This window comes from Nocardia jiangsuensis (assembly GCF_042650385.1).
In the GTDB taxonomy this organism is placed as follows: Bacteria; Actinomycetota; Actinomycetes; order Mycobacteriales; family Mycobacteriaceae; genus Nocardia; species Nocardia jiangsuensis.
On the sequence record NZ_JBHSAX010000017.1, the window covers coordinates 279,880 to 336,737 of the forward strand.

General features: G+C 69.8%; 52 protein-coding genes and 1 pseudogene (1 of these 53 running past the window's edge). 24 read left to right on the plus strand and 29 right to left on the minus strand.

Annotation, left to right across the window (positions count from 1 at the left end):
- Positions 1–920 carry the 3' portion of a citrate synthase gene (locus ACFO0B_RS20800; RefSeq protein WP_378614187.1) on the plus strand. The gene continues 394 nt to the left of window position 1, outside the view, so 920 of the gene's 1,314 nt are visible here — the last part of the coding sequence; its start codon lies beyond the left edge, outside the window; it ends in the stop codon at positions 918–920.
- 22 nt (positions 921–942) lie between these two features.
- On the plus strand, positions 943–1,302 hold the full coding sequence (locus ACFO0B_RS20805) for an FKBP-type peptidyl-prolyl cis-trans isomerase (RefSeq protein WP_233015897.1): 360 nt from the start codon (positions 943–945) through the stop codon (positions 1,300–1,302).
- A gap of 64 nt (positions 1,303–1,366) precedes the next feature.
- Here the strand turns inward: ACFO0B_RS20805 and ACFO0B_RS20810 are convergent, their stop codons facing one another.
- The 5 genes from ACFO0B_RS20810 to ACFO0B_RS20830 form a co-directional block, all read right to left on the minus strand.
- Entirely contained in the window at positions 1,367–2,521 is a 1,155-nt protein-coding gene (locus ACFO0B_RS20810) for a hypothetical protein (protein ID WP_378614189.1), read from the minus strand.
- 54 nt (positions 2,522–2,575) lie between these two features.
- Positions 2,576–3,913, minus strand: coding sequence for a sensor histidine kinase (locus ACFO0B_RS20815; RefSeq protein WP_378614191.1), 1,338 nt, complete (start codon positions 3,911–3,913; stop codon positions 2,576–2,578).
- On the minus strand, positions 3,910–4,605 hold the full coding sequence (locus tag ACFO0B_RS20820) for a response regulator transcription factor (RefSeq protein WP_378614192.1): 696 nt from the start codon (positions 4,603–4,605) through the stop codon (positions 3,910–3,912). Before ACFO0B_RS20820 ends, ACFO0B_RS20815 begins: the two co-directional genes overlap by 4 nt.
- 62 nt (positions 4,606–4,667) lie before the next feature.
- Positions 4,668–5,057: a hemophore-related protein gene (locus tag ACFO0B_RS20825; RefSeq protein WP_378614193.1), complete on the minus strand. Its 390-nt coding sequence runs from the start codon at positions 5,055–5,057 to the stop codon at positions 4,668–4,670.
- Positions 5,058–5,196: 139 nt separating this feature from the next.
- Complete coding sequence (locus ACFO0B_RS20830; RefSeq protein ID WP_378614572.1) at positions 5,197–7,158, minus strand: AMP-binding protein; 1,962 nt, start codon at positions 7,156–7,158, stop codon at positions 5,197–5,199.
- 329 nt (positions 7,159–7,487) lie between these two features.
- Between ACFO0B_RS20830 and ACFO0B_RS20835 the strand changes: the two genes are divergently transcribed.
- The 6 genes from ACFO0B_RS20835 (at position 7,488) to ACFO0B_RS20860 (ending at position 15,620) form a co-directional block, all read left to right on the plus strand.
- Positions 7,488–11,747, plus strand: a complete 4,260-nt coding sequence (locus ACFO0B_RS20835; protein ID WP_378614194.1) for an ATP-binding protein — start codon at positions 7,488–7,490, stop codon at positions 11,745–11,747.
- On the plus strand, positions 11,744–12,157 hold the full coding sequence (locus tag ACFO0B_RS20840; protein WP_011207200.1) for a roadblock/LC7 domain-containing protein: 414 nt from the start codon (positions 11,744–11,746) through the stop codon (positions 12,155–12,157). The genes ACFO0B_RS20835 and ACFO0B_RS20840 overlap by 4 nt, the downstream gene beginning before the upstream one ends.
- A 7-nt stretch (positions 12,158–12,164) precedes the next feature.
- Complete coding sequence (locus ACFO0B_RS20845) at positions 12,165–12,539, plus strand: DUF742 domain-containing protein (RefSeq protein WP_067647090.1); 375 nt, start codon at positions 12,165–12,167, stop codon at positions 12,537–12,539.
- Positions 12,520–13,122, plus strand: a complete 603-nt coding sequence (locus ACFO0B_RS20850) for a GTP-binding protein (protein ID WP_269821778.1) — start codon at positions 12,520–12,522, stop codon at positions 13,120–13,122. The genes ACFO0B_RS20845 and ACFO0B_RS20850 overlap by 20 nt, the downstream gene beginning before the upstream one ends.
- 10 nt (positions 13,123–13,132) lie before the next feature.
- Positions 13,133–14,704 carry a carboxyl transferase domain-containing protein gene (locus ACFO0B_RS20855; RefSeq protein ID WP_378614196.1) on the plus strand — a complete coding sequence of 524 codons (1,572 nt, stop codon included), beginning with the start codon at positions 13,133–13,135 and terminating at the stop codon, positions 14,702–14,704.
- Positions 14,705–14,765: 61 nt separating this feature from the next.
- Positions 14,766–15,620: an aldo/keto reductase gene (locus tag ACFO0B_RS20860; RefSeq protein ID WP_378614197.1), complete on the plus strand. Its 855-nt coding sequence runs from the start codon at positions 14,766–14,768 to the stop codon at positions 15,618–15,620.
- Here ACFO0B_RS20860 and ACFO0B_RS20865 read toward each other — a convergent pair.
- Positions 15,617–16,702, minus strand: coding sequence for an NAD(P)-binding domain-containing protein (locus ACFO0B_RS20865; protein WP_378614198.1), 1,086 nt, complete (start codon positions 16,700–16,702; stop codon positions 15,617–15,619). The genes ACFO0B_RS20860 and ACFO0B_RS20865 overlap by 4 nt on opposite strands.
- A 117-nt stretch (positions 16,703–16,819) precedes the next feature.
- Between ACFO0B_RS20865 and ACFO0B_RS20870 the strand changes: the two genes are divergently transcribed.
- The 5 genes from ACFO0B_RS20870 to ACFO0B_RS20890 are packed head-to-tail and all read left to right on the plus strand — an operon-like array spanning position 16,820 to position 21,368.
- Positions 16,820–17,548 (plus strand): enoyl-CoA hydratase, encoded by a 729-nt coding sequence (locus ACFO0B_RS20870; RefSeq protein ID WP_378614199.1) that lies wholly within the window; start codon positions 16,820–16,822, stop codon positions 17,546–17,548.
- Entirely contained in the window at positions 17,548–18,705 is a 1,158-nt protein-coding gene (locus ACFO0B_RS20875; RefSeq protein ID WP_378614200.1) for an MBL fold metallo-hydrolase, read from the plus strand. Before ACFO0B_RS20870 ends, ACFO0B_RS20875 begins: the two co-directional genes overlap by 1 nt.
- A complete protein-coding gene (locus ACFO0B_RS20880; RefSeq protein ID WP_378614201.1) occupies positions 18,702–18,914 on the plus strand; it encodes an antitoxin in 213 nt (70 codons plus the stop codon). Before ACFO0B_RS20875 ends, ACFO0B_RS20880 begins: the two co-directional genes overlap by 4 nt.
- Before the next feature lie 12 nt (positions 18,915–18,926).
- Positions 18,927–21,131 carry an ATP-dependent DNA ligase gene (locus ACFO0B_RS20885; protein ID WP_378614203.1) on the plus strand — a complete coding sequence of 735 codons (2,205 nt, stop codon included), beginning with the start codon at positions 18,927–18,929 and terminating at the stop codon, positions 21,129–21,131.
- 57 nt (positions 21,132–21,188) lie between these two features.
- Entirely contained in the window at positions 21,189–21,368 is a 180-nt protein-coding gene (locus tag ACFO0B_RS20890) for an antitoxin (RefSeq protein ID WP_378614204.1), read from the plus strand.
- 58 nt (positions 21,369–21,426) lie between these two features.
- Here the strand turns inward: ACFO0B_RS20890 and ACFO0B_RS20895 are convergent, their stop codons facing one another.
- Positions 21,427–22,068 carry an ammonium transporter gene (locus ACFO0B_RS20895; protein WP_378614205.1) on the minus strand — a complete coding sequence of 214 codons (642 nt, stop codon included), beginning with the start codon at positions 22,066–22,068 and terminating at the stop codon, positions 21,427–21,429.
- Positions 22,069–22,494: 426 nt separating this feature from the next.
- Here ACFO0B_RS20895 and ACFO0B_RS20900 point away from each other — a divergent pair, with 426 nt between their 5' ends.
- Together ACFO0B_RS20900 and ACFO0B_RS20905 are read left to right on the plus strand one after the other, a co-directional pair.
- A complete protein-coding gene (locus tag ACFO0B_RS20900) occupies positions 22,495–23,895 on the plus strand; it encodes a PPE domain-containing protein (RefSeq protein WP_378614206.1) in 1,401 nt (466 codons plus the stop codon).
- Positions 23,895–24,638: an ESX secretion-associated protein EspG gene (locus ACFO0B_RS20905; protein WP_378614207.1), complete on the plus strand. Its 744-nt coding sequence runs from the start codon at positions 23,895–23,897 to the stop codon at positions 24,636–24,638. The genes ACFO0B_RS20900 and ACFO0B_RS20905 overlap by 1 nt, the downstream gene beginning before the upstream one ends.
- A 76-nt stretch (positions 24,639–24,714) precedes the next feature.
- On the opposite strand, the gene ACFO0B_RS20910 is transcribed toward ACFO0B_RS20905, so the two are convergent.
- A complete protein-coding gene (locus tag ACFO0B_RS20910; protein WP_378614208.1) occupies positions 24,715–25,452 on the minus strand; it encodes an energy-coupling factor transporter transmembrane component T family protein in 738 nt (245 codons plus the stop codon).
- Positions 25,449–27,446, minus strand: coding sequence for an ABC transporter ATP-binding protein (locus tag ACFO0B_RS20915; RefSeq protein ID WP_378614573.1), 1,998 nt, complete (start codon positions 27,444–27,446; stop codon positions 25,449–25,451). Before ACFO0B_RS20915 ends, ACFO0B_RS20910 begins: the two co-directional genes overlap by 4 nt.
- Before the next feature lie 149 nt (positions 27,447–27,595).
- Here ACFO0B_RS20915 and ACFO0B_RS20920 point away from each other — a divergent pair, with 149 nt between their 5' ends.
- Positions 27,596–28,519: a cation diffusion facilitator family transporter gene (locus tag ACFO0B_RS20920; RefSeq protein ID WP_378614209.1), complete on the plus strand. Its 924-nt coding sequence runs from the start codon at positions 27,596–27,598 to the stop codon at positions 28,517–28,519.
- Between the two features lie 57 nt (positions 28,520–28,576).
- Entirely contained in the window at positions 28,577–29,656 is a 1,080-nt protein-coding gene (locus ACFO0B_RS20925) for an AraC family transcriptional regulator (protein ID WP_378614210.1), read from the plus strand.
- 36 nt (positions 29,657–29,692) lie between these two features.
- Here the strand turns inward: ACFO0B_RS20925 and ACFO0B_RS20930 are convergent, their stop codons facing one another.
- From ACFO0B_RS20930 to ACFO0B_RS20960, 7 genes are all read right to left on the minus strand, one after another.
- The gene (locus tag ACFO0B_RS20930; RefSeq protein ID WP_378614211.1) at positions 29,693–30,421 is read right to left on the minus strand and encodes a phosphodiesterase; all 729 of its coding nucleotides are present in this window, start codon (positions 30,419–30,421) and stop codon (positions 29,693–29,695) included.
- Positions 30,422–30,506: 85 nt separating this feature from the next.
- Complete coding sequence (locus ACFO0B_RS20935) at positions 30,507–31,292, minus strand: metallophosphoesterase (protein WP_378614212.1); 786 nt, start codon at positions 31,290–31,292, stop codon at positions 30,507–30,509.
- Between the two features lie 157 nt (positions 31,293–31,449).
- Complete coding sequence (locus tag ACFO0B_RS20940; RefSeq protein WP_378614213.1) at positions 31,450–32,202, minus strand: RluA family pseudouridine synthase; 753 nt, start codon at positions 32,200–32,202, stop codon at positions 31,450–31,452.
- Between the two features lie 16 nt (positions 32,203–32,218).
- Positions 32,219–33,199, minus strand: a complete 981-nt coding sequence (locus tag ACFO0B_RS20945) for an adenylate/guanylate cyclase domain-containing protein (RefSeq protein WP_378614214.1) — start codon at positions 33,197–33,199, stop codon at positions 32,219–32,221.
- Positions 33,200–33,250: 51 nt separating this feature from the next.
- Positions 33,251–33,886 carry a hypothetical protein gene (locus ACFO0B_RS20950; RefSeq protein ID WP_378614215.1) on the minus strand — a complete coding sequence of 212 codons (636 nt, stop codon included), beginning with the start codon at positions 33,884–33,886 and terminating at the stop codon, positions 33,251–33,253.
- 56 nt (positions 33,887–33,942) lie between these two features.
- Positions 33,943–34,260 (minus strand): hypothetical protein, encoded by a 318-nt coding sequence (locus ACFO0B_RS20955; RefSeq protein WP_233015920.1) that lies wholly within the window; start codon positions 34,258–34,260, stop codon positions 33,943–33,945.
- Positions 34,261–34,374: 114 nt separating this feature from the next.
- A complete protein-coding gene (locus ACFO0B_RS20960; protein WP_378614216.1) occupies positions 34,375–34,761 on the minus strand; it encodes a DUF5994 family protein in 387 nt (128 codons plus the stop codon).
- 216 nt (positions 34,762–34,977) lie between these two features.
- On the opposite strand from ACFO0B_RS20960, the gene ACFO0B_RS20965 reads away from it, so the two are divergent.
- Genes ACFO0B_RS20965 through ACFO0B_RS20975 form a run of 3 tightly spaced genes read left to right on the plus strand, consistent with a single transcriptional unit; the run spans position 34,978 to position 36,366 of the window.
- Positions 34,978–35,547 carry a DUF5994 family protein gene (locus tag ACFO0B_RS20965; RefSeq protein ID WP_378614217.1) on the plus strand — a complete coding sequence of 190 codons (570 nt, stop codon included), beginning with the start codon at positions 34,978–34,980 and terminating at the stop codon, positions 35,545–35,547.
- A complete protein-coding gene (locus ACFO0B_RS20970) occupies positions 35,532–36,029 on the plus strand; it encodes a DUF5994 family protein (protein WP_378614218.1) in 498 nt (165 codons plus the stop codon). The genes ACFO0B_RS20965 and ACFO0B_RS20970 overlap by 16 nt, the downstream gene beginning before the upstream one ends.
- 25 nt (positions 36,030–36,054) lie before the next feature.
- The gene (locus ACFO0B_RS20975) at positions 36,055–36,366 is read left to right on the plus strand and encodes a hypothetical protein (RefSeq protein WP_378614220.1); all 312 of its coding nucleotides are present in this window, start codon (positions 36,055–36,057) and stop codon (positions 36,364–36,366) included.
- A gap of 172 nt (positions 36,367–36,538) precedes the next feature.
- On the opposite strand, the gene ACFO0B_RS20980 is transcribed toward ACFO0B_RS20975, so the two are convergent.
- The 6 genes and pseudogenes from ACFO0B_RS20980 to ACFO0B_RS21005 all read right to left on the minus strand — a co-directional run.
- Positions 36,539–37,006: an RDD family protein gene (locus ACFO0B_RS20980; protein WP_378614221.1), complete on the minus strand. Its 468-nt coding sequence runs from the start codon at positions 37,004–37,006 to the stop codon at positions 36,539–36,541.
- Between the two features lie 25 nt (positions 37,007–37,031).
- Positions 37,032–37,607 carry a TerD family protein gene (locus ACFO0B_RS20985; RefSeq protein ID WP_378614222.1) on the minus strand — a complete coding sequence of 192 codons (576 nt, stop codon included), beginning with the start codon at positions 37,605–37,607 and terminating at the stop codon, positions 37,032–37,034.
- Positions 37,608–37,816: 209 nt separating this feature from the next.
- Complete coding sequence (locus tag ACFO0B_RS20990) at positions 37,817–38,836, minus strand: hemolysin family protein (RefSeq protein ID WP_378614223.1); 1,020 nt, start codon at positions 38,834–38,836, stop codon at positions 37,817–37,819.
- On the minus strand, positions 38,833–40,194 hold the full coding sequence (locus ACFO0B_RS20995) for a hemolysin family protein (RefSeq protein ID WP_378614225.1): 1,362 nt from the start codon (positions 40,192–40,194) through the stop codon (positions 38,833–38,835). Before ACFO0B_RS20995 ends, ACFO0B_RS20990 begins: the two co-directional genes overlap by 4 nt.
- A 66-nt stretch (positions 40,195–40,260) precedes the next feature.
- Positions 40,261–40,944, minus strand: coding sequence for a TerD family protein (locus tag ACFO0B_RS21000; RefSeq protein ID WP_378614226.1), 684 nt, complete (start codon positions 40,942–40,944; stop codon positions 40,261–40,263).
- Positions 40,945–40,977: 33 nt separating this feature from the next.
- Positions 40,978–41,146, minus strand: a pseudogene (locus tag ACFO0B_RS21005) (TerD family protein); the annotation flags it as partial.
- A 374-nt stretch (positions 41,147–41,520) separates the two neighbouring features.
- On the opposite strand from ACFO0B_RS21005, the gene ACFO0B_RS21010 reads away from it, so the two are divergent.
- The gene (locus tag ACFO0B_RS21010) at positions 41,521–41,919 is read left to right on the plus strand and encodes a MerR family transcriptional regulator (RefSeq protein ID WP_378614227.1); all 399 of its coding nucleotides are present in this window, start codon (positions 41,521–41,523) and stop codon (positions 41,917–41,919) included.
- Between the two features lie 1,116 nt (positions 41,920–43,035).
- Here ACFO0B_RS21010 and ACFO0B_RS21015 read toward each other — a convergent pair.
- The 4 genes from ACFO0B_RS21015 to ACFO0B_RS21030 all read right to left on the minus strand — a co-directional run bounded on the left by ACFO0B_RS21015 (position 43,036) and on the right by ACFO0B_RS21030 (position 48,476).
- Positions 43,036–43,413: a hypothetical protein gene (locus ACFO0B_RS21015; protein WP_378614228.1), complete on the minus strand. Its 378-nt coding sequence runs from the start codon at positions 43,411–43,413 to the stop codon at positions 43,036–43,038.
- Positions 43,414–43,417: 4 nt separating this feature from the next.
- Positions 43,418–45,682 carry a DUF3990 domain-containing protein gene (locus ACFO0B_RS21020; RefSeq protein WP_378614229.1) on the minus strand — a complete coding sequence of 755 codons (2,265 nt, stop codon included), beginning with the start codon at positions 45,680–45,682 and terminating at the stop codon, positions 43,418–43,420.
- Between the two features lie 1,134 nt (positions 45,683–46,816).
- Positions 46,817–47,143 (minus strand): integrase core domain-containing protein, encoded by a 327-nt coding sequence (locus ACFO0B_RS21025; protein WP_378614230.1) that lies wholly within the window; start codon positions 47,141–47,143, stop codon positions 46,817–46,819.
- Positions 47,127–48,476 carry an IS30 family transposase gene (locus ACFO0B_RS21030; protein ID WP_449289802.1) on the minus strand — a complete coding sequence of 450 codons (1,350 nt, stop codon included), beginning with the start codon at positions 48,474–48,476 and terminating at the stop codon, positions 47,127–47,129. The genes ACFO0B_RS21025 and ACFO0B_RS21030 overlap by 17 nt, the downstream gene beginning before the upstream one ends.
- 485 nt (positions 48,477–48,961) lie before the next feature.
- Here ACFO0B_RS21030 and ACFO0B_RS21035 point away from each other — a divergent pair, with 485 nt between their 5' ends.
- From ACFO0B_RS21035 to ACFO0B_RS21045, 3 genes are all read left to right on the plus strand, one after another.
- Entirely contained in the window at positions 48,962–49,363 is a 402-nt protein-coding gene (locus ACFO0B_RS21035; RefSeq protein ID WP_378614231.1) for a hypothetical protein, read from the plus strand.
- Between the two features lie 251 nt (positions 49,364–49,614).
- Entirely contained in the window at positions 49,615–50,262 is a 648-nt protein-coding gene (locus tag ACFO0B_RS21040; protein ID WP_378614232.1) for a hypothetical protein, read from the plus strand.
- Complete coding sequence (locus ACFO0B_RS21045; protein ID WP_378614233.1) at positions 50,240–50,884, plus strand: hypothetical protein; 645 nt, start codon at positions 50,240–50,242, stop codon at positions 50,882–50,884. The genes ACFO0B_RS21040 and ACFO0B_RS21045 overlap by 23 nt, the downstream gene beginning before the upstream one ends.
- A 46-nt stretch (positions 50,885–50,930) precedes the next feature.
- Here the strand turns inward: ACFO0B_RS21045 and ACFO0B_RS21050 are convergent, their stop codons facing one another.
- From ACFO0B_RS21050 to ACFO0B_RS21060, 3 genes are all read right to left on the minus strand, one after another.
- Entirely contained in the window at positions 50,931–52,820 is a 1,890-nt protein-coding gene (locus ACFO0B_RS21050; RefSeq protein WP_378614234.1) for a tetratricopeptide repeat protein, read from the minus strand.
- 10 nt (positions 52,821–52,830) lie between these two features.
- A complete protein-coding gene (locus ACFO0B_RS21055; protein WP_378614235.1) occupies positions 52,831–53,181 on the minus strand; it encodes a hypothetical protein in 351 nt (116 codons plus the stop codon).
- Between the two features lie 262 nt (positions 53,182–53,443).
- Positions 53,444–56,515: a tetratricopeptide repeat protein gene (locus ACFO0B_RS21060; protein ID WP_378614236.1), complete on the minus strand. Its 3,072-nt coding sequence runs from the start codon at positions 56,513–56,515 to the stop codon at positions 53,444–53,446.
- Positions 56,516–56,858: the final 343 nt, after the last annotated feature.

Sequence of the window (56,858 nt, forward strand, 5' to 3'; positions counted from 1 at the left end):
ACGGCTTCCCGCGCAACGCGCACCCGATGCCGGTGCTCTCCTCGGCGGTCAACGCGCTCTCGGCCTACTACCAGGACTCGCTGGACCCGCGCGACCCCGAGCAGGTCGAGCTCTCCACCATCCGGCTGCTGGCCAAGCTGCCCACCATCGCCGCGTACTCGTACAAGAAGTCCGTCGGCCAGCCGTTCCTCTACCCGGACAACTCGCTCTCGCTGGTCGAGAACTTCCTCCGGATGACCTTCGGCTTCCCGGCCGAGCCGTACGAGGTCGACCCCGAGGTCGCCGCCGCACTGGACATGCTGCTCATCCTGCACGCCGACCACGAGCAGAACTGCTCCACCTCGACGGTGCGGCTGGTCGGCTCCTCCGACGCCAACCTGTTCACCTCGGTCTCCGGCGGCATCAACGCGCTCTGGGGCCCGCTGCACGGCGGCGCCAACCAGGCCGTGCTGGAGATGCTGGACGGCATCAAGCAGTCCGGCGGCGACGTCAACGAGTTCATCCGCAAGGTCAAGAACAAGGAAGACGGCGTGAAGCTCATGGGCTTCGGGCACCGCGTCTACCGCAACTACGACCCGCGCGCCGCGCTCGCCAAGAAGCACGCCGACCGCATCCTGAGCAAGATCAGCGGCGGCGACGAGCTCTTCGACATCGCGCAGGCGCTGGAAGAGGCGGCGCTCACCGACGACTACTTCGTCGAGCGCAAGCTGTACCCGAACGTCGACTTCTACACCGGCGTCGTCTACAAGGCGATGGGCTTCCCGACCCGCATGTTCACCGTGCTCTTCGCCATGGGCAGGCTGCCGGGCTGGATCGCGCACTGGCGCGAGATGCACAGCGAGCCGCTGAAGATCGGCCGCCCGCGGCAGATCTACACCGGGTACGGCGCCCGCGACTACAACGACATCACCACCCGCTGACAACTATCGAAGGGGATAGCGAATGACCAAGCCGGAGATCGAATTCCAGGCCGGCCCTGCGCCCACCGAACTCGTGATCAAGGACATCATCGAGGGGTCCGGGCAGGAAGCTGTGCCCGGTGGGACCGTGGAAGTGCACTACGTCGGCGTCGAGTTCGATTCCGGTGAGGAGTTCGACTCCTCCTGGGGGCGTGGGGAGTCGATCACGTTTCCGCTGCGCGGGCTGATCCAGGGGTGGCAGGACGGGATTCCGGGGATGAAGGTCGGTGGGCGGCGGCAGCTGACCATTCCGCCGGAGCTGGCGTACGGCCGGGCCGGTGGCGGGCATCAGTTGTCCGGTAAGACGCTGGTCTTCGTGATCGATCTGCTGAACGCGAACTGAGTTCGCCCGGCAATGGGCCCGCCACCGAAGTGGCGGGCCCATTGCCGTTTCAGGGGGGTGGGAGTCAGTCGCGGATCACCTCGACGGGGTCGGTGAGGGCGAGGGCGATGGCGGATTGCTGGGCGGCGGCGCGCTGGGGGAGGGCCGCCACCGCGGCGCCGGTCTGGTCGTCGAGGTTGCCGACCACGGTGCGGAGCTGGGTGATTCCGGCGGTGAGCTGGGCGATGGCGTCGAGGAGCTGGGCGCCGCCCTGCTCGGCGAGGCGGGGGAGGTCCTCGGCCAGCTCGGCGCCCTGGCCCAGTTGCGCGCCGGCCTCGCGGAGCCGGGTGACGACGGTGCGGAGGAGGGTGCCGAGGTCGGTGTCGGGGTGCACCGCGCCGCCGACGAGCGCACCGAGGCCGGTGAGCTGGGTTCCGGCCTGGGCGGCGATGCCGCGCAGCCCCTCCAGCTTCGCGATGATCTCGGCCAGCGCGGGGTCGTCCGCGAAGGGGAGCGCCCGGAGCAGCGGGAGGACCTGGTCGAGCCCGGTGCCGACGGTGGTCGCGGTGTGCTCCACCTGCGCGATCGTGACGCCGGTGGCGTCCAGCGCACCGGCCAGCTGATCGGCCTGGGCCGCCGCTCCGTCGATCGTCTCGTCGAGCAGCGCGACGGCCGAGGTGAGCGATGCCGCACCGGTTTTCGCGAAGTCCAGGAATCCGAGCAACTGCTCCGCACCACCGCTGAACTGCTCGGCTCCGGTCGCCGCCGCGTTCACCCCGGCGTTGAGCAGCTGCGCGGTGAACTGCACCCCGGTCATCCGGCTGCGCGCGTTCGCGGTGGCGGCCAGCGCCGCGTCCACCCCGGCCGCGCCGATCCGGTGCGTCACCAGATCGACGGCGCCGTCCACGAATCCGGCGTCGGCGTCGGGGTGCGCGCGCACGTTCAGCGTGGCCCGGTGCGGTCGATCGGTGGCCAGCGTGCCCATGGCGTCGGTGAGATCGGCGGGCAGCGTGACCACCGCGGCGAACGCGCCCGCGTCCACCTCGCCCGGGGCGAGCGCGGTCCAGCTGTACCCGCCCCCGTCCTGCCCGAGCTGCTGCGCGATCTTCGCCCCGGTCGGCCCGGTATCGGCGTTCACCAGCGCGATCCCGGTCGGCGCGGAATCCGGTCCGGCGCAGGCGATGGCGGCGCCCGCCAGCAGGACACCGGTGAGCAGCAGGGGGAGGTGGGAGAGCTTCACGGACCCCGACCGTAGCCACCGAATCTGGCGGCACCGCGGGGAAACTCTGAGAGTTCAGTGAGGTTCGCGCGGCGGCAGGTCCAGCACCAGCCGCACTCCGCCCAGCGTGCCGTCGTCGAAATACGCGCGCCCGCGGTGCAATCGGGCCTGCTGGGCCACCAGCGCCAGCCCCAGCCCGGAGCCGCCCTTGCCCGCCGCGCTGCCCCGGAAGAAGCGGGCGAACACCTGCCCGCGCTCCGCCTCCGGCAGCCCGCTGCCGTTGTCGTCGACGGTGAGCACGATGTGCCCGTCCGCCCGCCGGTGCGCCGCCACCAGTGCCTCGGTGGCGCCACCGTGCCGCACCGAGTTGGCCAGCGCGTTGTCCACCGCCAGCCGGAGCCCGGCGGGCAGCCCGGTGGTGACCAGCTCGGCATCGGTCTCGATGCGGACCGTCAGCCCGGGGAAGTGCCGCATGGCATCGTGCGCGGCCTGGTCGCAGAGCTCGGCCACGTCGGTGGCGACGTGGTCGCGGTCCTGCACCAGGTCGCCGGTGGCCAGCCGCTCCAGCGCGGCCAGCGTGGTCTCCACCCTGGTCTGGCCGCGCTGCAGGTCGGCCAGGATCTCCGCGCGCTGCGCCTCGTCCAGGTCGAGGGTGCGCAGCACCTCCAGGTCGGTGCGCATGGCGGTGAGCGGGGTGCGCAGCTCGTGCGCGGCGACGGCGGCGAAATCGCGCGCCGTCTCCAGCGCGGCGGCGGTCTCGGCCTGCGCCCGGTCCACCCGCTCCAGCATGGTGTTCACCGCCTCGGCCAGCTTCTCCGCCTCGTGCACCCCGGCCGCTGCCACCGGGTGCGCGGCATCCGGGTCGGGGAAGGCGCTGCGGGCGCTGACCTGCCGGGTGAGCCGGGTGATCGGCCGGACCGCCGCTCCGGCGAGCAGCCAGCCGAGCGCCGCCGCCGCCGCGATGGCCAGCAGTGCGCCGCCGAGCACCCAGCGCTGTTGCTGCGCGGTCAGCTCGGCGGCGTCGGCGGCCGGGATGCCGATCGAGACCACCCGGCCGCTCGGCTGGCTGGACGAGGTGGTCAGCACCCGGTAGGGCACCCCGCCGAGCTCCTCGGTGCGCGAGCCGAGCGGTAGCTCCGGCAGTTGCGGCGGGCTGGCCGCGGTGACGCTGCCGCCGTCCCGCACGGTCACCGAGAGATCGGCGCCGAGCCCGATCAGCCCGAGGAAGTTCACCGCCACCACCGGCTCGATCAGGATGATCCGGGAGGCGATGCCGAGCTGCTGATCGATCTGCTGCAGGTTGTTGCGCTCGATGGCGCGCAGGCTGATCAGGCTGATCAGGGTCACCACCACGATCGCGCCCGCGGCGGCCGAGCCTGCCACCCGGGTGCGCAGCGAGAAGGAGCGGCTCACCGGGGCGGGCGCAGCACGAAGCCGACGCCGCGAATGGTGTGCAGCAGCCGCGGCGTGCCGTCGGCCTCCAGCTTGCGGCGCAGGTAGCCGACGAAGACGTCGACCACGTTGGTGTCGGCCACGAAGTCGTAGCCCCACACCAGCTCCAGCAGCCGCTCCCGGCTCAGCACCACGCCGGTGTTCCTGGCCAGGGTGGAGAGCAGCTCGAACTCCCGCTTGGTCAGCTCGACCTCCTCGCCGTGCAGCAGCGCGCGGTACCCCGCGACATCCACCTCCAGCGGCCCGATCGTGATCGCGCCCGGCGCGGAGGGGACCACCGGGTCGGTGCGGCGGCGCAGCAGCGCGCGGATCCTGGCCACCAGCTCGGCCAGCACGAACGGCTTGACCAGGTAGTCGTCGGCGCCGGATTCCAGGCCGGAGATCCGGTCGTCCACCGAGGCGCGGGCGCTCAGCACGCAGATCGGTACCTCGTTGCCCATCGCCCGCAGCGCCGTCACCACCCCCGCGCCGTCCAGCACCGGCATGTTCATATCCAGCACGATGGCGTCCGGGGTGTGCTCGCTCACGCTGCGCAGCGCCACCGCGCCGTCCCTGGCTACCAGGACCTGGAAGCCGGAGAGGCGGAGGCCGCGCTCCACCGAGGCGAGCACATCTTCGTCGTCGTCCACCACGAGCACGGTCGGGGAGGTCATGGGTCCATTCTCCACGGACAGCAGAACGGCCGGGTCCACGTGGACCCGGCCGCCGCTGTCTGTCAGTACTGCTCGCAGGTGTCGGCCACGCGCTGGAGGACGCCGGCCAGCTGCTGGGTGCGGGGGTCGTTCTGCGCCTGCTGGGCGGCCTCCGGGTTCTCCTGGATGGCGCGCTGCAGTTCGGCGCGGCGCTGCTCGACGGGGACGTCGAAGCGCTCGGCCAGCTCGGCCTTCTGTGCCGGGTAGGAGTCGATCAGGGCGGCGAGTTCCGGGGCCTGGTCGTGCAGCGCGGCGTCCACCTGGGCGAAGCTGCAGTCGGAGCGCAGCAGCGGCTCGGCCAGCTGATCCAGCGGAGCCGCCGAGGCGACGCCCGACGAGAACAGCACGCCGACGGCGGCGATACCGCTCGCGGCGAGGGTGGCGACGATGGGGCGACTGCGGAATGACGTCATGTGTAGCTCCAGATCATCGGGGGTGCGCCGCCCTCGCGAGCGGCGATCACCCGAAGGGTATTGCCGTGAACTGGCATGCCCATGAAGCGTCTCTGAGGAAACTGTGAGGACGAAAAGTCGCGAGATCGTAAAGTTGGCGCTACGCGCCCGTGGGCCGGGTGAGCCGCACCCGGTCCTCGAACGCGGTGAGCACCGCCGGGTCCTCGATGGTGGCAGGCATCTCCACCTCCGCACCGGCGGTGATCTGCCGGATCGTGCGCCGCAGGATCTTCCCGGACCTGGTCTTGGGCAGCGCCGTCACCACGACCACGTCGTGCAGCGCGGCGATGGCCCCGATCTGCTCGCGCACCCGCGCGATCAGCTCGGCCTTCAGCTCCTCCGGCGCCACCTCGACCCCGGCCTTGAGCACCACGTAGGCCAGCGGCCGGTGCCCCTTGAGCTCGTCCGGCACCCCGACCACCGCGCACTCCGCCACCGCCGCGTGCCCGGCCACCGCGGCCTCGATGCTGCCCGCGGAGAGCCGGTGCCCGGCCATGTTGATGACGTCGTCGCTGCGGCCGAGCACGAACAGGTAGCCGTCCTCGTCGAAGTAGCCGGAGTCGCCGGTCAGGTAGTGCCCGGGGAAGGCGGCGGTGTAGCTGCGGTCGAAGCGCTCGTCGTCGTTCCACAGCCCGGTCAGCGTGCCGGGCGGCAGCGGGAGACCGATGACGATATTGCCCTCGGTGCCCGCGGCCACCGGATTGCCCTCGGCGTCCAGTACCCGGATCCGGAAGCCGGGCACCGGCACACTGGCCGACCCCGGCTTGATCGGCAGCTGCTGCAGCCCGAGCGGGTTGGCGCAGATCGGCCACCCGGTCTCGGTCTGCCACCAGTGGTCGACCACCGGGCACTCCGGATGCTCGGCGAGCAGCACGTCGGCGGCCCATTCATAGGTGGCCGGGTCCAGTCGCTCCCCGGCGCAGAAGAGCGCCCGCAGCCCGGAGAGGTCGGCGCGGTGCGCCAGCGCGGCGTCCGGGTCGGCGCGGCGGATGGCCCGCAGCGCGGTCGGCGCGGTGAACAGCACCCGCACCTTCTGCTCCTGCACGATCCGCCAGAAGACCCCGGCGTCCGGCGTGCCGACCGGCTTGCCCTCGTACATCAGCGTGGTCGCGCCGACCAGCAGCGGGGCATAGACGATGTAGGAGTGGCCGACAACCCAGCCCACGTCCGAAGCCGCCCACATGACCTGCCCGGGACCGACGTCATAGATATTGCGCATGGACCAGGTGAGCGCGACGGCGTGCCCGCCGTTGTCCCGCACCACGCCCTTCGGCTTGCCGGTGGTGCCCGAGGTGTAGAGGACATAGAGCGGATCGCTCGCCGCGACCGGCACCGGATCGGCGGCGGGCGCGTCGCGCACCGTCTCCGCCCAGTCCAGCCAGCGCCCGCCCGACTCGGCGAAATCCCTGGCCGGCCCCCACTGCGGCCGCTGCTTGACGATCACGGTGGCCTTCGACCCGGCCAGCTCCAGCGCTTGCTGCACGATCGGCAGGTAGTCGATGTTCCGGCTCGGCTCCAGCCCGCCGGAGGCGGTGAGGATCAGCACCGGCTCGGCGTCGGAGATCCGCGCCGCCAGCTCCGGCGCCGCGAAGCCGCCGAACACCACCGAGTGCACCGCGCCGATCCGGGCGCAGGCGAGCATGGCGACCACGGCTTCCGGGATCATCGGCAGATAGATCACGACACGATCGCCCGCTCGCACGCCGAGCCCGGTCATGGCGCCGGCGAAGCGCGCCACCCGGTCGAGCAACTCGGAGAAGGTGAGCGTGCCGGTGACCAGCTCGCCGGGCTTGGCCATCGAGGAGACGTGGATCAAGGCGGGTAGATCGCCGCGGCCGGCCGCGATGTGCCGGTCGAGGGCGTTGACCGAGGTGTTCATCGTGGCGTCCGGGAACCACTCGGCCACCGGCCGGTGCGCGGGCTCGACGATCTTGCCGGGCGGGACCTCCCACTCGACGTGCTCGGCGGCCGCCGCCCAGAACTCCGCGGGATCCACCAGGCTGGTCTGGTAGACCGGCCGATATTCGTGTTCGGTGCTCACCGGTGCTCCCTCGTTCGCCAGTCCTGCGATGTCTACTCGGTGACCTTCCGCTCGGCTGCACCCGCCTCGATAGATCAGCACGATTGTGGCAGACTTCACGCGACGCCCGGACGGGTGCCGCGACCTCCGGTTTTGCCAGAAACAGGCGATACCGAGCCGGTATCCGCAGACGGCGTCACCCGAGACGTTATTGATCCGTTAGAATCCGATGTCACTTGTTTGGGCCGTCGCAGACGCAAATTCTCGGCCAGCCGCACCTCTGGGCCAGCTCCACTTGTCGAGCCAAGCACGCGATTGTGGAAGTTCGCTGGTGGTGCGTGGCGGAGGCCAGTTTGGAAAGTGAGTGGGAAATGCGTGACGCCGCTAGGTCCGGCAAGAAGCGCTGGGCGCTCGGCAACTGGGACCTGCGCTGGAAGGTCACGGCCGTGCTCGCCGTGCCGCTGGCGGTCGCGGTCGGTCTCGGCGTTTCGAGGATCACCTCGGAGTTCACGGAGGCCAACCGGCTCGCCCAGGTCGCCGAGAACGTCACCGCGATCCCGGCCGTCACCGGCCTGAGCGCGAACGTCGCGACCGTCGTCGGTTCCCAGATGGTGTCGCTGATGCCCGGCTCGTCGGTGGTCACCGACCAGAACCTGACCGACCTGGACAAGGCGATCGGCGAGGCCGAGGGCGCCGCCGGCCGCCTGGACGGCGTGACCGGCGCCCGCGCGGCGCTGGACAGCATGATCAATGACGCCAAGGCGGTGCAGACCCAGGGCAAGTCCCCGACGCTGCAGTACTCGGACGGCCTCGGTGTCATCGACCGGGTCCGCAACAACAGCATCCGGATCGTGGAATCGGCCGTCGGCCAGGTCAGCGACCCCGGCGTCGACCAGGCCAAGCTGCGGCTGGTCGACTCGCTCAACACCCGCGCCACCCTGGTCTCCGAGCTGGCCGGCTTCGCCGAGGTGCTGCGCGACCGGGACGCGGGCGTGCAGTCCTTCCTCACCGGCGCCGCCGCCGAGCGGCAGCTGCTGAACGTGCTCGCCAACCGATTCCCCGCGGGCGACACCTCCATCGCCGACCTGCGCGCCGGCATCGACACCCGCACCGAGCTGCTCACCGGCCCCGCCGCGACCGCGGGCCAGATACCCATCGGCGAACTCAAGAACTCGCTCACCGGCAGCCTCGACGTCTACGAGCGGGTGGTCGCCAAGGCGACCCGCGACATCGACACCGCGATGAACAACCTGGCCTCCACCGCCAACCGGGACGCCTTCACCTACACCGGCGTCGTGATCGCGACCATCCTCGCCGCGCTGCTGCTCGCCGTCTTCGTCGCGCGCTCGATGATCGTGCCGCTGCACCGGCTCCGGCTGGCCGCGCTGCGGGTCGCCGAGAGCGACCTGCCGCACGAGGTCGCCCAGCTGCGCACCGGCGCCGCCCCCGAGGACGTGCCGCTGGAGCCGATGCCGATCCGCAGCTCCGAGGAGATCGGCCAGCTGGCCCGCGCGGTCGACGACATCCACGGCCAGGCGCTGCGCCTGGCGAGCGACCAGGCGCAGATGCGCTCCCAGGTCAACGACATGTTCGAGACCCTGGCCCGGCGCTCCAAGTCGCTCGTCGACCACCAGCTCAGCCTGATCGAGGCGATGGAGTACGACGAGAAGGACCCGCGGCTGCTGGAGAACCTCTTCCGGCTCGACCACCTCGCCGCCCGCATGCGCCGCAACGGCGACAACCTGCTCATCCTGGCAGGCACCAAGCAGCGCAGGGCCAAGTCGGCCCCGGTCGAGATCGCCGACGTGCTGCGCGCCGCCATCTCCGAGGTGGAGGATTACGAGCGGGTCAAGCTCGGCGCCACCCCGCGCGGTTCGCTCAAGGAACCCGCCGCCTCCGACCTGGCCCACCTCTTCGCCGAGCTGCTGGACAACGCGCTGCGCGCCTCACCGCCGGAGACCGACGTCAAGTTCACCTTCGCGCAGGCGCACGACCAGGGGCTGCTGATCGAGGTCGCGGACCGCGGCATCGGCATGCCGCCGCCGGAGATGGCCGAGATCAACCGCAGGCTGGAGAAGACCGCAGAGCCGGGGCCGGACACCGCGCGGCACATGGGCCTCTTCGTGGTCGGCAGGCTGGCCGAGCGGCACGGTCTCACCGTGCGGCTCCGCCCCACCTTCGACACCGCGCGCGATCCGGGCGTCACCGTGACCGTGCACGTCCCGGTCGGGCTGATCGTCTCCGGCCAGGCCGGTGTGGCCAAGGCCGCGCCGGTCGTGCCCTCGCCCGGCCAGCCGCAGCGCCCGCAGCAGGCCGCCGCCGCGGCGCCTGCCCCGGCGGCGCCGATGCAGACCCGTTCCATCCAGCGGACAACGGGAGGAAACGTCATGGTGACCGTTGATCCCGGGGTCAGCGGACCGATCTCCGCCGGCGCGGGTGGCGGCACCGGTGCGTCGCCCGCCGCGGCGGGCGCGGGTGGCGGGCTGCCGCAGCGGCAGCCGGGCACTGCCATGGCTTCGGCGAGCGGGCAGCCGGGCGGGGCGAGCCTGCGTTCCTCCTCCGAGGCCGCGCAAGCCGCGCAGGCCGCGCCCGCTGCGGGGTCGGGGAACACCCCGCAGCTGGGCAAGCTGGCGGCGGCGAATCTGCCGAAGCGCACGGTCGGCGGGGCGGTGCCGCCGCGTCAGCCGGGTACCCCGCAGCCCGCGCCGGGCGGTACCCCGCCGCGCGCGCCCGGGCAGAACGGGACCGGTGGATTGCCGCAGCGGCAGCCGGGCGCCAACGGTGCGCCCGCGGCCGCGGGTGGCGGGCTGCCACAGCGGCAGCCGGGGGTCAACGGTGCTCCCGCCGGGGAGCGGCCCGGTGATTCGGCGCCGCCGTCCGGGCCGGTGAATCTGGCGGGTGCGCCGGCCGAGCCGCGGACCGAACGTCCGGGCGGGCTGCCGCAGCGGCAGCCGGGTGCCTCCGGCGCTCCGCGGCCCGCGCCGGGGATCTCCCATCCTGGCACCGGGGCCATTCCACAGCGTCGTCCCGGCGCCGAGCCGCCGCGCGAGCCCGCCTCCGGGCTGCCGCAGCGGGAGCCGCGGGAGACGCCGCTGCCCTCGCGTGAGGTGCCGCTGGCGTCGCGGGAGACCGGGTTGCCGCAGCGGCAGCCAGGTACCGATCGCGGTTCGCTTCCGCAGCGGGACGGGCTCGCCGGGCGCGAGACCGGGCTTCCGCAGCGCGGTGAGCCGGGGTCGTCCCGCGAGGGCGGTCTGCCGCAGCGGGGTGCACCCGGTCTGCCCCAGCGGGGCGAGAACGGGGTGCCCGGCCGTGAGGGCGGGCTGCCGCAGCGAGACGGTCTCGTCGGCCGGGATACCGGCCTTCCGCAGCGCGAGCCGGGGCTCCCGCAGCGCGGGGAGAACGGTCTGCCGTCCCGTGACGGTGGGCTGCCCCAGCGGAGCGAGAACGGACTGCCGCCGCGCGATGGCGGGCTTCCGCAGCGCGGTGAGAACGGCTTGCCCCAGCGGGGCGACGGTGGTCTCCCGCCGCGTGACGGCGGGCTTCCGCAGCGCGGGGAGAACGGCCTGTCCCAGCGGGGCGAGAACGGCCTGCCGCAGCGCGGTGAGGGTGGTCTCCCGCAGCGCGACGGCGGCCTGCCGCAGCGGGGTGAGAACGGCCTGCCGCAGCGGGGTGAGAACGGCCTGCCGCAGCGGGGTGAGAACGGCCTGCCGCAGCGCGGCGAGAACGGCCTGCCGCAGCGCGATGGTGGGCTTCCGCAGCGCGGTGAGAACGGCTTGCCGCAGCGCGGCGAGGGTGGTCTCCCGCAACGCGACGGCGGCCTGCCCCAGCGTGGCGACAATGGCCTGCCGCAGCGGGACGGCGGTCTTCCGCAGCGCGGGGAGAACGGCGTGCCGCAGCGGGGCGAGAACGGCCTGCCGCAGCGCGACGGCGGCCTCCCGCAGCGGGGCGAAAGCAGCCTCCCGCAGCGCGGCGAGGCCGGCCACCCGCAGCGCGGGGAGAACGGCCTGCCGGGCCTGCCGCAGCGGGGCGAGAACGGCCTGCCGACCCGGCAACCGGGCGCGCAGACCCCGCCCGGCCTCCCACGGCGCAATCCCGGCGCCATGGTCGCCCCGCACGAGCCTCCGCCGCCGAGCGTCGCGCTCCCGCGCCGCGCTCCGGCCGAGCCGGCATCCGGCGCCCAGCCGGAGGTCGGCGCGGAGACCGGGCGGCACAGCAGGGCCAACCCGCAGCGCACCGCCTCGTTCTTCCAGAGCAGGCTGCAGCCCGCCCCGGAGGGCGGCGTCGCGTCCGGCGGTTCGCCGATCTTCGCCGAGATGATGTCGGCGTGGCTGTCCGATCCCGACCCGGACCGGTCCGAGGTCGCCGCCGCGTTCGAGTCGCCGGGCGACGAGGGCTGGCTGGCCGCCCGCCGGGCCAGCGAGGCCCAGGCCGAGAACCGCACCGCCGCCGGCCTGCCGCAGCGCAATCCGGGTGTCCGGCTCGTCCCCGGCGCCGTGAGCGGCGCGGTCGACCGGACGCCGCCGCGCGATCCCGAAACGATCAGGTCCAGCTTGAGTCGTCACCAGCAGGGCGTCCGGGATGGCCGCGCCATGAGAGCAATGAACCTAACCGGAGATAAAGGAGACCTATGAACCCCGATCTAGGTGGTACGAACCGTCAGCTCGATTGGCTGGTTTCGAACTTCGCCAACGAGGTTCCCGGCGTGGCCCACGCAGTCCTGGTCTCCGCTGACGGCCTACTCATGGCCGCGAGTGCGCAACTGCCCGTCGACCGGGCCGAACAGCTCTCCGCGGTCACCGCAGGCCTGGCCAGTCTCTCGGTCGGTGTGTCGAATCTGTTCGAAGGCGGTACGGTACTGCAATCCGTCGTCGAGATGGAGCATGGCTACCTCCTGCTGATGGCCGTGGGCGACGGGTCGTACCTCGCGGTACTGACCAATACGTCCTGCGACATCGGCCAGGTCGGATACGAAATGGCCTTGTTGGTGGAGCGTGTGGGCCAGACGGTGCAGGCCACCCCACGCGTCACGATGGGTTCCTGATGGTGGGATGGACATAGACGATCACCGCATGGGAGGCGCCGAGCCCAGTCTCGTTCGCCCGTACTCGCTGACCGCGGGCCGCACGAGGCCTGCGGTCGAGTTGGCGTTGGAGGCGCTCGTCGCTTCTCATCCGGTCGCCCTGGAGCGGCAGTTCGAACTGTCCAACATCGAAACGTCCATCGTGGAGTTGTGCAGAGAATCGCCGTCCGTCGCCGAGGTCGCGGCGCGGCTCGGGATACCGATCGGCGTAGCCCGGGTCCTCGTGGCAGACCTCATCGAAGCGGGCCATGTCCGCGTCTCGGCGACTTTGAAAGACGATTCCAGCGACGATGAGCGTCGCGAGCTGATCGAAAGGGTTCTCAGTGGACTCCGGCGTATTTGATTCGACGGCGCAGGTCGACACCCGCACCAGCAAGCCGACGTCGGCGAAGATCGTCGTGGCGGGGGGTTTCGGCGTCGGCAAGACCACCATGGTCGGCGCCGTCTCCGAGATCGTCCCGCTCCGTACCGAGGCGCTGGTGACCAATGCCAGCACCGGAATCGACAATCTGACCGGCATCCCGATGAAGTCCACCACCACCGTGGCCATGGACTTCGGCCGGATCAGCCTCGCCGACGACCTGGTCCTCTACCTGTTCGGCACGCCGGGGCAGTACCGCTTCTGGTTCATGTGGGACGACCTGATCCGCGGCGCCATCGGCGCCGTGGTGCTGGTCGACACCCGCAGGCTGGAGGACAGCTTCGCGGCGGTCGACTACTTCGAGGCGCGCAACCTGCCGTTCCTGGTGGCGCTCAACGAGTTCGACGACTCGCCGCGGTACCCGCTGGAGGACATCAGGCAGGCGCTCGCGGTCCCCGCCGACGTGCCGATCATGTCGATCGACGCGCGGCGGCGGGAGCCGGCCAAGCAGGCGCTGGTCTCGCTCACCGAGTACGCGCTGCGCAAGGTGATGCAGGGCTACTGAGCGCAGCCGCGTGGGCACGTCCGCACGAGAACTCATCGATCGGCTGCTCGACCCGGGTACCTTCGCGAGCTGGGACCGGCCACCGGTACCGGTGGCCGAATCGCGCTCGTATCGAACGGAACTGGCGAAGGCCGCCGCGGCAGCGGGCACCGACGAGTCGGTGCTCACCGGTGAAGGGCTGCTGCGGGGCCGCCGGGTCGCGGTGATCGCGTGCGAGTTCGGCTTCCTGGCCGGCTCGATCGGGGTCGCCGCTGCGGAGCGGATCACGGTGGCGATCGAGCGCGCCACCGCACTCGGGCTGCCCCTCGTCGCTTCGCCGACCTCGGGCGGCACCCGCATGCAGGAGGGCACCGTCGCCTTCGTGCAGATGGTGAAGATCGCCGGTGCGGTGGCCGCGCACAAGGCCGCCGGTCACCCGTACCTGGTCTACCTGCGCAACCCCACCATGGGCGGGGTCTTCGCCTCGTGGGGTTCGCTCGGGCACATGACCTTCGCCGAGCCGGGCGCGCTGATCGGCTTCCTCGGGCCGCGGGTCTACGCGGCGCTGTACGGCGAGCCGTTCCCGGACGACGTGCAGACGGCGGAGAATCTGTACCGCCGCGGCGTGATCGACGGGGTCGTCGGGCTCACGGTCTTCCGGCGGATCGCCTACCGCGCGCTGAGCGTGCTCAGCGGGGTGGTGGTCCCGGACCGTACCGCCGGTGCAGCCGACCGGTTCGCCCCCGCACCCGCGGCCGAGAGTGCCGCTCCGGCCTGGGAGTCCGTGCTCGTCTCGCGCAAGCCGGACCGGCCGGGGCTGCGCGACCTGCTGCGCCACGTCACGCACCGGGTGCCGCTGAGCGGCACCGGGCAGGGTGAGCACGACCGCACCGTCGTGCACGCGCTGGCCCGGTTCCGCGGGCGGCCGTGCATCGTCTTCGGCCACGACCGGGCGAGTTACCGCCTCGAGCAGGCCGCGCTCAGCGACGCCGACGCCGGAGCCGCGCTCCGCGACGCCGAGGGTCCGGTCCCGATGCACGAGGCGATGGGTCCGGCGGCGCTTCGCGAAGCTCGGCGCAGCATGGCGCTGGCTCGGGAGCTCGGGCTTCCGCTGGTGCTGGTCATCGACACCGCGGGCGCGGCGCTCTCGAAGGAGGCCGAGGAACGGGGCCTGGCCCCGGAGATCGCGCGCTGCATCGCCGACCTCGTCACGCTGCCGACCCCGACCCTGTCGGTGCTGCTCGGCCAGGGCGCGGGCGGCGGTGCGCTGGCCCTGCTCCCCGCCGACCGGGTGCTCGCCGCGACGCACGCCTGGCTCGCCCCGCTGCCGCCGGAGGGGGCGAGCGCGATCGTGCACCGGGACACCGCGCACGCGCCCGGACTCGCCGCCGCGCAGCGCATCGGCGCCGCCGATCTGCTCGCCGACGGCGTTGTCGACCGGATCGTGCCGGAGCTGCCCGACGCCGCCGCCGAGCCGGTGGCCTTCGCCCGGCGGACCGTCGCGGTGATCGCCGACGAGCTCGCCCGGCTCGCCGCCGAACCGAGCGGTGACCGCGCCCCCGCCAGGTACCGCCGCTACCGAACGCTCGGATTGCCCGGCTAGGTGGGCCAACACACCGAAACCGTCGTTGACGCCGCTCCCAACCTTTCCTACGGTCGGTTGTGTGACTTTCCGAAGCGACAAGAGCGCCGTACCGACGATCGTCCTGCCCGACGGGAACGTGATCCCGCAACTCGGCTTCGGAGTGTTCCAGGTGCCGGCCGACGAGGCGGCCGGTGTCGTCACCAAGGCACTCGAGGTGGGCTACCGGAGCATCGACACCGCCGCCATCTACGGCAACGAGGAGGGCACCGGCCGGGCCATCCGCGAGTTCGGGCTGCCCCGCGACGAGGTGTATGTGACCACCAAGCTCTGGAATTCCGAGCAGGGCTACGACTCCACGCTGCGCGCCTTCGACGAGAGCCTGAAGCGGCTCGGCCTGGACTATCTCGACCTCTACCTGGTGCACTGGCCGGTGCCGAAGGCCGACCGCTACGTCGACACCTTCAAGGCCTTCCAGGCGCTCAAGGCCGACGGCCGGGTGCGTTCGATCGGCGTCTCCAACTTCACCCCCGCGCACCTGGAGCGGATCATCGCCGAGACCGGTGAGATCCCCGCGGTCAACCAGGTCGAGCTGCACCCGCGCTTCATCCAGGCGCCGCTGCGCTCGTTCCACCAGTCCCATGCCATCGCCACCGAGGCGTGGAGCCCGCTGGGCCAGGGGCAGGTGCTGGACGACCCGGTGATCGCCTCGATCGCCAGGCAGGTCGGGCGCACCCCGGCCCAGGTCGTCATCCGCTGGCACCTGCAGCTCGGCAATATCGTCATCCCCAAGTCGGTGACGCCGGAGCGCATCGAGTCCAACTTCGACGTCTTCGGCTTCGAGCTCACGAACGAGCAGGTCGAGGCGATCAGCGGCCTGAACGCCGACACCCGCATCGGCGGCGACCCGGAGACCCTGACCGCCGGACTGGACTAACCCCGCCTGCCGATCCCCAGGTATTCCGTGAGTTCGGCGGCGGCGGCGCGGCCCGCCCGGTTCGCCCCGACCGTGCTCGCCGACGGCCCGTAGCCGATCAGGTGGATGCGCGGGTCGGCGGCGACCCGGGTGGCCAACCGGCCGTCCATGGTGATGCCGCCGCCGGGCCCGCGCAGCCGCAGCGGGGCGAGGTGGTCGATGGCACTGCGGAAGCCGGTGGCCCAGAGGATCACGTCGGCGCGCTGCGCGCGGCCGTCGGCCCAGCGCACGCCGTCCGGCTCGATGGCGCTGAACATGGGGTTCCAGTCGAGCACGCCGCGGGCGCGGGCGGCGCGCAGCCGGTCGTCGAGCGGCAGGCCGGTGACCGAGACGACCGAGCCGGGGGGAAGGCCGCGGCGCACCCGGTCCTCCACCCTGGCGACGGCGGCGCGGCCGTCCTCGGCGGTGAACGGGGTCTCCCGGAAGCGCGGCGCGGTGCGCGAGACCCAGGTGGTCGTGGTGACCCGGGAGATCTCGTCCAGCAGCTGCACCGCGGAGATGCCCGCGCCGACCAAGACGACGTGCTGTCCGGCGAACTCGTCCGGGGTGCGGTAGTCGTGCGTGTGCAACTGCCTGCCGCGGAAGGTCGCGGCGCCGGGGTAGTGCGGGACGAACGGGTGCTCCCAGGTGCCGGTTGCGTTCATCAGCCCGCGCACCCGCAGCGTTCCGGCGGTGTCGGTCTCCACGGCGAGCTCGGGGGCACGGTCGCAGACCACCGAAACCGTGACCGGGCGGCGCACCCGCAGGTCGAAGCGCTGCTCGTAGCGCTCGTAGTAGCGGGGGACGGCGGTGGCGGCGGGCACGCTGTCGGAGCCGGGCGGCAAGGTCTCGGCGAACTCCATGCCCGGCAGGTCGTGCACCCGGTTCACGGTGCTCAGCGTGAGCGTGGGCCAGCGGAACTGCCAGGCGCCGCCGGGGCCGGGCGCGTGGTCGACGACGAGGAAGTCGTGCTCCGGGCGCAGGCCGCGGCGGCGCAGATGGTAGGCCGCGGAGAGCCCGGCCTGGCCGGCTCCGAGCACAAGGATGTCGTAGTCGGTCGGCACGGCAGCGATGCTATCCGCCGTCGCGGCGTGATCCGGCTCGCGTGCCGGGGTGGCCGGTGATTGCTGTGGCAGAGTTGGAACAGCAGGAAGTGGTCGGTATTCAGCCGGGGAGGACGCATGCTCGGAGTCAACCGCGACGGTGACGTCGTCGGTATCGAACTACAGCGCGAGGATCGCCGGAACGCGCTCAACACCGAACTGGTGATCGCGCTGCGCGAGGCGGTGCTCGCCGCGGTCGCCGACGACGCGCGCGCCATCGTCATCTCCGGCCGCGGCAAGGTCTTCAGCGCGGGCGCCGACCTCTCCGGCATCTACTCGGAGAACTTCCTGGACGAGCTGCTGGCGATGCTGCACACCATCGAGGCCGCGCCGGTGCCGGTGATCAGCGCGATCCACGGCGCCGCCTACGGCGCCGCGGTGCAGCTGGCGGTCGCCTCCGACCTGCGGGTGGTCGACCCGGAGGCCTACATCGCGATCCCGGCGGCCAGGCTCGGCGTCAGCGTCGACCGGTGGACAGCGCACCGGCTGGCCTCACTGATCGGCGGCGGCCCGGCCCGCACCGTGCTGCTCGGCGCCGAGCAGATCTCCGCCGCCGACGCCTACACCTTCGGCTTCGCCAACAAGATCGGCACCGTCGCCGACGCGCACACCTGGGCGAAATCCATCGCCGCGCTCGCCCCGCTCTCGCTCCGGCACCTCAAGCTGGTGCTCAACGACGACGGGACGAGGCAGCCGGAGAGCGCGCAGCAGCGCGCCGCGCTCGCCGCCGCGTGGAGCAGCGAGGATGCCGCCGAGGCCCGACTGGCGCGCGAGCAGAAGCGCGCCCCGAGATTCGAGGGACGCTGATGAAGATCCGTACCGCCGCCGCCCTCGGGGCGGCCGCCGCCGGGCTGACCTGGGTGGCACGGGCGGCCTGGGGGCTGCCGTCGGCGCTCGGCGCCGGGGCCACCGCCATCCAGCCCATCGCCACCGGCGCGATCGGCTACCGCGACCGCCGCTTCCACAACACCGAGCCGAGCTCGGCGATCGACCCGCAGGACGGCGGCTCGCTGCTGGTCTCGGCGCTCTCCAGCCGCGCGGCCGGGCGGCCGCGCGGCCGGGTGCCCCTGGTCGAGCCGGAGCTGCCGCGCGACGCCGCCGAGCTCGCCGTCACCTGGTTCGGCCACGCGACCGCGCTGGTCGAGGTGGACGGCTACCGGGTCCTCGCCGACCCGGTGTGGAGCAACCGGGTGTCGCCGTCCGAGCTGGTCGGTCCGGCCCGGCTGCACCCGGTGCCCGGTGCGCTGGACGCGCTGCCCGCGCTGGACGCGGTGCTCATCTCGCACGACCACTACGACCACCTGGACAAGCCGACGGTGCTCGGCCTGGTCCGCACCCAGGTCGCGCCGTTCGTCGTCCCGCTCGGCATCGGCGCGCACCTGCGGCGCTGGGGCGTGCCGGAGCACCGGATCGTCGAGCTGGACTGGGGCGGGGAGGTGACGCTGCCCGGCGCGGCGGGCGGCCTCACCCTGACCTGCTCCGAGGCCAGGCACTTCTCCGGCCGCGGGCTGGTGCGCAACACGACGCTGTGGGCCTCCTGGTCGATCGTCGGGCCGTCCCGCCGGGTCTACTTCGGCGGCGACACCGGCTACACCGCGGCCTTCGCGCAGGCGGGCGCGGCCACCGGCCCGTTCGACCTCACCCTGCTCCCGGTCGGCGCCTACGACGTGCGCTGGCGGGACATCCACATGAATCCGGAGGAAGCCGTGCACGCGCACGCCGACCTCAACCGCGGCGACGCCGGGCACGGGCTGCTGGTGCCGATCCACTGGGCCACCTTCAACCTGGCGTTCCACCCGTGGTCCGAGCCGGTTCGCCGGCTGGTTGCCGCGGCCGAGCAGGCGGGAACGCCGATCGCGATTCCGCGCCCGGGCCAGCGGCTGGATCTCGCAAGCCCGGCGGTGGTGGATTCATGGTGGGAGAATGTGGATAGATCAGGCATCAGACCGGAGGAGCAGCGATGAGTTTCGCAGACAATCTCAAGGGCCTCGTCAGCAAGGGTAAGGACGCGGCGGCCAAGAACTCCGACAAGATCAACCAGGCCGTCGACAAGGCGGGCGACTTCGTCGATCACAAGACCAAGGGCAAGTACCGCAGCCAGATCGTCAAGGGCAAGGAAGCCGCCAAGAAGGTGGTTCCGCCGCAGCAGCCGCCCGGCGGCCCGCGGCCCTGACCACCCTCCGAGGTGGCCCGCCGTGAGTTCGGTGGGGTCCCGGTCGAGCTGAGCAACCTGGACAAGGTGCTCTATCCGGAGACCGGCACCACCAAGGGCGAGGTCATCGCCTACTACGCGGCCGTGGCGCCGGCGATGCTCCCGCACATCGCCGGCCGCCCGGTGACGAGGAAGCGCTGGCCGAACGGCATCGGCAGCCCGTCCTTCTTCGAGAAGAACCTGGCCGCGCACGCCCCCGCGTGGCTGGATCGCCGCACCCTGAAGCACTCCGACCGCTCGGTCACCTACCCGCTGGTGGACTCCGAGGCGGGGCTGGCCTGGCTCGGCCAGCAGGCGTCGCTGGAGGTGCACGTGCCGCAGTGGCGCTTCGACGGCGACGAGCGGGGGCCCGCGACCCGCCTCGTCTTCGACCTCGACCCCGGCCCCGGCGCCGGGCTCGCCGAGTGCGCGCGGGTCGCCTGCCTGGTCCGCGAGCTGATCTCCGACATCGGGCTGCGGAGCTACCCGGTCACCAGCGGCAGCAAGGGGATGCACCTCTACGTGCCGCTGGAGCGGCCGGTGGGTTCGGCGGGGGCCTCCACCGTCGCCAAGCAGGTCGCCACCAATCTGGAGCGGCTGCACCCGGAGCTGGTGACCGCCACCATGGCCAAGTCCGCCCGGCCGGGAAAGGTCTTCCTGGACTGGAGCCAGAACAACGCCGCCAAGACGACGATCGCCCCCTATTCGCTGCGCGGCCGCGCCGAGCCGAACGCCGCCGCGCCGCGCTCGTGGGCCGAGATCGAGGACGCGGCGACGCTGCGGCACCTGCGCTTCGACGAGGTGCTCGCCCGCTACCTGGCCGACGGGGATCTGCTCGACGGCCTGGACGAGATCGGCCCCGACGCGCTGGCCAGGTACCGCGCGATGCGCGACCCGGCCCGCACCCCCGAGCCGGTGCCCGCCGCCCGCCCGGCGCCGGGGCCAGGCAACCGCTACGTGGTGCAGGAGCACCACGCGCGCAGGCTGCACTGGGACGTCCGGCTGGAGCGTGACGGCGTGCTGGTCTCCTGGGCGGTGCCGAAGGGGCCGCCCACCTCGACCGAGCAGAACCGGCTCGCCGTGCACACCGAGGACCACCCGCTGGAGTACCTGACCTTCCACGGCACCATCCCGAAGGGCGAGTACGGCGGCGGCGAGATGACGATCTGGGACTCCGGCACCTACGAGACCGAGAAGTGGCGCGACGACGAGGTGATCGTCCGGTTCAGCGGCGAGCGGCTGACCGGCCGCTACGCGCTCATCCGGACCAGGGGGAACCAGTGGCTCATGCACCTCATGCGCGAGCAGCCGGCGGGCGCCGACCTGCCGCGCGGGCTCGCGCCGATGCTCGCCACCTCCGGTGAGGTCGCCGAGATCGACGGCCCCGACTGGCATTTCGAGACCAAGTGGGACGGCTTCCGGATCATCCTGGAGTTCGACGGCGAGCGGATCACGCTGCGCAGCAGGCGCGGGAGCACGGTGAACGACCGCTACCCCGGAATCGCCGCGCTGGCGGGCGATCTCGCCGGGCACCGGGTGGTGCTGGACGGCGAGGCGGTGGTCTTCGACGAGCACGGCAGCGCCAATCTCGCGCTGATGCGGGCGGATCCGGTCGCCGCCGTCTTCATCGCCTTCGACCTGCTCTTCCTGGACGGCACCTCGCTGCTGCGCAAGCGCTGGACCGACCGGCGGCGGGTGCTGGAGGCGCTGGCCGAGACGGTGCCCGGGCTGCGGGTGCCGCCGCTGCTCGACGGCCCCGGCGCCGCGGCCGTCGAGCACAGCCGGGAGCGCGGGTTCGAGGGGGTGCTCGCCAAGCGCGGCGATTCGGTGTATTTGCCCGGAAAGCGCGGGCACGCCTGGGTGAAGCAGCGCAACTGGCGAACGCAGCGGGTCGTGGTCGGCGGCTGGCGGCGCAGCGAGGCGCGCAGCTTCAAGTCGCTGCTGGTCGGGATACCGCACGACGGCGGGCTCTACTATGCGGGCCGGGTCGGCACCGGCTTCGACGAGAACGACCTTACCGACCTCGCGAAACGGCTGAAAGGGCGGGAGCGCCGCACCCCGCCGTTCGACAACGCGCTCACCGCTGACGAGCGCAGGGAGGCGGTGTGGGTGGAGCCGGAGATCAGCGGCACCGTCCGCTTCATGGAGTGGACGGAGGCGGGCAGGCTCTGGCACCCGGCCTGGCTCGGCGCGGACTGAATCGGGTTGCTCTCGGTACGCTGTCGGGCACGGTTGTCTCGATGCGAGGAGCGCACGATGGATTTCAAGAACCTGGCCGACCGGGCGCTGGATCTGGCCCGGCAGAACTCCGACAAGGTCGACGACGTCATCGACAAGGCCGGTGATCTGGTGGACGACCGGACCGGAGGCAAGTATGCGGACAAGGTCGATTCGGCGCAGGACGCGGCGAAGAAGGCTGTGCGCAAGGAGCATTGAACGTCCACCCACGACGAAGCCGGCACCGCGTGCGGTGCCGGCTTCGTCGGGTAGTCGGTCAGTTCGTGGCGTGGACGTCGGCGAACGGGGTGGTGCCGGGCGGGGCGTTGAGCGTGTTGAGCAGCTCCATGCCCGCCACGATCAGCGTCGGGCCGCCCGCGACGATGGTGCCGATGAGGCCGCCGATGGCCGCGCCCGCGGTCACGGTCGCGATGCCCGCCGGACCACCGGCAAATCCGAGGAGGCCGACCAGCGCGCCGAGGGCGGTGCCGATGAAGCCGCCGATCGCGGTGGCGATGCCGAAGTGCCCGAGGAACGCGTTCTGCGCCCGCATGTTCTCCATCGGCGAGGCCACCGGGAGCGCCTGCACCGGCCGCGCGGCCGCCTCGTTCTTCACCGGGGTCAGCTCGAGCACCCGGCTGTCGGCGCTGACGGCGTGCGGCAGGGGGTACTCCTTGGCGTCCTGCCGGAACGTGAGCGGCAGCGTGACCAGCACGGCGCCGGTCGCGTCCTTGATCTCGACGGCCTCTCCGGTGACCGCGAAGGTGCCGTTCGTCAGACCGGTGACGACCTTCCCGTCCACCATCTTCACCTCGTACCCGACGTCCGGCGTCGGGGTGTCGGCGTACGCGACGCCGGCCCCGACCGTGACGACGGTGAGCAGCGGCGCGACGACCGCAGCGATTTTGCGCAGAATCATTCCAGGGTCCCATCTCCAGCACGTATGAGTGGCGCGCACAACCGCACGACGGATACCTATCCCCCCGGAGTGCGGAATGGAGCCACGAATCAAGCCTGTTTACAGCTACTCCTGAGCGCCACCGTACCCCGGGTTATGGCTCTCGGCATACCGAATCAGCGGGTATGTTTCTGCCCCCATGGCGAGCGTCGTGGCCCATAGCCGTGACCTATAGTCGCACGCCGGGTGCTATGCGCAGGTGATACGGGTTGCGGTCGGCGTGTCGCGGGAACTCGGGGCCGATTGTGAAAGGCAAACTGTTCGCAATTCGCGCGCAGGTGGGAAAAAGCGGACCGAATAGTCGGTGGACCGGGGGCACGATATGTTCTACAGAGCTCGTACGGCGATGGCACAGGGGACATCGCGTCGGTCAGCCGGGAGGGGATCATGGTTCGGATCACGGACTTCATGGGGCGGGTCGGGGAGTTCCTGCCGGGGAACGACCGGGTCGGGGAGGCGCTCGGCCGGAAGGTCGGGCAGGTCTTCGACTCCACCGTCGACACCTCGGACGCGCAGCGGGATGCGCAGGACGAGGGGAATCGGTCGCGGGATCGGATCTACTCGGAGAACGCGGGGCTGAGCTCCGGGTTCACCGGTGAGTTCGCGCCGCAGGTGCTCGGGCCGGGGGTGATGGAGAACTTCCTCGGGATGTCGCACGAGGAGATCATGGCGTTCGTGCAGTCGATGCGGCCGGGGGAGATGTACGAGAGCGTGAGCTCGTGGCGGCAGCTGGCGGAGGACACCGCCGCCGCGGCGGAGGCATTCCGGGCCACTATCGTCGGCCAGGTCGACGAGGGGTGGACGGGGCTGGCCGCGGAGGCCGCCAAGCTGAAGGTGACGGAGTACGTGACCAGGACCGATCACCTGAAGCAGGCCGCGATGCTGGTCGCGAACAAGGTGGAGGAGGCGTATACCGGCTTCAACCAGGTGGTGGCGCAGATGCCGCATCCGCCGGAGAAGCCGGGGTCGATCGCGTCGGCGGTCGTCAGCGCTGTTCCCGTCGTCGGCTCGAGTGCGAGCGCGGCCATGTCGATGGCGTACGAGGGGCGGTCGGAGAACGCGCAGAATCGGGCGCGCGAGGTGATGGACACCGTCTACAAGCCGGTGGCGACACAGTCGGATACGAATGTGCCGCGGATTCCGGGGCCCGCGGTGCCGGGTGCGCCGGAGCAGTCCGGTGGTGGTGGGCTGCCGCCGGGGACGCCGAGCGGTACCGGGACGCCGTCCACCGGCACTCCGGGCAGCCCGTCGGAGACCGGCGACCCGGATCAGCAGGGTACCGATGGCACCGATCCCGGCGCCGATCCGTCGACCACGGACGACCCCGGTACCAGCACCGATACCGAGGACGAGAGCACCTCGACCGACACCGGCCGCGATACCGACGACAACTCGACGGATCAGCCGACCAGCCAGTCGCCGAACTCGACGGTTCCGGCCGGCACGGTGCCGTCGAGTACGACGCCGACCGCCACCGATCCGACCCGCACCGGCACCCCGTCCAGCCCGTCGACCCCGGGCTCGCCCGGCACGCCGACGGCGACTCCGGCGCCGGGGCGCAGCATCCCCGGCACCGTCGTGCCGGACCAGGCCGCGGCAGCCGCGGCGGCGCGGACGGCGAACCAGGCCGGGAACCGGAGCGGCATGATGGGGATGCCGATGTCCGGTGCCCGCGGCAAGGGCGACGACGACCAGGAGCACCAGGCACCCGACTACCTGCGCCGGGTGCAGGAGGAGCTGCTTCCGCAGGATCAGAAGACGGTGCCGCCGGTGATCGGGGGCGACTGATGCCGCCGAATGCCTGGCGGCTCAGCGCGCTGGAGTTCCATGTGGCGTGGCGGGCCATGGACCGCGACCGGCTGCCCTTTCCGCTCACGCTGACAAGCACCGCCGCCACCGAATTCGAGTTCGAGCAGCAGCGGGCCGCCGCCGCGGGGGCGCTCTACGAGCGGCTGCGGGCGGACGACACCATGTTCCGCGCGCTGCACGCGCTGGTCGAGCCGCTGGTGCGGGTGGAGCTGCTCGGGCACCTGCCGGGGGAGCGGCGGCTGCGGATGAGCGCGGGGATCGACAACGATCTCGGCGCGCTCGCCACGCAGGAGGAGGACGGTTCCATCGTGCTCGCCCTGCGGCCGCACGCGCACGTGGTGCGGCGGGTGCTCGCGGTGCTGCCGGAGTGTGCGCCGGGAACCGGGCCCGGATTCCGGGCGCACCCGGAGGAGCTGCGGGCGGACGGGAACGGGCTGCGCGGCCGTTCGCACGCGCTGACCCCGCGCGAGCAGGCGGTTCGCCTGCTGGAGGGGCCGCACCGCTGCTACACCGAGATCCGGGTCGATATCGGGCCCGCGCTGGACGGGTGGCAGGAGGGCGGCGAGGTGCTGCAGGTCGTCGATCGCGAGGACGGGCGGTACCTCGTCACCCGGACGCACGTGGTGGAGGCGGTCTCCGGGACGCCGGAGCGGCTGGCCGCCGAGCTCGGGGCGCGGGTCGAGGTGGCGCTGGAGAAGGCACGGGAGCCATTGCGCCGCTGAGCGGCGATGTCGGGTTCCGCTCGGCAGCGCGAGTGCCACCGGCCCCCGGGCCGCGCGAGACCGGCGATGTCCCGCTTCACAGCGCGAGCGTCAGCCCCACCGAGCCCGCGCAGACCGCGACGACGATCGCGATGGCGATGGCGTCCGCCCGGCCGGGGGCGCTGGGGTGCGCGGTCAGCATGCCGGTCCCGCCGCGTGCGGTGATCGCCTCGCCGAGTTCGGCGGCGCGGCGGGTGGCGACCGCCATGGCGGCGGTGAGGATGTCGACCAGCGGGTTGTCGTCGGCGCGCGGGACCACCCCGGTGCGCGGCCGGAGTTTGCGGGCGGCGCGCAGCACCCTGATCTCCTCCAGCAGCAGCGGCAGGCTGCGCAGGGTGAGCGCGACCACGACGGCCCACTCGTCCACCGGCAGCCGCAGGCGGCGCAGCGGCTTGCCGAGCCGGGCCAGCGCGGGCGCGATCTCGCCCATCGGGGTGGTCCAGGCGATCAGGAACGACGCCGCGAGCAGAATCATGCCGAAGGCGAAGATCTGCAGGAAGCCGAGCACCGCGCGGGTGCCGATCGGCAGGTTGAGCAGAGCGCCGGCCAGCACCAGGCCCCAGAACCACCACGGCAGCCGGGGCAGTGTTGTCAGCGGCAGCCGGGCGACCACCCCGATCAGCACCAGGAACGCCGCGAGCGCGCCGAGCACCGGCCAGGACGGCAGCACCATGAGCAGCAGGCTGATCAGGAACGCGGCGACCATCTTGGTCCCGGCCCAGAGCCGGTGCACCGGGCTGTCGCCGGGCACCCGGCGGAACAACACCAGGCTCATCGCTGCCCTCCGTCCAGGCCGAGCGCGGTGCCCGGCCGGAACCGCGGCGCGGGCTCCGGCACCGGGTCGTGCGCGGTCTCCGGGATGCGCCCCTGCTCGAGGTGCACGGTGCGGTCGCAGACGGCGGCCATGTCGTCCACGTCGTGCGAGATGACGATGAGCGTGTGCCCGGCGTCGCGCAGCCGGGCGAGCAGCTCGACGATGTCGGCGCGGCCCTGCGGGTCCAGCCCGGCGAGCGGCTCGTCCAGCACCACAACCTGCGGCCCGCTCGCCACGATCGCGGCGAGCACCACCCGCTTGGCCTGGCCGCCGCTGAGCTCTTCGATCGAGCGCGCGGCCATCGCCCGGTCCAGCCCGACGGCGTCCAGCGCCTGCCCGACCGCGCCGGAACCGGTGGCCCGGCCGCCCCAGTCCGCGATCTCCTCGCCGACCCGCTGCCGCTGCAGCTGCAGCCGGGAGTGCTGGAAGGCCAGCGCCACCCGCCCGATCTGCTTGCTCACCGGTTTGCCCGCGAGGTCGCAGCGGCCCGCGCTCGGCTCGACCAGCCCGGCCATGATCCAGGCCAGCGTCGACTTGCCCGACCCGTTGCCGCCGACGACGAGCAGCGCCTCACCGCGGCGCACGGTCAGGTCGATGCCGTGCAGCGCGGGCGCCTCCCACGGGGTGCCGCGGTTGTAGGTGTGCCGCACGTCGCGCAGCTCGAGCACCGGCCGGCCCATGGGCGCGCTGCGCCGGTCGTCGGCGGGCCGGCGCCAGCTCGGCAGGTGCTCGACGGTGCGGCCGTCGGCCAGGTGCACCACCCGGTCGGCGGCCGCGGCGTCGGCCTCGTGGTGGGTCACCAGCACCACGGCCATCGGGTGCCGCTTCGGCAGCCCGCCGAGCAGCGCGACGAGTTCGCGCCTGCCCTGCGGGTCGATCATCGAGGTGGCCTCGTCGGCGATGAGCAGCGCGGGCCGCCTGGCCAGCGCCGCGGCCACCGCGAGCCGCTGCTGCTGGCCGCCGGAGAGCGCGGCGGTCTCCCGCTCGCCGAACCCGGCCAGCCCGACCTCGGTGAGCAGCGCGTCCACGTCGACCTCGGCGGCGCGCTCGGCGGAGAGCCCCCAGACCACGTCGTCGGCGACGAGCACGCCGAGCGTCTGGCTCTCCGGCCGCTGCAGCACCAGCGCGGTGCCGCCGAGGTGCCCGAGCCCGGCCGAGCCGGGCCGGGAGACCGCGCCCGCCGTCGGCGGCCTGCCCGCGAGCAGCCTGGTCAGCGTGGACTTGCCGGAGCCGTTGTGCCCGACGACGGCGACGAACTCGCCCTCCGCCACGGTGAGGTCGATGCCGTGCAGCGCGTCGGCGGTGGCGCCGGGGTAGCGGTAGGCGACGCCGTGCAGCGTGACCGGCAGCGGCGCGATCGGGCGGTCGTCCGGCGGGGCGTCCAGGCGATCCCGGCTCGGCAGCCAGGCCAGCCGTTCCAGCACCTCGCCGAGCACGTACCAGGAGAGCGCGGCGGCGGCCAGCATGCCCGCGAGCACGCTGACGCCGATGAACAGCCACCACCAGCGCAGCACCAGGTCGGCGCCGTCGGCGATCCACCGGCCGACCGCCTCGGACCAGGGCTGCCGCGCGGTGAGGTTCGCCAGCCCGCGGCTGGTGTTGCGGATGGTGTCGAAGAAGAGCTCGCGCAGCGGCGCGAAGAGAAAGAGCATGCCGACCGAGAACGCCGCCCAGACCACCCCGGTGAGCGTGGCGAGGCCGAGCACGGTGAACAGCCCGCCGCCGCGGCGCTTGACGATGCCGATGATGCCGCCGAGCGTCGCCGTCGCGGCCAGCCCGACGGCGGGCGCGACGCCTGCCGCGACGAAGGTCACCAGCGCGGCGGCCACCGAGGCGGTGGCGAGCGCGCGCAGCCGGTAGCGGTGCGCGATCATGCCGAGCGGCACCGCGGCCACCATCTGCAGCGCGGCCGCGAACGGCACCACCGCGCCGACGGTGATCAACCCGACCGTCATGCCGCCGAGTACCGCCCCCGTTGCCAGCTCGATGGGGCGCAGCGGGCCGTGCGCCGCGGCGGTGGCGCTCGGGGACAGTTCGTTCACGGGACAAGTCTGCCAGCCACGTAGGTCTTGCATCCATGCGCATGTACGCATATTTTTGACCGGTGGGACACGATCACGCACACGGACCAGGGCTCGCACACGCGGAGAGCGCCTCCGCGAAGTACGTCGTGCGGCTCGCGCTCGCACTCGGCATCGGGCTGGTGGTCATGCTGGCCGAGGGCGCCGTCGCGATCGCCACCGGCTCGCTGGCGCTGCTCTCCGATGCCGCGCACGTCTTCACCGACGTGCTCGGCATCGGCATGGCGCTGACCGCGATCCTCTTCGCCAAGCGGAGCAGGCCGACCCTCAGCCGCACCTTCGGCTACTACCGGGCCGAGGTCTTCGCCTCGCTGACGAACGCGCTGCTGCTCTTCTGCGTCGCGGGTTACGTGCTCTACGAGGCGATCTCGCGGATCGGCGAGCCGCCGGACGTGCCCGCGGTGCCGGTGCTCGTGGTCGGCTCGATCGGCTTGGTCGCCAATGTCGCCGCCTTCCTGCTGCTGCGCTCGGGCGCGGAGGAGAGCCTCGCGGTGCGCGGCGCCTACCTGGAGGTGCTGGCCGATCTGCTCGGCTCGGTCGGCGTGCTGATCTCCGCGATCGTCACGCTGACCACGGGGTGGCGCTACGCGGACATGATCGTCGGCGTCGCGATCGGGCTCTGGGTGCTGCCCCGCACGTACCTGCTGGCCAAGCGGTCGCTGCGGATCCTCTTCCAGCACAGCCCGGAGGAGCTGGACGTCGCCGAGGTCGCCGCGGCGCTCGCCGGGCTGGACGGCGTGGCCGACGTGCACGACCTGCACGTCTGGACGCTCACCTCCGGCATGGAGGTGGCCTCCGCGCACATCACGACCGCGGCCGGGTACTCCGGCGACGATGTGCTCCGGGCCGCGCAGCACGTGCTCGCCGAGCGGTTCCGGATCGAGCACGCGACGCTGCAGGTGGAGAGCACGGACAGCGCGAAGCGGTGCACCGAGCTGTCCTGGTGAGCACCGATCCGGCCATCCCGCGGACCGGAGCGGGGTCGCCCGGACATAATGTGCGGCGTGGGGCGGGTACTCGATCCGGGCGTCCGCGACTGGAATTTTCCGCGCGGGGTGGCGAGCGTAGCGCTGATGGCAGGCTACGCCGCGGAGCACGGCGTGCCCGCGGCCCGGATTCTGGCGGGGACGCGGCTCACCCCGGCTCTGGTCCGTGACCCGGACGCGCAGATCGACGCGCGCACCGAGCTCGCCGTGGTGCGCAATCTGGTGCGCGCCTTCGACGATCACCCCGCGCTCGGGGTGCGGGTGGGGTCGCGCTACCGGATCACCACCTTCGGCATCTTCGGCTTCGCCTGCGTCAGCAGCCCGACGCTCGGCGAGGCGATCGAGCTCGCGCTGCGCTACCTGGAGCTCTCCTTCACCTTCTGTATCCCGGTGGCGCACTGGAGCAGCGGCGAGTTCGTCGCGGTGGTCCACGACGAGGCGGTCCCCGCCGACGTGCGGCGCTTCCTGGTCGAGCGGGACGTCGCCGCCATGCACCGCATGATGAGCGACCTGATCGGCCGCCCGCTCCCGCTCACCAGGGCCGAATTCCACTATCCCGCGCCGCGGGATCCGGCGCCGCTGCGCGCCGTCACCGGAATCGACCCCACCTTCGGCCGCCCGGAGAACCTCTTCGCCGTCGACCCGCGCGTCCTGGACCAGCCGCTCCCGCTGGCCGACCCGAACACCTGGGCCATGTGCCTGAACCAGTGCCGCGACCTGGTGCACCGCCGCAGGGCGCGCACCGGGATCGCCGCCGAGGTCAGGGCGCGGTTGGTTCCCGGCGACGCCGTCGGCTTCACCGCGCCGCCCGGGATCGACGCCGTGGCGCGGGACCTGGCCATGAGCACCCGCACGCTGCGGCGCAAGCTCGACGCCGCGGGCACGAGCTACCGCGCGCTGCTCGACGAGGTGCGTCGGGCGCTCGCGGAGGAGATGCTCACCGCGACCCCGCTGTCGGTGAGCGACGTGGCGATCCGGCTCGGCTATGCCGAATCCTCCACGTTCATCCACGCTTTCAAGCGCTGGACCGGGCTGACGCCCGCCGTGTACCGACGGGTTCGGCCCGGCTCCGCCGGGCGTGTTCGCGGCCCCCGGTAGTCGCGAACGGGGCTCGTCGGACTCGCCCCTGTGCGATCACGCCCCTTCGCCGCGGCCGCGGCGGCTGCCGGTGTAGGCGATCTCGCGGATCCGGCCGATCGCCTTCGGCACCATGACCACGTTCTGCGGGGCGTTCAGCATCGGGTCGAAGTAGTCGGTGCGCTGCTCGGCGGGCTCGGCGAGGCGCAGCGCGAGGGTGGCGATGTGCTGCCTGGGCACCCCGAGGCCGGAGGCGTAGAGCCGGAAGGTGGCCAGGTTGTCGCGCAGGTGCTCGGCGAGGTCGGCGATGGAGGCCGAGCTCGGCTGGCCCGGGTCGGGCTCGGCGAAGATCCAGATCGGGTTGGACCCGCCGAACCGGTACGGCACCAGGCTGCCGTACCGGGCGCTGCCCCAGCCGCGGGTCAGCGTCACCAGCAGCCGCCCGACCAGGCTCTCGCCGGTGGTGGCGAGCGCGAAGTCCCACGGCTTGTCGTCGTGGTCGAGTACCCGGAAGGCGAGGCCGAGGATGTCCGGCCAGCCGCTCGGGGTGCCGGTGCCCTTGGAGAGCCGGGCGATCACCGCGCGCTCGCCGGAGCCGAAGAGCGCCTCGAACTCGGGCTCGGCGTGCAGCCTGCCCGCCAGGTCCAGGCCGTCCGGGTGGAAGACCCGGGCGTGCCGCAGCCGGGCGCCGATGGCGAAGGCGCCGCGCAGCGCGGCCGCCGGGATCTCCGCCACCTTGGCGACCGGGGCGGGGGAGGTGAGAGTGGGCAGCGTGAGGCTGGGCATGCTCGGCCCTTTCCATCGGTTCGGGGAGCGTCGTCGCTGATTCCTCCCCCGATTGCCCCGCGCCCGGAGCGGTAAACGGCGCGGATCAGTCCGGCTGCACGCTGACCCGGCCGCCCGCCGGGACCGTCCGGAAGTGCGTGACCAGGCGATATGACCCGTCTTGCGCGCGATCGACGACGTGCAGCGCATAGCCGGGGTCGGGGGCGTAGTCCATCACGTGGTTCGGGGCGTCCAGTTCCCACTCCCCGCGCAGCACCGAGGCCGTGCTCGGGCCGATCACCAGCGGCTTGCCCGCGAACTGCGCCGCGATCGGGGAGTGCGCGTGGCCGGTGAGCACCCCCGCGATCCGGGCGCTGCCCGCCACGACGGCGGCCAGCGGCGCCGGGTCCGCGAGCGGCGTCGAGTCGACGATGGGGCTGTGCACCCGGACCGGCGGGTGGTGCAGCGCCAGCAGGACCGGGCCGTCGCCGTCGGCGAGGGTGGCGCGCAGCCAGGCGTAGGTGTCGGCGCTCAGCCGGCCGCCCGGCTGGCCGGGGACGCTGGAGTCGAGCAGGACGATGGTCAGCTCACCGACCCGGTGCACCTGGTTCAGCTCGTCGTCGGAGGGACGGGTGCCGAGCAGGTCGGCGCGGAGCGCGGCGCGGTCGTCGTGGTTGCCAGGGGCGAGGAAGAGCGGGAGATCGGTGCGCAGCGCCTGTGCGGCCTGGGCGTACTGCTCCGGCTTGCCCGCGTCGGTGATGTCACCGGTGTGCACGACGGCCGCGGGCGGCTGCCTGAGCTCGGCCAGGTGGGCGAGGACCCGCGCCGCCCGTTCGGCATTGCGGGCGCCGAGATCGAAGTGGGTGTCGCTGACCTGGGCCACCAGGATCATCGGCGTATCGCCTTCCGCGGAAGACCGCATCGTTGCGTCGGGAGCCGCCCGGAGACCGGGCTCTTCCAGGCTAGAACAGGGGGTGATCCGGGACCACGGTGAGGTGGGACACGGTGGGTGAGGAAGTGGTCGGGGTCACGTGTCACCGGTTACCCGGTCATGCGGTCTGCGTTGCCTCGGCAGCGCGAAGTACCTGGTCCGAGTGCGCGCCGGGGAGACTTGCCCAGAAGTCGGCGCCCGGGTCGGCGGTGAGGTCGAGGGGGGCGGGCTCGTGGTCGAGGTGCAGTTTCCACGAGTGCAGGGCGGTGCGCGGCTCCGTTCCGCCGCGGTCGAAGAGCGGGTCGCCGACCAGGGCGTGGCCGATCCAGGCCAGGTGCACGCGGATCTGGTGCCGCCTGCCGGTGATCGGGCGGATCGCGAGCACGGCCCGCTCGCCCGCCCGGTGCACGGTGCGGAACTGCGTCGTCGACGGGTAGTTCCTGCCGGGCAGTAGATCGCCGTCCGCCACGGACCAGCGGTCGTCGATGCGCCGGATCGCCTCGCGCGGCGCCGCGATCCGCACCCGGTTCTTCCGGCCGACGCCGAGCGGCAGTTCGATGACCCCGTGGTCGGGCAGATCGGCACCGGTGACCACCGCGAGATACGACTTGACCGCCGTGCGCGCCGCGAACTGCTTGGTGAGCGGCCCGTGCGCGGCCAGCTCCCTGGCCAGCAGGACGAGCCCGGAGGTCACCTTGTCGATGCGGTGCACCGGGTAGAGCGTCTCGCCCGCTGCCTGGGCCAGCTCGACCAGGTCGGTGTCGTGCCGCTCCCCGGTCACCGAGATCCCGGCGGGCTTGTTCAACGCCAGCACCGCGTCGTCCTCGAAGAGCAGGCACGCGCGCCGCAGGGTCGCCCAGTCGGTATCCATCCGGACGAGCTTAGGATCAGCGCCGTTCGCGGGTGCGCAGCACGTGCGGGCGCAGCCGGTTGAAGCCGCGCACCCGCACGCTGCGCAGGTGCCGGATCGAGAACTGCGGCTCGTCGGCCAGCGCGCTCGCCGTCGCGTCGTCGATCAGCACCGTGCCCGGCCGCGCCACGCCGGTGAGCCGCGCCGCGATGTTCACGACCGAGCCGTAGAGATCGCCGAAGCGCTGCAGCGCGGGCCCGTAGGCGACCGCGACCCGCAGCTCCGGCGTGCCGCCGACCATCATGGTCGACTCCTGGACGGCCAGCGCGATCTTCGCCGCCTGCAGCGGCGTCTCCGCCGCGAACATGACCTCGTCGCCCACGTTCTTGATCACCCAGCCGCCGTTCTGCGTGATCGCGGCCGTCGTCGTCGATTCGAACGCCTCCAGCAGCATGCCGAGCTCGTCCGGGTGCAGGTGCCTGGTGAGCCGCGTGTAGCCGACCATGTCGGCGAAGCCGACCGCCAGCGTCCGGGTGCTGTCCTCGCTCCCGTTCCCGTCCAGCGACCGGGTGATCGCCGCCGCGAGATGCCGCCGCCACGCGTACCTCTGCAACTCCTCGAACTGCGCCACCGCCGATTCCGTTGCCGCACGGATACTTCCGGCCGACCCGTCCGAACGCTCCAGGATCTCCGACGCCACCAGCTCGGCCTGCCACTCGGCGAGCCGCGCCATGCTCTGCCCGAGCGTGCGCGCCGCCGCCGCGGCCGCCCGCGAATCGGTCTCCTCGAACACCGCGAGGCCGCGGAACCCGCGCACCGCGGCGACATCGGCATCGGTGTACTCCACCGCGTCGTCCGCCCCCGCCGGGAAGCCGAGCGCGCTCCACAGCCGCCGCGTCGTCTCCGGCTCGACCCCGGCCAGCTCCGCGACCCTCGTGCGGTCGTACCGCCGCTCGCCGTCGAGCAGGTACGTCTCGATGATCGCCCGGGCCTGCTCGGAATTCTCGGTGGAGACCATGGGGGTAACCCTACGGTGCCGGGCGGTCGGTCCGGGAGGGCTCGTGAGAGGTCACTGTCCGGCCCACCAGTGCTCGAGTTCCTCGTCCTGCCAGATATCGGGCGAGGGCCGGTAGCCGTCCGGGAGCGGGAACTCGGTGGCCTTCGTCCGGACGGCGATCTCCCTGATCGCGGCGGTGTCCGGGTCGTCGCGCGGGTCGAGCGGGGTGAAGATGTCGTACCCGAGCACGTGCCAGACCGCGATCAGCTCGATGTCCTTCTGGTTCTCCGCCGCGAGCGCCACATCGCGCACCACCCGCGCCAGCCCCAGTCGCTCGACCGGCCGCGCATCCGGCACCATCCGCCGCCAGAGTTCGGTGCCCGCATCGCAGTACAGGTACGGCGGGTCCAGGTAACCCTGCTCCAGCCAGTCGGAGTCGCTGTCGCTGTCCGACAGCGCCGTGAACTCCTCGATTGCGTCCAGCGCTTCGCCGAGCTGTGCGCGATCCGGGTGCTCGCTCACCGAAAATCGGTGCGTGTGCCCGTGTTCCAGCAGGATCTCCATCAACCGGAAGTGCGTGAACTTGCAGTCGTACCCCGACTGGAAGTCGTAGAGCGCGACGAAATGATCCCGCCACCCCCGCTCCCCGGTGGCATGGAGCGCGCGAACGGACCCCTCGACCAGGTCTTCGATCAGATGCATCGACACGCCCGAATTGTGCCGGAGCCCGCCACCCCCGGTCGCGGCGGCGGGCTCGCCGCGGGTTACGCCTGGATGACCTCGACCCGCGTCAGCGCGTTGAACGAGTCGCACGCCGCCCACGACTGGTTCTGCCCGTACTGGATCGGCCCGTACTTCCAATAGGTGAACGGCACCGGCCAGGCCACACAGGTCAGCTTCACCTGATGCCAGGTCGGCAGCTCACACATGGCCATTCCGCCGGTGTTGAAGATGTTGTAGACGCGGCAGTTCGCCTGCCACACCGGCACATCCGCCTGGGCAACGCCGCTCCCGGCGAGCACGGCGGCGCCGGTAGCGGTGGCGACGACGGCACTCGCGGCGAGCCGCTTCACAGAAAGCATGGTCGAACCTCCTGAGTTGATGTTGTCTGGAAGATCGCTGGCAGTTCCCAAATGTTACTCAGACAGGTGCTGAACGCTGTGCATTACAGATTGCCGATCATGCGCTGACGGCGATCAGAGGGCGGGAGCGACGCCCATCGCGGCGTGGTCGGTGACCGGCCGGGGCTGCGGGCCGGCGCCGGTCGGCTCGGGCGCGGCGACCGGAACGGCCTGGATCACGACGACCGAGCCGTTCGTCCCGCACACGTACACGGTCCCGAACATCTCGAACGGGTACGGGTCGAGCCGGATGACGCGCTCGTCCAGCACCAGATCGCGTTCGGCCGGCGACCACAGCGCGGGGTCGTAGACGACGCGCCAGATCGGCCCAGCCCGCAATTGCAGCGCGGTGATCAGATCGGGGAGCTCGGTTGCGAGATCGGTTGATTCGGGCCACCAGGTCGCGTCGAGGTAGCTGCTCGGATCGGGGTGGAGCTGCAGGTGTGGGGCACGTGGCGTCATCGGACGCTCCTGTACCGGCCGGAGGGCCGGCGGGTGAATCCGGGGGCGGCGCGACCTCTGCTGGTAGCGCGCGAATTGCCAGGCCGAATACCCTCGAGCCTACACGCGAGTAGGCTTGTGCCGGTCGGGAGAATTCGACCGGGAGCACCGCTGTTCCCGTCGTCACTCGGCCGACGAAGCAGGGATCCCTTCTCGCGGGTCCCGGTCAGGAGCGTCATGACGACGCCACAGCTCGAATCCATCTCCGCACGGCACGCCACCCGGCTCGCGCTCCACCCCGCTCCGAGACCCGCGGTGCGCTCGGCGCCGGTGCGCCCACCCCGCCCCGGGCTGGTCGACGGCGCCTGGTGGCCGCGCACGCTCGACCTCGTCGCCGAGCTGCGCGCCCTCGCGCCCTGCCTCGTCGAACGCCTCGGCGCGGTGGAGCGGGTCACCTACGACCTGGCTGCCTGGCAGCCCGCACCGAAGCGGATGCTGCTCGACGGGCGGTCGGTGCGCCTGGACGGGTACGGGTACGGACCGGCCAGGGGCACCCTCGGAGTGCTCGGCGTCGACCGCCGCCGCGTTCTGCTGCTGGTCATCCCCGTCGATGCCGCCCCGGCGATCGCAGGCTCCCTGCTGAGCACGGCCGGTGCGCCGCCCGGGCGCGAGTACACCGGAGCCGAACTCACCGCCGCCGGCCTCGCGGGTGGTCTCGCGCGGGAACAGGCCGCGACAGCGACCGCCCGCTGGGACGGCGAGGGCGGCCGCGGCGCGGCCGGAGCGCGGGCATGGACCGGGGGGTGAGGATGACGCCGCCGCCGCACGGTGGTGCGACCGAGCACGGGCTCGGCCGCGCGCGGGCCGACGCGGACGGCAGGCAACCCTTCGCGGCCCCGACCCGCACCCCGCGATTACGGCTCCGCGACCGGGACGACCCGTCCGAGCGCGTCGACGGCGCCTGGTGGCCGCGGACCGGAAACCTCACCAGCGAGCTGCACGACCTGATCGCCGTGCTCACGCCGCGGCTCGGCCCGACTCTGCGCGTCGCCTTCGACTGGAACGCGCTGAGCCTCTCCCAGCGGAGTATCGACGCGCCGGACGGGATCGAGGTCGACGGCCCGCTTCCGGACCAACCGGCCGGAGTCATGTACGTATTCGGCTCCGACGAGCAGCGGCTGCGGCTGCTGGTGATCGATCCCGCGACCGAGGCCGAGCGCGCCACCGCGCGGCTGAACAGCGCCTCCGGCGCATCGCCATCCGCAAGACCGGCCGCGCAGCGCGGCTGAGCGAACCCGACCCGAGGAGTTCCCCATGCGAGATCCCGGCACCTCCGAGCGCGACAACGACAACTTCGCCCCCGATCGGTCCCGAACAACGAGAAGCCATGCGGGAGAGGGAATTCAGGACGGATTCAACATCCCGGGCATCATCCTGTGGGCGCTCGGAATCGTTGCGCTCGGCGGGAGCCTGACCGCCGCGGCCTACGGATTCAACGGGTGGGCGATCATCGCCGCGATCCTGTGCGCGATCGGGATACTCGGCGGCTCGGCGTGGCTGCTGCTCGAGCATCGCCGGATCAAGGCGCGCGAGGGGCTCGCCCTCGCCGATCCGATGGGCCACTGACCCCGGCTGCTCGATCCCCACCGTCACCGATCACCGGTCGTACAGCGGGCAGTGGCTCACCGGCGGAGCCGAACCATTCCAGCCCATCGCACTCGTCGGGCTCCCTGTGAGCAGCAGGTGCTCGACCAGAACGCGAGCGCGGCTCCCGGACGGATGCCGTGGACCCCCCTGGTCAGTCCGTGACCACCCGAGTGCCACCGGCGAAGCTGTCGTGCCAGCCCTGTTTCGTCGAACTCGCACTCACCGTGACGGCGATCGCGATGGCCGAGCCGAACCACAGGAGCCCGCCGATCCACGGGATCAGGTTCAACAGCATGTACGCGTTGCGCTTGGCCGACTCCACGACGCTGGGCTTCGCGGCTCCGGCGGCGCCGTAGACGTGCAACCCCAGGATCTTCTTGCCCGGGGTCGAGCCGGTGGCGACTTCGAATCCCACGAAGTAGAGGAACCCGAATCCCGCGCCGGGCAGGATCGAGGCCCATCCCGGCAGTCCGGTCGTCCTGCCCAGCAGCCAGAACAGGATGCCGCCCACGATCGCGGCAATGATCCAGTCGATGAACCTGGCAGCGGCGCGGCGCCCGATTCCGGCCGGCGCCGCTGTTGCCGGCCCGAGGTTCTGCTCGTGCCCACCTGCGCTCATCGCTTCCTCCTCATGTCCTCGGCGGTCAGAGGGTCACACCGAAGTCGCTGGCGATACCGGTGAGCCCGGTCGCGTAGCCCTGGCCGACGGCGCGGAACTTCCACTCGGCGCCGTTGCGGTAGAGCTCACCGAAGACCATGGCGGTCTCGGTGGAGGCGTCCTCGGACAGGTCGTAGCGAGCCAGCTCCTCGCCGTTGTCGCGGTTCAGCACGCGGATGTAGGCGTTGCGGACCTGGCCGAAGGACTGCTGGCGGGTCTCGGCGTCGTAGACCGAGACCGGGAAGACGATGCTGTCGATGGTCGGCGGGGTACTCACCAGGTCGACGTTGATGACCTCGTCGTCGCCCTCGCCCGCACCGGTGCGGTTGTCGCCGGCGTGCTCGATGGCGCCCTCGGGCGACTTCAGGTTGTTGAAGAAGACGAAGTGCCCGTTGGAGACCACCTTCTTGTCCGCGCCGAGCGCGATGGCGCTGGCATCGAGGTCGAAGTCGGTGCCGGTGGTGCTGCGCAGATCCCAGCCGAGACCGACGGACACCTTGGCCAGGCCGGGCGCCGCTTTGCTCAGCGAGACGTTGCCACCCTTGGACAGACTGACACCCATAACGATCTCTCCTATCGATCACTGTGACGGCCGAGGTTCGGCACGCCGTGCACCCGCAGAGTCCGAGGATCACGGCTCGATCCAAAGTTGTTCCGAGACAGTTCATGTCGCCCTCTGCGAGCGCATCAGAACACTAGCACGTACCACTGTACGGTTCACGCGTTCGACGCTGTCGGCTCATCGCCGGCCTCGGCCGAGCCGAGCCGGGATCACCGGACGTCGGCGGCGCTGGGAAGCAGGCGCTGCAACACGTCGGTGATGGTGACCAGCCCGACCAGGTGCCCGGTACCGGGCTGGGTGACCACAGCCAGGTGGTTGTGGGCTTCGCGCATCGTCCGCAGGGCTTCATAGACCGGCACGGCGGTGGACATGGTCAGCACGGGCCGCATCAGATCCTCGGCCCTGGTGCCCGGCGCAGCGGTGAGGCTGTCGCGCACGTGGACCATGCCGTGAATCGCGTTCCCCTCTCGGATCAGCAGCCGCAGGTGGCCGGTTGCCCGGGAGGTCTGCTGGATCGTGCCAGGATCGGCGTCGGGGGTGACGGCGCTGGGTGCGGGGTTGGGCCGGACGATATCGGCGATGGTGAGGCTTTCCAGTTCCAGCGCGCTGGTGAGATTGCCGTGGTAGCGCTCGTCGAGGGTTCCGACGGTGGCGGAGTGCTCCACGAGGTGCCGCAGGGCGTCCGGGTCTTGCCCGGCTTCGACCTCGTCGACCGCGGTGACCCCGACCTTGCGCAGGCACCGGTTCGCCATCTGGTTCAACGCGGTCAGCAGGGGCCGGGTCAGCCACATGAACCCCCGCATCGGGATCGCCAGCATGGTCGCCGACTTCTCCGGATGCGCGATCGCCCACGACTTCGGCGCCATCTCCCCCACCACCAGGTGCAGGAACGTCACGATGATCAGCGCCAGCCCGAATCCCGCGACATCGGCGAACCACAGTGGAGCACCGAGGTTTTCGAACCAGGGAGTCAACCAGTGGTGCACGGCGGGTTTGGTGATCGCACCCAGGGCGAGGGTGCACACGGTGATGCCGAGCTGGGAGCCGGCCAACAGCACCGACAGCTCCGAGGCGCTGCGCAGCGCCGCGCGTGCGGCACGGCTCTCCGGAGCGGCGTCCTCGAGCCGGTGCCGGCGAGCGGCGATGAGCGCGAACTCCACGGCGACGAAGAACGCGCTGGACGCGATCAACAGAATGGTGATCGCGGTGACGGTCAAGGGATTACTCATCGGCGCTCGCCTCCGGCTCCAACGCGAACGGTCACGAACACCGACGACGGCACATGGTGGCCGAGCGCCCGGACCCGCGCGACCAGGGTGCGGGTGCCGGGGGGCTGCCCGTCGGCGTACTCGGCGCCGTTGCGCGGCAACGGGATCGCCACCTCGTCGCCGACATCGGGCAGGCCACCGAATTCCGCGATGACGAGACCGGCGAGGGTTTCGTGGTCCCCTTCCGGCAGGGTGAGCTCCAGCCGGCGTTCGACCTCGTCGAGGTGCACGTCGCCGGCGATCAGCCAGCCCTCGCCCTCGGCGAGGATCTCGATCCCGGTACCGGGGTCGTGCTCGTCGGCGATCTCGCCGACGAGCTCCTCGGCGATGTCTTCGACGGTGACGATTCCGGCGAACCCGCCGTATTCGTCGACCACCAGTGCCATCTCCTCCTCGGCCGCGCCCAATCGGGCGACGACCTCGGGCAGCGCCAGCGACTCGGGCACCAGCACCGCGGGCCGCATCCGCTCGCCTGCGGTGCCGGTGGGTGGGCCATCGAGCAGGTCGTGCAGATGGACGACCCCCCGGAGGTCGTCACTGGACTCGCCCACGACGGGGTAGCGGGTGTGGCCGGAGCCCATGCGTCCCAGCACCTCGGAGACCGGATCGTCGATATGGACGGTGCCGACCCGCGAGCGGGGAATCATGGCGTGCTCGGCGGTAGCGGAGGGGAAATCCAGGATGCGGTCCAGCAGCGTCGACAATTCGCGCGGCAGCTCCCCGGCGTCGCGGGAGGCGGCGACGATGTGTTCGAGGTCGCGGGGGGTGGCCGAGTGTTCGACATCGTGCACCGGTTCGATCCGCAACGCTCGCAGCAGCAGGTTGGAGGACTGGTCGAACAGCCAGATCAGCCAGCCGAACAACTTCAGATACAGCGTGGTGGACATCGCCAGCCACCGCGCCACCGGTTCCGGCCGGGCAATAGCGAGATTCTTGGGGAACAGTTCACCGAAGAGCATCTGCACGATGGTCGAGAACACGATCGCCAGCACCGTGCCGACAGCGACGCCGACCGCGGTCGGAATACCGACGCCGCCGAGCAGCGCGCCCAGCGAGCGGCCGATCAACGGTTCGGCGACGTATCCCACCAGCAGCCCGGTGACGGTGATACCGAGCTGTGCGCCCGAGAGCATGAACGAGGTGCGCCGCGTGACGGCCAGGGCGCGACCGGCAGCTGTATCGCCTGCTTCCGCGCGAGCCTTCAGCCGTGACCGGTCGACGGCCATATACGCGAATTCCTGCGCGACGAAGTAGCCGGTCAAGGCGGTGATCAGCAGGACAACGACGATGCCGAGCAGCAAGCTCGCGACGGTCAGCACACGCTCACCTCGGCACCGGCTCGCGAAGGAAGGTCCTCAGGGGGCGGGCAGCAGCACAAGATACGGTCATTTGCTGCCGGCTCCCCACCTCAAACCCCACCCGTATGCGCGGTCGAGGTCGGCTTGGTTGCCGGTGACGTATTCGACTTCGCGCTGCACCGTCATGCTCTGGCCGGTATTGGCCAGCAACGCGATCGCGCAGATCCGCGCACCGCTGACCGCCGAATCCAAGTGGACCTCGATCTGGGGACCCGAAGTCGGATACATCGTCACGACCCCGTCCACGGCAGCCCAATTCGCTGCGCCTTCGTAGATCATCGCGAAGATCAGGATCCGCCGAAACGCCTCGGAGCGCTCGAGGTTGATGTGCAGATTCTCGCCACCGGTCGCTGCTCCGGTGCGGTCGTCGGCGTCCAATGCGATGAAGGGCGGCTCGTTCAATCGTCCGAAGCTGTTGCCCAGGGCCTGAATCACGCCTTTGGATCCGTCGGCGAGCTCGTAGAGGCACCCCAGATCCAGATCGATCCCCCCACCCGTGCCCGCCAGTTTCGCCAGGAAGCCGGTTTTGCGCGGTGCTCCGCTCGTCCAGTTCAGGTTCACCCGCATCGCGCCCTGGTGATCGCCCGACTTGGTGAGGGTGACCGCCCGCTCGGTCTTGGTGAGTGTCAGCTTCTGCAGGCTCACACCCGAGGTGCTGCCGGTATCCCGGGATTGCGGAGCGGACGGCTTCTTGTTGTAGTCGATACCCATCGTGGTACTCCTTCGTCGCTGTCCTGGACTTCGGATATTGACGCCGTAGCCGCGGGTGATACCGGCCGGACCCGCCGCATACCCCTGGCCGACGGCCCGGAACTTCCGCTCCGCGCTGCGGTATTGCTCACCGAAGACCATCGCGGTCTCGGCGGAGGCGTCCTCGGCCGGGGTCGAAGCGCGCCGGCTCCGCGCCGTTGGCTCAACCGCGCCTGAACCGAGCGAGACGGGAGAAATCGGCACGGCAATCGGACATACCGGACGGTAGCACGTTTCACTGTATGGTTTCCGCGCGGTGCCGGACCGCCTGTCACAGTGTGCGTACCGCCGGTTCGCGGAACGAAACCGTCGGTGTGGGGAAGCCGTGGCCGCCGCATTTGGTTCGATGGAGCGTGGCTGCGTCCTCGCGTCGTGGAGATCGCCACGGCCGCCGAAAGCCCCGTGTCCGACGTCGTCCTGAGCAGGCAGTGCGGTCGCTGGCTACGAACGGGTGAGCAGGGACCGCGCGACAGCGCGCATTGGTGACGGTAGCACGTGCCGCTGTATGGTATGGCTCTGCCGCGGAAGGGGGCCATGATGACCGAAACACTGCTCAAGATCGGGGAACTGGCCGCCCGCGCCGAGGTCAGCGCACGCACGGTCGACTACTACACCACCATGGGGTTGCTCGCCCCGGCGCAGCGCAGCGCCGGTAACTATCGGCTCTACAACCCCGCCGATGTCGAGCGAATCCACCTCATCCAGCGCCTGGAAGCCCAGGGCATCCCGCTGGGCGAAATCGCCACCGCGCTCACCGCCGGCCCCCACGACATGAACGAACTTCTCGCACGCCTCGATGACGACCTGAAGAACCTCGCATCCGTCACCGAGACCGCGCCCGCCGAAGTCCACGGACTCCTCAATATCATCGCCACCCGCGTGCACTCGCTGATCGCGGTCGCCATGCAGATCCCCCCGGACCTGCCGATCCTCTGAGTGCGGTCGCAGCGCCTGTGCATGCCGAGCGGTAGCTGGGCCCCGGGGACCGGCTTCGGTTTCGGACCCGCGCCGGTCGGCGTGGTGGTTGTCGAGCCGCTACCTCGGCCTCGACGTCCTCGCCCGCACACGCGGCCGCTGCGGGCGCACCGCCGGCAGTCTCACGGGGCGCGTCGGTGCTGGCATTGCAGCGGATGCTCGGCCACGACAAGCCGAGTACCACCCTCGACTTCTGTGCGGACCTTTCGATGACGTATCGGCACGGCTCGATTCGGCGCGATCGGGTTTCGCTACTACGTACCCACTGCGTACCGAGCGGGGTGCGGTGGGGAGCGGCTCAGATCAACAGAAGGTCTGACCTGCGGTGATGTGTGTGCCCTCGGCAGGATACACAGAACATGGGTAACTGAGAAGCGCCTGGTCATCGCGGGTTCGTATTCGATCTGACTCGGGTGGTTCGGGCTGTGCGGACCGATTCTCGGTCCCTGCTTCGATGTGCTCAGGGTGGGGCACGTCGAACGGAGCTGCTGCGAATATCGGGCGAGTGGCTGGAAATAGAAGCCGACTACCTGCTGTCGGCGGGCAATTCAGCGGACCTCGGTGTGTGATCGGTGACGACAACGAAAGCACGCATCGCACCTAGATTCAACTCCATTCCAGGCCACTCCCATACTCGAGGGATGTTATATGCGCGAGCCTCTCGTTCGGTGCAGATGTGGACGAACAGATCCTGGTAGTGCTGGCCCTAGGTTTCCGCGGCGAAGCGCACGGACTCGATGATGGCCGCCGAGTCAGGCAAACCGGCGCAGCCGTAGGAGTTAAGAGCTTCGAACTGCGAATCAACGCGGGGTTGCCATCGAAGCCGGGGGTCACGGTCAGGAAACTGCGGGGTCGGTTTCGAGCCGGTGCCAGGCTCCGGGGCGTTGGCGAGCGAGGCGGGCGGCGTACGGTCCTGGTCTCGGTCATTGCTCTCAACGCAGCATCCGCCACCCCTCGACGCTCCCCTTCCTCTCCCAATCCTTCGGTGCAGATGACCCCTACCGCTTCAGCCCGGCAGGATCAGCACCGAGATCTCTTCGCTACTCATGCAGGGCGTGGGCGGTCGACATCGACGAGTCACGCGTCCCGATTCTTTCGAATGAGGTCGGCCAGCTGCCGCCGACGCCGCCTTCTCCAGTAGGAAACCCACCACCACCGGCCGGTGAGCCAGTGCTCGAAAACGCTGGGGGCCGGCAAGGGCTCACTGTCGGCATCGGGCTTCCACCTGGCATCGTGGCCGAAGACGATATCTCGTGCCCAGTATTCCGCAGACCTGTGAAAGACTATGTGGTCTTGGGGCAGATCCATGCCAACGAATTTAAGGTTCACTCGGGTGACAGCCTCTCTTTCTGAAATTCCGAGGTCACCGGTCATGTATTCAATGACTTCCGAGAAAAATCGGATGCCTTCCTCGTCGGTATCGAATGAGAAATAATCCATCATGTCGCCTTTCATAGCGCTACCACCCCTTCACGATTCTGCGGCTCAGTAGATCGACCGCATGCTGTGAATGCCAGCTTGTCTGTTGCTCCGTGCCCACCGGAGCCTCCCCTCTTCGAAAACTCCGGAGATTGCTGAGAACGGGCCCTTCGACAACATCGAAGTCGTGCATACGAGCGTCGGCAGGTGATCTCATGTAGGAGACGAAGGCACTCCAATCACTCGTGTCCGCGAAGGTCCTGCGGGTCAAGTTCTCGAACTCGCTGGAACGCACTTCGAACTTCACGATTTCCGGCGCCTCTCTCGACCTGTTGGCAGCGACCTGCGCCCACTTCGCGGCCGTCTCTAGGTCTCTCGAAGTATAGAATCCAGGACCGAAATCAGTAGCCCCGGTACCACCATCGATGATTCTGATTCCCTCGCGCCTGATGCTATCTGCGCCGGCCTGTGTGGTTCCGTGATAGAAGGTGTGTACTTCGTCGCCGGGCGCAACGGATGAACGTCGCTCGCCAGCCGAAGCGCTTCCCGAGAAAAAGCGTCGGAAGCTGAACCGACGGGAGGCGGGTACCGCGTCGCCTTCTGCCGAATGTGGTGCGGCACTCGACCGAACCCTCTCAGAACGAAGGGGCCGCTCACGCAGAACGACCGCGAAGCGGTGGTCGGCAGTGGAATCACCCACAGTGCGACCCGCGGCCACCAGTTGCCGCTCGGAGGTCCCACTTGTGATCCCGACAGTTCGTCCGGATCTGGCGAGGGTGTAGGTACCGTCGCTCAGTTGGCGAGGGTCGAATGCGGTGGCGCCTTCGATCGCCCTGCTCGGTGCCTGCGCCTGCGCCAGCAGCGGTAGATCGGCCGATGTAACCGCGCGCGTGCCACTACGCATGACGTCGAAGGTGATGATTCCGCTGTTGGGTATCACCGTTGACGTGGCAGAGGTGAAGGGGGTGCCACCAGCAGGCAGGCGTGTCGCCCCCGCGCGCGATAGCTCGGCGGTGGTCAGGCGTTGAGGACTGGATGCGATCGTCTCCGTCCCGAGTGCTGCAATGGTTCCCGGCCGGTGGGTGGCGGCAGCGGCGGCCTCCGCGGCCGCTCGCCTGGCTGCGGTCGCGCCGACGCGGGCAGGTGCACCGACCTCGGGAAACAGAAATGTTGTCGCCGCGAGCAGCGCTTCAGCAGTGCCGGGCGCCTTGTCCATGTATTCCTGCGCACCGTGCATGCGGGTCTGTCCGGAGGCGCTGAACGGATCGGCGGTGATTCCCCAGAAGGCTCCGCCGTAGGTGTGCTGAAACCAGCTGCCCACGGTGCCCGCGGAGTCGACGACGATATCGACGGGAAGAGCCGCCGCGTTGCTTACTGCGCTGTTCGCTCGTGCCTGCTGTTGGGCGGCAGCTGCTCGCGCGGCGGGGTCGAGGGGGTTGGCCGCAGCGTGCAATCCGGTGCTGAAGTCGAAGATTTGGGCGAAGTCCGAGCCCCAGGAGCGAAGGCTGCTTCCGACACCGACCACCCCGTCGACAGCCTTCTCCACGATGTCGCGGCGATCGCGAGGCCCGCGGTATTCCTTGATGGTCAGGTCCGGAGCGAAGGTGATCTCGGTGCCGTCGCGCAGCCGGCGGGTGATCGACACCAGACGGCCGAGGTCGTCGTAGACGCGCTCGTCGGTGTAGGCCTCGTTGTCGCTGTTGCCGAGGAAGGAGTCGAAGACTACGCCGCGATGGTCGCGGTAGTAGATGTGTGTACCTTCGCCGGTCGTTTCGGTCCGGCCTTCGACCGGACGGCCGAGCAGGTCCTTGCCGACGTCCCAGCGATCACCCAGGTCATCGATGCGCCAGCCTTCGCCGTTGCTGTCGAGCTGCCCGATGAAGCTGCTGGTGATGCCACCCTTGCCATCCGGGACGGCCCTGGAGATGGTGACGTTGTCGTACTGGTCGACATGGTGGTTGTCATAGAGCCCGTACCGGTTCGGGTAGGCGATGTCGACGGCGATGATATTTCCGGCGGCATCGAGGGTGGGCGTCTGAATTCCCTGGTAGTCCGCGGTAGTCAGGTACGACCGGTCCGGTCGCCAAGTGGTCGGGGTACCAGCGTCGTAGTCGTTGCCGGCCATGCCCGAATCCGCGGACGGCTTGTAGCCGTAGAACGCGGTTCCATCGGCATTGAGGTTCCAGCGCTGCCATCCGCCGTTCTCCCCCGCGGCCACGCGTGAATGGGTGAAGCCGCCCTTTCCGTCGGGAATGGCCTGATCCACCGAGCGATTTCCGTTGCCGAACGGGATTCTGTTGTGCACCGTCCGTCCGTCGGGCAGGACGGTGTCCCACTCGTCGCCTTCTTTCCTGCCTGCGGTGTCCGGTAGACCGAAGGGGTCTGGCTCTCGCGTCGGCGGTGCCTGCTGCACCGCCGACGGTGCGGGCGCCGATGGCGGGGTAGGCGGCGAGACCGGTGCCGGGGTGGGCGGAGCACTCACCGGCGGTGGTGGCTGCGGCGCACTTCCCTGCCCGGGCGATGATTGTGGACCGCCGTGTTCGTCGAGCATCGGGCGGTGTGGAACCGAGCCTGGACTGCCCGGAATCGAGCCGGGCCCCTCGGGTTTCATATCCGCCACGGCAATCGATTGCAGCGCCGGTGCGCCTGTGGCGCCCGCGATCACTCGCTGCCCGGCTGCGAGCAGATCCCGTTGTGACAGACACCTTTCCAAGCGGCGAGCTGCACTGGCTACGGTCATCCCGTGAAAATCGTGCACCCGCTCCCCGGGCTCGGGCCCAGCATCACCGCCCGACGATCCCGCGAGCCCGTTATCGAACATCGTCGACAACGCCGCAGCACGCTCTGCGACCCAATCCGGCCGGTAAGGCGCCCGGAGAACAGAATTCGACATCATCAGATTCCTCACTTACAGCCGTCGCGACCGGTCCGGTGCACGACTGAACGGCGGAGATTGCTGCCCCAGAGAAAGCAGCACTACGCGGGCAGAAAGCCTCGAGTGCTGGAAGGTCGGGAATCGGCTGGATCCAGATAGCAAAGAAGCCTCGGACCCGAGATCTGGGTCGAGGCTTCGGCATGGTTATAGCAGCACCAATAGTGTCACCTAACGTGGACCCGCTGTCAACATCTGATACTCACGGGTGCACGGAGAAGAGTCGGAGTCCGACCACAACGATCTCCTGAGGGTCGTAGCAGACATCCGGATGCCGATCCCGCAGGCGCGGTTCAAAGGCAATAGGCCGAGGGGTGCAGTGGTGGTGGCCGGTCCCCGATAACGCGACCACCCGGGAGTAGAGCCCGGGTAGTTGTCGGTTGTCAGTCGATCCCGCAGGCCACCGGGTGGTGGGTGTGGGTGCAGACCGCAGCGTACTCGGCCGGTGTCCGGTAGCCCAGCGCCGAGTGTCGGTGAACCGTCACGGGTTGGGGACCGGCTTCGTTTTCAGACCCGCGCCGGTCGGCGTGGTGGTTGTTGAGCGTAGTAGGCGGTCTCGTACTCGGCCGGGGTCAGGTAGTCCAGGCGTGAGTGCAGGCGGGCGTTGTTGTACCAGTCGCACCACTCCATGAGCGCGAACTCGACCTCGGTGAGAGTCTCGAGCGGGCCGTGCCGGTTGATCACCTCGGTCTTGAACAGGCCGATGATCGACTCCGCCAGAGCGTTGTCATATGCGTCACCGACCGACCCGACCGACGCCGACAGCCCGTGCAGGGCAAGCGATTCGGTGAATCTCAGCGAGACGTACTGGGTGGGTTCAACCGGTCGTTGCAACACCGGGTTGTGGGAGTGAGCGTAGCTGTTCGTCGAACACCTCGGCGGGAGTCTTCCACCCGAGACTCTTGCGGGGCCGGTTGTTGAGCGCGAGAGCGACTGCTTCGAGGTCTTGCGCGGACCATCGTGAGAGGTCTGTGCCCTTCGGAAAGTATTGCCGGAGAGGCCCGTTAGTGTTCTCGTTCGTCGGCCGCTGCCAGGGCGAGTGAGGGTCGGCGAAGAACACCTTCGTGCCCGTGGCGAGCGCGAAGTGGGCGTGCGCGGAGAGTTCTTTGCCGCGATCCCAGGTCAGTGTCTTGCGGAGCTGTTCGGGAAGCTTCGCCATTGCTGCGATGAGTGCGGCGTTCATGGCGATCGCGCCGTAGCCGCCCAGTGCGGGACCGTTCTTCACGTAAGCCATCGCACCCCATCCCTGCAGCCGGGGCAGGTGCACCAGCAGAGTCGAGCGACTCTTGCGTTCGACGATCGTGCCGATCGCGGACCGGCCCGTGCCGATGATCAAGTCCCACTCCCAATGCCCGGGAACGGCACGGTCCGCGGCCTCGGCTGGACGCTCGCAGAACACCACGTCGGCGGTGACGTGTCCTTGTGGTCTGTTCTGTGTTCGAGCCCGCGGTGCCCGCAGCGCACGACCGGTTCGCAGGCATGTGACGAGTTCGCGTGCGAGCCCGCCACGTCCCTGGATGAACAGCGACTGGTAGATCGCCTCGTGGCTGATGCGCATGGACTCATCATCGGGGAAGTCGATCCTCATGCGATGCGAGATCTGCTCCGGGCTCCACGCCATCGCCCACCGCCGGTCCTGCCGATGCGGTTTGTTCAGCCCTTTCCACTCCGGCGGCTGCGGCCCGGCGACGATGCTGCCGTCCGGCCGGCGGATGTTGCCGGCGAGGCGTTGCTGGACGTATTCACGCAGCCTGTCGTTGGTCGCGAGCCTCGCTGTCTTGGGGCGCTTGGCCGCCTGCTGAGCCTTCCACTGGGCCACCAGCGCCCGGTATTGCGGCTTCCCACCGCGCGTGGTTGCGTTACGGCGCAGTTCACGCGAAATCGTGCCCGGGTCGCGACCGATCCGGCGCGCGATCTCACGCACGCCGACCTGCCCGGCGACCAGCAGCGCGATTTCCTCACGCTCCTCGAAGGACAGGTAGCGACCCGACGGCTCGACCAGTGAGATCGGCGGCATGCCGCCGCCATGGCGAAACCAACGAGCCCCGACCGGAACAGACACACCCACCGTCAACGCCGCCTCGGCCGAGTTGATGCCCGTCGCGATCACACGCCAGAACTGCCGCTGCACAGCCCGCGAGGGCTCAGGCCGCCCGGGCGAACGCATCGCCGGCCGCAACGCCCGATCTGCACGCCACTGCCGTCCAGCCCCCTCGGGAACCCCGCTCGTCTTCGCAGCCCAGTCCCTCGTCGCCACTGCCCAACACCTCCACAGTCGAGGTGTTGCGACGACCAGTTGAATCCGCCTCGACCAGTACGCCAACCTGCTGCAACACCGAAAACTGCTGGTCGTCGGTTGATCCCGGTTCCGTGACGGACTGGTCGGGCCGACGGTGGGTGTTGTCAGGCTTCGGCAGCGGCGCGATAGGCGTCGGCGACTTCAGTTGGGATGCGGCCCCGTGTCGGTAGATTCGTGGGCGGCACCGCAGCGCATCTGCCGCTGCTCGGCCCGACCGCCGTCGCCTGACGAGAAGCTGTGGGGTGCCTCTGCGATATCAGCCGGTCGAGCCGGCAGCAGCAATGCCGGGCGCGAAGGGCCCGCCTTTGTGACCGGCACCCCACAGGAGTCGCTCGGTGTAGTAGCGTGCGGACGTGGGCGAGAATTCTCCCGAATCCGACGATCGTTCCCGCGTTCGTGCGGTGCTGGAGCAAATCTCATCATCGGAGACCCGGGGTACCGCCTTCACAGTGGCAGCAGATATCGAGCGATTCCTTGCTGCGGACTGGCCCGAGCGCGCCGAGTTGCTCCGCACCGACGGTGAGCTACTCGACCCCGTGGTCGTGCGGATATTGCGCGACCGGAATCTCGCCGCAGCCCTGTTCGTCGAGCGTGCGGTCGTGGCCGGCGTGCGGACGGCCGTGTTGGAGAGCGGGATTCTGATCGAGCTGGAGGCGGCGGTCGCGTCGCGCTCGCCGCAACGGCTGCGGGATGTCCCCGTGCGCTTCGCCGAGGAGGCGCGCGCAGGCACGGGGAGTGGGCTTTGCCGCTCCTGACGCGGGCGCTGAGTGCGTCGGCAAAGTTGCCCGCCGATCCGGAACTACGCGCGGCGTTGCTGTTCATCGAGGCAACGAGGGCGGGCGTGGACGAGGAGCGGGCCCGCGTGGTGTCTGGAGTGGTAGCGCATCGACCTGACCACGATCGCGGAGCAACTCGACCGGTTCGAGGGGGACTTCGGGCCGATGGCAGCGGCAGCCGAGGCGGCCGAGCACTGTGCCGCCCTTTCGGCCGCGCAACGGAGACCCCGGTGAACGACCTCACCGGGCTGTTCGGGGTGGCGCGTGATCGGGGTGTTGGAGCCGCGGCCGAAGACTATCGCCTGCTCGTGCGTGCACGGGAATACACAGACTCCGTGCTGTTGGAGCCGGACACCTACGACGACATCGCCGAACTGCTGGCTGACGTCCTCGTCGGCTTCGATGACGAGGACGTGGCATGGCTGTTGCGGCCCGCGCTGGCGCTGGGCCGGCGCGCGCTGCCCGAGGTGCCCGATACGCACTCGTGCCGCGCTGAGCTCGCCTCGCTGGTAAGTGCGGCGATCGCGGATTCGGTGCAGCGCGGGGATCTTCCAGCCGATCACCTCGACGAGGCGCTAGAGCTGGCGGGAATCGGTACGGTTGTGCGGTGCCGACGACGAATTCCGCGCGCGTTACGAGTCGAATCTCGGGTACCCGATCGGGCTGGCCGTGGAGACTGGTGTGCTGGCCGCCGGAGCCTGGCTGGAGCGGTGCAGTGGCTGGAACTCGCGCTGGCCCGGACAGCGCCCAGTGATGCGGCCCGGCCGTGGCGGCTCGCCAGGCTCAGCAGTCATATCGGTGAAGCGGTTCGGATCCCGTCCTGGCAGCATGCGCAATTGACGGTACCTTCTATGTATGTACGACGAGCCAAGGAATAGATTCGTTACGCTTCCCTTCACCGTCGTGCGCAAGGGATATGCCCAGGACGAGGTCCGCAAATACTTCGAGCGCTTCGATGCAGAACTCCGAGTCACAGCAACCGACCGCGACGCTGCGGCAGCGCAGGCCCGAAACCTCGCCGGTCAGCTCGAAAATGTGCGAGCCGAGAACGACGAGCTTCGGCGCCAGGTTGAGCGACTCGCAGTATCGCCCACCACCGCAGAAGACGCGAGTGACCGAATCTCTCGCGTGCTGCGCGTAGCTGCGGACGAAGCGTCCGAGATCCGCGCGCTGGCGCAGGCCGAGGCGGACCGCCTCGACAAGGAGGCCAAGGCCAAGCGTAAGGCCGCCCAGCAGGACTTCGAGGTCACCATGAGCGATCGGCGCATCAAGCTGATTCGTGCCATGGAGGAGCTCGAGGCCATGAGCCGCGCCGAGGCCGCCCAGCGGATTAAGGACGCGACCGCCGAGGCCGACCGTCTGATCAGCTCCGCCACCCAGATCTCCGAGCGCAAGACCGCACACGCTTCGGAACTGGCCGGGGAGGTTTCCTCGATGGATGCGATCAGCGTCGGCAGTCAGGGTTCTCGTACGCTGCTCCCGGCTTCCGAAAATTTGTAGCTGACAAACTGGCGCGCGCCTGCCCCGCCATGCCTGGTCCCTCAAGTCACATTTCGTTGGACGCCCTCGCGGCACGACTGGGCCGGCCCAGGACGATGCTCTTGTTGATCGCGGCCTTGGCGACTTGCTTCTTGATGATCGGGTTCGATTCAACGGCGTAGTCGGCAATGACTTGCTCGTAGACATTCACCTCCATCGCGAAGCAACTCAACGCATCCAATGCGATGCCTTTATTGACCAGTGCCTTGACGACTTGCTCCTTGACGGGCAGGTTCGGGTCATTGGTGTAGTCGGCAACGACCTGGTCGTAGGTGGCGATCGCTTCTTCGTAACGTCCCAGCTCAGCTTGTCGAAAGCCCATGTTGACTGCGGCCTTAGCGACAAGCTCCTTGATAGTCGGCGACAGTTCGTTGCGGTAACCGGCGACGACCTGCCCGTATGCGGTGATCGCGTCCTCGGATCGGCCCAGACTGCTCAGCACGACGCCTTTGCTGAACAAGGTGGAGGCGACTCTCTCCCGTAGTGCCGGAGTCAGGTCGACACTGTAGGAAGTGATGACTTGCTCGTAGACGTCCAACTCCTCCGACACGCGGGCCAGTCGACCGAGTGTAACGGCTTTGTTGACGAGCGCCTTCGCCACCTGCTCTTTGATGCCGGGATCGGAACTCTCGCCGTAGTCCGTGGCGACCTGTTCGTAGATTTCCAACTCCTCCGATACACGACTCAAACCGTCAAGTACGACGCCTTTGTTGACTAGCGCCTTGACAACTTGCTCCCTGATGGCTGGGTCTGGATCATCGACATAAGCCCTGACGACCTGTTCGCTAACACCGATCGCTTCCTCGGATCGACCCAGTTCAGCCAACCGAAAACCTCTGTTAACCATTGTTTTCGCGACATGTCTCTTGATGTCCGGGTCTGGGTTGTCGGCGTAGTCGGAGATGAGCTGTTCGTAGATCGCGATCGCCTCGGCGGATCGCCCCATCGTTCCCAGAACCACCCCTTTGCTGAATCGTGCCTGGGCATCCTCTCGCAGTCGGGGCGAGGCTGAATAAGCGCCGTAGTGTATGGCGCTGAAAACCTCGTGCGATTGAACGGCGGTAGTTGCAGGATTGGGGAACAGTGGCACCCCTGCGAGGTCACCGTCACGTTGGTCGGGTGCATGGACTTCAGGCTTCGGCGCGTCCCGTTCAGCGGAGTTCTCCAAGTGCTGATGGATGAGTTCACCGATGCGGCGCACGCTCATCGGACCTGGCAAGTGCGGGTCTCCATGATGAAGTACATCCAGCAGAGCACGACCGAACAGCGTTGTGGTGTCAGGCTCGGCTAACCGCGCCGGGTTGCGCTTGCTAGCAGCGCACAACAGCGCAACACCTCGCGTGCTGCGGCTCACTTCGAGTGCTTCTTCGACCTTGACGTGGGTCAGCTGTTCCAGATCACTTTGGAAATCTTTGAACGCGACACCTGCGAAACACGCATCCAGGACTATGACGCGCGCGCTTTCCGGCACCGTTACTCGCAGCATCGACCCCACACTGGCGACCCGGAGGCTGGTTTCGGCAGTGATCGGTTCACGGGTATCACGGATCAGCAGGGAGTATGCGCGATCATCGCCGAAAAACGCGCCGTGCCCGACGTAGTAAAACAGCACCAGCACGCCAGAACCGCGGGCGGCGTTGGCCTGGCGAGTGTGGTGGATGAGGAATGCGTGGATATGTTCTAGATGCTCAGCGGCGCTAGCGGTGCTGTCGAACAACCACAGCATGTTGTCCTGTGGCAATGCCAACCCGTCGACACTGTGCAGGTAAGCGCGGAGTCTGGTGGCGGTGTTGGCGAAGGCCGAAGCTGCAGTGAAACGTTCCGCCAGGCGCGGCCACTCACTGGCGCCGCAGATCACGGCAACGGTATTTGCAGCACTGTGCCGCGCCGGTGTCATCGTGCTCGGGTCAGTCGGTGAGGAACTCGTGGATCAGACGCTCGCTTCGCGCCGTGACCGGTCCGGTAAGAGTAATCTCGCGTTTGCGCCCCTCGGTGTCAGTGCGGCGCAACACCAGCCGGGCATCATATCTGCGGGCCAGCCATTTGGTCAGCTCCCGCGCCACAACGACCACACTTGGGGTACTGAGCGCGATCAGCAGTGTCGCACCGAAGTCCTGGGTCAGCGCGTTGTCGCGGACCCGCGTCGCCGACACTTCGGAGGCGTCGGTGGTCAGGCTGTCCTGCAAGTCGGCACATTGGTCGTCGGCAACCGACAAGTCCACGTCGGCGAAAGAGCATTCGATGGCTATCTCGGACACGGCATGTACCTTCTCCCTGCTCAGCGACACCCGCGCAATCGGCGATTGTTTGTCGCCCTCACCCCGCGCACCCAACGCTAGCAATATTCGCAACGGAGCGCTCTGGTGTAACGAAATCCGGCGATCGTGGCCCGGGCCCGCGCCCAGGACGCGGTGATCGCCTCTGCCAGCTCGGTGTGTTCTGCGCCTACACCAGCCCCCAACTCGGCGCTTCGGCGTGGGGCTTCTTTCAGGAAGGCAAGCATGTGACTACCGGCCGAAATCAAGTACTGTCCGTTGTCGGTGACATCAGTCGTGCGAGCAGTCGAGCACGGCGTATGCGGGCTTGTGCGAGCAGCCCGGGGTCAGCAAGCAAGTGTTGCCTATTTATGTGCTCCAAGAGGTGGACGGCTTCACTCGCTGCTGCCAGCCCGTCACTCACCTGGGAAGCGGCGCCTCCTTCAGAGACCGCGGCCAGAATCGAAAGAGACTGCGCGAGGTGAAGTTGGTGGGCGGCAGGGTCGGCCTCGGCCAGGGCCCGGAAAATGGTCACTGCTTGATGGGCGGGTTCGACGGCCTCCTGCCAATGCCCGGCCTCACCCAATTCAACAGCAAGAACACGCAGGGTGCTGGCGAGGTTAAATTGGTGACGGACGGGGTCGGCCTCGGTTAGGGCCCGGAAGAGGCGGACGGCGTGCTCGGCCGGAGTGATTGCTTCCCGCCGATGCCCGGCCTCACCCAGCCGAATGGCTAGGTTGCCTAGCGCGTGGGCGAGGTCGGGCTGGTAGGTGGTGGAGTCGGCCTCGTCCAAGGCCCGGAAGATGGCGACTGCCTGACGGGCGGGTTCAATTGCTTCCCTTTCGAGCCCGGCTTCACCCAGTCGTATGGCGAGACTAACCAGAGTTCTGGCGAGGCTGGGCTGGTAAGTGGTGGGGTCTGTTTCGGCCAGCACCCTGTACAGGGTGGTGGCCTGACGGGCGGGTTCAACGGCCTCCCGCTGATACCCGGCGTTACCCAGCCGGATGGCGAGAGTGTCCAAAGCACTGGCGAGGCCGGGCTGGTAGGTGGTGGGGTCTACCTCGGCCAAGGCCCGGAAGAGGATAGCGGCTTCACCAGCGGGTTCGACCGCCTCCCGCCAATGCCCGGCCTCACCCAGCCAGTTTGCGAGATTGTTCAGAGCCCTGGCGAGGTCGGGCTGGTAGGTGGTGGGGTCGACCTCGGTCAGGGCCCTGTAGAGAATGGCAGCTTCACGGGCGGGCTCGACGGCCTCCCGCCGAAACCCGGCCTGACCCAGCAGGTTTGCGAGAGTGGCCAAAGCGTTGGCGAGGTCGGGCTGGTAGGTGGTGGGGTCGACCTCGGTCAGGGCCCTGTAGAGAATGGCAGCTTCACGGGCAGGCTCGACGGCCTCCCGCCGAAACCCGGCCCGACTCAGCCAGTTGGCAAGATTGTTCAGAGCACCGGCAAGGTGTGGCTGGTGGCGTATGGGGTCGGTCTCGGCTAAGGCACGGAAGAGGATGGCGGCTTCACGGGCAGGCTCGACGGCCTCCCGCCGAAACCCGGCCTGACTCAGCGAGTTGGCAAGATTGTTCAGAGCACCGGCGAGCTCGGTCCGATGGGTGCCTATGCCGGCCTTGATCAGGTTTTGGTAGATGGTGACGGCTTCACGGGCAGGTTCGACGGCGTCCCGCCAATGCCCGGCTTGATCCAGCCGGACGGCGAAGGTGCCTAGAGCACCGGCAAGGTGCGGTTGGTGGAGGATGGGGTCGGCTTCGGCCAGAACCCGGAAGAGTCGGACGGCGTGCTGGGCCGGAGCGACTGCCGCTTGGCGACGGTTCCCATGGTGGAGGTAATGGGAGTAGCGGAGGTAGAGATCAGCTTGCTCAGCGGAGTCAGTGGTGTTGGCGATACGTTCAGGGAGCAGAGCGGTTTCCAGGGCGGGTTGGGCGGGGTGGCCGATCAGGTGCTGGTACAGGGTGCTCAGAGTGGCGGTAGTGATGTCTGAAAGTTGGGCGAGCCGTATCAAGGTGGCGGGGTCGGCGGCCAAGGCCAGGAGAGGGTCGGCACCGAGAATCGGATTGATGACGTTGGTGGTTATGTGAGGCCAGCGGGCGGCGGTCTCGATCAGCGTGGCCAGGATCGCGACGGCCCAGTCGGAGGGCGGTTCATCCGGACGATGGCTGAGAGCGCGGCGGATGGCGGCGGGGCCCCAATCATCGACAGGCAGATTCGAGGAGAGGTTCGGCCGGCCGGGGGTGGTAAGTGCGATGAAGTCTTCCCCAAGGGCATCGGGTTGCAAAGGTGTAAGCACGTGGGCGTGGTTGAGGTAGCAGCGGGCGTGGTCGTCGAGCAGGGTGTCGGCGGTGTTGTCGGTGGTGGCGAGACCGGTAGTTATCAGCAGTTCCCGTGCGCGGTCACGGGGGAGTCCTCGGGTGAGGGTGGCCAGCAGTACTAGTCGCTGCAGGACGTGGGGTGGGGTGTTCAGTCCGGCGGAATGGCGTTTGGTCCATTCGGTGACTTCGCTGTCGAGCAGGTACACCGAGAGCGCATAGGGGGCGGGTGTGTCGATGGGTCGGCGGGCGTGTGCTGTTTCCAGGGCGGCCATATGGATCGCGAGTACCGACCCGTACCGAGGGCCGCTTAGATTCAGGAGAGCGCGGTATTCGGCAGGGTCTCGTCGTCGGACCTGTGGAGGCGGGGGCGGGTGCAGGGCGTCGCGGAAAGCGGTGAACGCGTCGTCGAAGATTTGAGTGCGGTCTAGCCGCAGGGGCGCCAGGGCGGTAGCGGTTTCGGGTACACCGGCGTTGCGCAGCGTAGTCGCTAGTGTTGGCCACCACGGCGCGGTCGTGCGGGCGAGGATGAGCAGTCGGATCCGCAATTCCGGCTGGTCGCCGGTCAGGGCTTGCACGTTGACCATCAAGGCATCCAGCGCAGCGGGCTGCCAGCGATGGGCGTCATCGATGACCAGGAGCAGCCCTTGGCCGCTGGTATCGATCACTGCGGTGCTGTCAGTGCCGTCAACCGCCGGGACGGCCTGCTGGGTTGCCCACCCCTGGGTGACTGCGATGCGGTGAAAATGGTCGGCCAAGCGGGTCTTACCGTGCCCGCCGTCGGCATGGATCATCCACACCGCCAACGGAGACGGCGTAGGCAGCCACTGAAGGAACTGCTCGATTTCGACGTTGCGGCCAGCGAAAGGCGCCACCGCGTAGCGGGGCAGCAACACCAATGCGGGCTGAGCGCGAGCAGCTTCTCGGGAAAGCGCCTCGGCCGGGGCGAAAGAGGTGCACCAGTACAGGTAGCGGCGCTGCGCGAGATCGAGGCGGACATCACCAGCGACGTCACTGATCGACAGCACATGCCCAGCTACAGCACTGTTGGTGACCGCGACCCGACCGGATGGTTGCCGGGGACGTCGACTGAACAGTCCCATCAGCCGAGGTCGGCGCTACCGCCGACATCCCTGACCGTGCGGACCGAGCCCCCGACCGTCGATTGGATAATCGTGTGCCCGTCCCGGCTGCCGTTCCTGCTGGTCGGAGTCGTCCCTGCGGGTGGTGCGGGCGAAGGTGGCGGAGCGGTAGGCGGAGTGGGACGTAGGACGAGATTGCCCCTCACGCCGTGAATGGACTCGACGTTGCCGCCGACTGTCGATCCGGTGATCATGTGGCCAATTTGCTGCAGAGGCTGCTTGCGTGCGA

Coding starts and splice junctions, on each gene's coding strand:
- ACFO0B_RS20985 (WP_378614222.1), bottom strand. CDS start 37,607: ATGGGTGTCAGTCTGTCCAAGGGTGGCAACGTCTCGCTGAGCAAAGCG.
- ACFO0B_RS21030 (WP_449289802.1), bottom strand. CDS start 48,476: ATGCGTTCGCCCGGGCGGCCTGAGCCCTCGCGGGCTGTGCAGCGGCAG.
- ACFO0B_RS20935 (WP_378614212.1), bottom strand. CDS start 31,292: ATGATCCTGGTGGCCCAGGTCAGCGACACCCACTTCGATCTCGGCGCC.
- ACFO0B_RS20875 (WP_378614200.1), top strand. CDS start 17,548: ATGAAGATCCGTACCGCCGCCGCCCTCGGGGCGGCCGCCGCCGGGCTG.
- ACFO0B_RS20845 (WP_067647090.1), top strand. CDS start 12,165: ATGGACATAGACGATCACCGCATGGGAGGCGCCGAGCCCAGTCTCGTT.
- ACFO0B_RS21050 (WP_378614234.1), bottom strand. CDS start 52,820: ATGACACCGGCGCGGCACAGTGCTGCAAATACCGTTGCCGTGATCTGC.
- ACFO0B_RS20955 (WP_233015920.1), bottom strand. CDS start 34,260: ATGCTTTCTGTGAAGCGGCTCGCCGCGAGTGCCGTCGTCGCCACCGCT.
- ACFO0B_RS20820 (WP_378614192.1), bottom strand. CDS start 4,605: ATGACCTCCCCGACCGTGCTCGTGGTGGACGACGACGAAGATGTGCTC.
- ACFO0B_RS20990 (WP_378614223.1), bottom strand. CDS start 38,836: ATGAGTAATCCCTTGACCGTCACCGCGATCACCATTCTGTTGATCGCG.
- ACFO0B_RS20960 (WP_378614216.1), bottom strand. CDS start 34,761: ATGACGCCACGTGCCCCACACCTGCAGCTCCACCCCGATCCGAGCAGC.
- ACFO0B_RS20805 (WP_233015897.1), top strand. CDS start 943: ATGACCAAGCCGGAGATCGAATTCCAGGCCGGCCCTGCGCCCACCGAA.
- ACFO0B_RS21045 (WP_378614233.1), top strand. CDS start 50,240: ATGTACGACGAGCCAAGGAATAGATTCGTTACGCTTCCCTTCACCGTC.
- ACFO0B_RS21000 (WP_378614226.1), bottom strand. CDS start 40,944: ATGGGTATCGACTACAACAAGAAGCCGTCCGCTCCGCAATCCCGGGAT.
- ACFO0B_RS20910 (WP_378614208.1), bottom strand. CDS start 25,452: ATGAGCCTGGTGTTGTTCCGCCGGGTGCCCGGCGACAGCCCGGTGCAC.
- ACFO0B_RS21015 (WP_378614228.1), bottom strand. CDS start 43,413: ATGAAAGGCGACATGATGGATTATTTCTCATTCGATACCGACGAGGAA.
- ACFO0B_RS20835 (WP_378614194.1), top strand. CDS start 7,488: ATGCGTGACGCCGCTAGGTCCGGCAAGAAGCGCTGGGCGCTCGGCAAC.
- ACFO0B_RS20980 (WP_378614221.1), bottom strand. CDS start 37,006: ATGAGCGCAGGTGGGCACGAGCAGAACCTCGGGCCGGCAACAGCGGCG.
- ACFO0B_RS20945 (WP_378614214.1), bottom strand. CDS start 33,199: ATGGTCTCCACCGAGAATTCCGAGCAGGCCCGGGCGATCATCGAGACG.
- ACFO0B_RS21010 (WP_378614227.1), top strand. CDS start 41,521: ATGACCGAAACACTGCTCAAGATCGGGGAACTGGCCGCCCGCGCCGAG.
- ACFO0B_RS20890 (WP_378614204.1), top strand. CDS start 21,189: ATGGATTTCAAGAACCTGGCCGACCGGGCGCTGGATCTGGCCCGGCAG.
- ACFO0B_RS20915 (WP_378614573.1), bottom strand. CDS start 27,446: ATGACGGTCGGGTTGATCACCGTCGGCGCGGTGGTGCCGTTCGCGGCC.
- ACFO0B_RS20930 (WP_378614211.1), bottom strand. CDS start 30,421: ATGCCCAGCCTCACGCTGCCCACTCTCACCTCCCCCGCCCCGGTCGCC.
- ACFO0B_RS20895 (WP_378614205.1), bottom strand. CDS start 22,068: ATGATTCTGCGCAAAATCGCTGCGGTCGTCGCGCCGCTGCTCACCGTC.
- ACFO0B_RS20965 (WP_378614217.1), top strand. CDS start 34,978: ATGACGACGCCACAGCTCGAATCCATCTCCGCACGGCACGCCACCCGG.
- ACFO0B_RS20880 (WP_378614201.1), top strand. CDS start 18,702: ATGAGTTTCGCAGACAATCTCAAGGGCCTCGTCAGCAAGGGTAAGGAC.
- ACFO0B_RS20840 (WP_011207200.1), top strand. CDS start 11,744: ATGAACCCCGATCTAGGTGGTACGAACCGTCAGCTCGATTGGCTGGTT.
- ACFO0B_RS20870 (WP_378614199.1), top strand. CDS start 16,820: ATGCTCGGAGTCAACCGCGACGGTGACGTCGTCGGTATCGAACTACAG.
- ACFO0B_RS20905 (WP_378614207.1), top strand. CDS start 23,895: ATGCCGCCGAATGCCTGGCGGCTCAGCGCGCTGGAGTTCCATGTGGCG.
- ACFO0B_RS20975 (WP_378614220.1), top strand. CDS start 36,055: ATGCGAGATCCCGGCACCTCCGAGCGCGACAACGACAACTTCGCCCCC.
- ACFO0B_RS20940 (WP_378614213.1), bottom strand. CDS start 32,202: ATGGATACCGACTGGGCGACCCTGCGGCGCGCGTGCCTGCTCTTCGAG.
- ACFO0B_RS20900 (WP_378614206.1), top strand. CDS start 22,495: ATGGTTCGGATCACGGACTTCATGGGGCGGGTCGGGGAGTTCCTGCCG.
- ACFO0B_RS20970 (WP_378614218.1), top strand. CDS start 35,532: ATGGACCGGGGGGTGAGGATGACGCCGCCGCCGCACGGTGGTGCGACC.
- ACFO0B_RS20825 (WP_378614193.1), bottom strand. CDS start 5,057: ATGACGTCATTCCGCAGTCGCCCCATCGTCGCCACCCTCGCCGCGAGC.